At 46.4% G+C, this 57671-nt stretch carries 54 protein-coding genes, 1 pseudogene and 1 riboswitch (2 of these 56 running past the window's edge); of the genes and pseudogenes, 9 read left to right on the forward strand and 46 right to left on the reverse strand.

The genetic code is table 11. The annotated features are described in order from the left end of the window. From AC1DLI_RS16720 to AC1DLI_RS16765, 10 genes are all read right to left on the reverse strand, one after another. Positions 1 to 189 carry the start of a response regulator gene (locus AC1DLI_RS16720; protein ID WP_477604428.1) on the reverse strand. The gene continues 894 nt to the left of window position 1, outside the view, so 189 of the gene's 1083 nt are visible here — the first part of the coding sequence; its start codon is at positions 187 to 189; the stop codon falls past the left edge of the window. Continuing rightward, the gene (locus AC1DLI_RS16725) at positions 182 to 1960 is read right to left on the reverse strand and encodes a sensor histidine kinase (RefSeq protein ID WP_477604430.1); all 1779 of its coding nucleotides are present in this window, start codon (positions 1958 to 1960) and stop codon (positions 182 to 184) included. Before AC1DLI_RS16725 ends, AC1DLI_RS16720 begins: the two co-directional genes overlap by 8 nt. 270 nt (positions 1961 to 2230) lie before the next feature. Beyond that, positions 2231 to 2455 (reverse strand): hypothetical protein, encoded by a 225-nt coding sequence (locus AC1DLI_RS16730; protein WP_477604432.1) that lies wholly within the window; start codon positions 2453 to 2455, stop codon positions 2231 to 2233. Between the two features lie 154 nt (positions 2456 to 2609). Continuing rightward, on the reverse strand, positions 2610 to 2870 hold the full coding sequence (locus AC1DLI_RS16735; protein ID WP_477604434.1) for a hypothetical protein: 261 nt from the start codon (positions 2868 to 2870) through the stop codon (positions 2610 to 2612). Positions 2871 to 3212: 342 nt separating this feature from the next. Continuing rightward, the gene (locus AC1DLI_RS16740; RefSeq protein WP_477604436.1) at positions 3213 to 4073 is read right to left on the reverse strand and encodes a TolB family protein; all 861 of its coding nucleotides are present in this window, start codon (positions 4071 to 4073) and stop codon (positions 3213 to 3215) included. A 287-nt stretch (positions 4074 to 4360) separates the two neighbouring features. Beyond that, positions 4361 to 5050 (reverse strand): metal-dependent hydrolase, encoded by a 690-nt coding sequence (locus AC1DLI_RS16745; RefSeq protein ID WP_477605044.1) that lies wholly within the window; start codon positions 5048 to 5050, stop codon positions 4361 to 4363. A 75-nt stretch (positions 5051 to 5125) separates the two neighbouring features. Next, complete coding sequence (locus AC1DLI_RS16750) at positions 5126 to 5743, reverse strand: cyclase family protein (RefSeq protein ID WP_477604438.1); 618 nt, start codon at positions 5741 to 5743, stop codon at positions 5126 to 5128. 203 nt (positions 5744 to 5946) lie between these two features. Beyond that, entirely contained in the window at positions 5947 to 6213 is a 267-nt protein-coding gene (locus AC1DLI_RS16755; protein WP_477604440.1) for a hypothetical protein, read from the reverse strand. Positions 6214 to 6394: 181 nt separating this feature from the next. Next, positions 6395 to 7120, reverse strand: a complete 726-nt coding sequence (locus tag AC1DLI_RS16760; RefSeq protein WP_477604442.1) for an MORN repeat-containing protein — start codon at positions 7118 to 7120, stop codon at positions 6395 to 6397. A gap of 124 nt (positions 7121 to 7244) precedes the next feature. After that, the gene (locus AC1DLI_RS16765) at positions 7245 to 7787 is read right to left on the reverse strand and encodes a GNAT family N-acetyltransferase (protein ID WP_477604444.1); all 543 of its coding nucleotides are present in this window, start codon (positions 7785 to 7787) and stop codon (positions 7245 to 7247) included. A 150-nt stretch (positions 7788 to 7937) separates the two neighbouring features. Here AC1DLI_RS16765 and AC1DLI_RS16770 point away from each other — a divergent pair, with 150 nt between their 5' ends. Continuing rightward, on the forward strand, positions 7938 to 8153 hold the full coding sequence (locus tag AC1DLI_RS16770; protein ID WP_309000136.1) for an alpha/beta-type small acid-soluble spore protein: 216 nt from the start codon (positions 7938 to 7940) through the stop codon (positions 8151 to 8153). Between the two features lie 100 nt (positions 8154 to 8253). On the opposite strand, the gene AC1DLI_RS16775 is transcribed toward AC1DLI_RS16770, so the two are convergent. Beyond that, positions 8254 to 10071 carry an APC family permease gene (locus tag AC1DLI_RS16775; protein WP_477604446.1) on the reverse strand — a complete coding sequence of 606 codons (1818 nt, stop codon included), beginning with the start codon at positions 10069 to 10071 and terminating at the stop codon, positions 8254 to 8256. A 127-nt stretch (positions 10072 to 10198) separates the two neighbouring features. Beyond that, a riboswitch (cyclic di-AMP (ydaO/yuaA leader) is annotated at positions 10199 to 10356 on the reverse strand. Between the two features lie 284 nt (positions 10357 to 10640). Between AC1DLI_RS16775 and AC1DLI_RS16780 the strand changes: the two genes are divergently transcribed. Further along, positions 10641 to 11051 carry a VOC family protein gene (locus AC1DLI_RS16780; protein WP_477604448.1) on the forward strand — a complete coding sequence of 137 codons (411 nt, stop codon included), beginning with the start codon at positions 10641 to 10643 and terminating at the stop codon, positions 11049 to 11051. Positions 11052 to 11257: 206 nt separating this feature from the next. Beyond that, entirely contained in the window at positions 11258 to 12337 is a 1080-nt protein-coding gene (locus AC1DLI_RS16785) for a GIY-YIG nuclease family protein (protein ID WP_477604450.1), read from the forward strand. A gap of 41 nt (positions 12338 to 12378) precedes the next feature. Here AC1DLI_RS16785 and AC1DLI_RS16790 read toward each other — a convergent pair whose 3' ends face one another. The 16 genes from AC1DLI_RS16790 to AC1DLI_RS16865 form a co-directional block, all read right to left on the reverse strand. Further along, positions 12379 to 13002 carry a spore coat protein gene (locus tag AC1DLI_RS16790; protein WP_477604452.1) on the reverse strand — a complete coding sequence of 208 codons (624 nt, stop codon included), beginning with the start codon at positions 13000 to 13002 and terminating at the stop codon, positions 12379 to 12381. A gap of 136 nt (positions 13003 to 13138) precedes the next feature. Next, positions 13139 to 14686, reverse strand: a complete 1548-nt coding sequence (locus tag AC1DLI_RS16795) for an ABC transporter substrate-binding protein (protein ID WP_477604454.1) — start codon at positions 14684 to 14686, stop codon at positions 13139 to 13141. A 154-nt stretch (positions 14687 to 14840) separates the two neighbouring features. After that, positions 14841 to 15875, reverse strand: a complete 1035-nt coding sequence (locus AC1DLI_RS16800) for an alpha/beta hydrolase (protein ID WP_477604456.1) — start codon at positions 15873 to 15875, stop codon at positions 14841 to 14843. Between the two features lie 85 nt (positions 15876 to 15960). Next, on the reverse strand, positions 15961 to 17484 hold the full coding sequence (locus tag AC1DLI_RS16805; protein ID WP_477604458.1) for an ABC transporter substrate-binding protein: 1524 nt from the start codon (positions 17482 to 17484) through the stop codon (positions 15961 to 15963). Between the two features lie 30 nt (positions 17485 to 17514). Then, positions 17515 to 18405: a carbohydrate ABC transporter permease gene (locus tag AC1DLI_RS16810; protein ID WP_477604460.1), complete on the reverse strand. Its 891-nt coding sequence runs from the start codon at positions 18403 to 18405 to the stop codon at positions 17515 to 17517. A 15-nt stretch (positions 18406 to 18420) separates the two neighbouring features. Then, positions 18421 to 19356: an ABC transporter permease gene (locus AC1DLI_RS16815; protein WP_477605046.1), complete on the reverse strand. Its 936-nt coding sequence runs from the start codon at positions 19354 to 19356 to the stop codon at positions 18421 to 18423. 221 nt (positions 19357 to 19577) lie between these two features. After that, positions 19578 to 21149, reverse strand: a complete 1572-nt coding sequence (locus tag AC1DLI_RS16820) for a response regulator (protein WP_477604462.1) — start codon at positions 21147 to 21149, stop codon at positions 19578 to 19580. Positions 21150 to 21154: 5 nt separating this feature from the next. Then, positions 21155 to 22897 (reverse strand): sensor histidine kinase, encoded by a 1743-nt coding sequence (locus AC1DLI_RS16825; RefSeq protein ID WP_477604464.1) that lies wholly within the window; start codon positions 22895 to 22897, stop codon positions 21155 to 21157. Positions 22898 to 23068: 171 nt separating this feature from the next. After that, positions 23069 to 24172, reverse strand: coding sequence for a Gfo/Idh/MocA family protein (locus AC1DLI_RS16830; protein WP_477604466.1), 1104 nt, complete (start codon positions 24170 to 24172; stop codon positions 23069 to 23071). Positions 24173 to 24194: 22 nt separating this feature from the next. After that, entirely contained in the window at positions 24195 to 25064 is an 870-nt protein-coding gene (locus AC1DLI_RS16835) for a sugar phosphate isomerase/epimerase family protein (RefSeq protein ID WP_477604468.1), read from the reverse strand. 327 nt (positions 25065 to 25391) lie between these two features. Then, a complete protein-coding gene (locus tag AC1DLI_RS16840) occupies positions 25392 to 25781 on the reverse strand; it encodes a response regulator (protein ID WP_477604470.1) in 390 nt (129 codons plus the stop codon). Between the two features lie 20 nt (positions 25782 to 25801). After that, positions 25802 to 27010, reverse strand: a complete 1209-nt coding sequence (locus AC1DLI_RS16845; RefSeq protein WP_477604472.1) for an MFS transporter — start codon at positions 27008 to 27010, stop codon at positions 25802 to 25804. Between the two features lie 75 nt (positions 27011 to 27085). Beyond that, a complete protein-coding gene (locus AC1DLI_RS16850) occupies positions 27086 to 28087 on the reverse strand; it encodes an ROK family protein (protein WP_477604474.1) in 1002 nt (333 codons plus the stop codon). Positions 28088 to 28282: 195 nt separating this feature from the next. Beyond that, a complete protein-coding gene (locus tag AC1DLI_RS16855) occupies positions 28283 to 28852 on the reverse strand; it encodes a manganese catalase family protein (RefSeq protein ID WP_477604476.1) in 570 nt (189 codons plus the stop codon). Between the two features lie 43 nt (positions 28853 to 28895). Next, positions 28896 to 29159, reverse strand: a complete 264-nt coding sequence (locus AC1DLI_RS16860) for a spore coat protein CotJB (RefSeq protein ID WP_477604478.1) — start codon at positions 29157 to 29159, stop codon at positions 28896 to 28898. A gap of 1 nt (position 29160) precedes the next feature. Continuing rightward, positions 29161 to 29385 carry a spore coat associated protein CotJA gene (locus AC1DLI_RS16865; RefSeq protein WP_477604480.1) on the reverse strand — a complete coding sequence of 75 codons (225 nt, stop codon included), beginning with the start codon at positions 29383 to 29385 and terminating at the stop codon, positions 29161 to 29163. A gap of 218 nt (positions 29386 to 29603) precedes the next feature. Between AC1DLI_RS16865 and AC1DLI_RS16870 the strand changes: the two genes are divergently transcribed. Then, positions 29604 to 30395 (forward strand): DUF2935 domain-containing protein, encoded by a 792-nt coding sequence (locus AC1DLI_RS16870; RefSeq protein WP_477604481.1) that lies wholly within the window; start codon positions 29604 to 29606, stop codon positions 30393 to 30395. 131 nt (positions 30396 to 30526) lie between these two features. Then, entirely contained in the window at positions 30527 to 31402 is an 876-nt protein-coding gene (locus AC1DLI_RS16875) for an arylamine N-acetyltransferase family protein (protein ID WP_477604482.1), read from the forward strand. A gap of 21 nt (positions 31403 to 31423) precedes the next feature. On the opposite strand, the gene AC1DLI_RS16880 is transcribed toward AC1DLI_RS16875, so the two are convergent. The 5 genes from AC1DLI_RS16880 to AC1DLI_RS16900 form a co-directional block, all read right to left on the reverse strand. Then, on the reverse strand, positions 31424 to 31702 hold the full coding sequence (locus AC1DLI_RS16880; protein ID WP_477604484.1) for a DUF2277 domain-containing protein: 279 nt from the start codon (positions 31700 to 31702) through the stop codon (positions 31424 to 31426). 68 nt (positions 31703 to 31770) lie between these two features. Beyond that, a complete protein-coding gene (locus tag AC1DLI_RS16885) occupies positions 31771 to 32661 on the reverse strand; it encodes a glycoside hydrolase family 43 protein (RefSeq protein WP_477604486.1) in 891 nt (296 codons plus the stop codon). Between the two features lie 232 nt (positions 32662 to 32893). Next, complete coding sequence (locus AC1DLI_RS16890) at positions 32894 to 34060, reverse strand: sn-glycerol-1-phosphate dehydrogenase (protein WP_477604488.1); 1167 nt, start codon at positions 34058 to 34060, stop codon at positions 32894 to 32896. Beyond that, positions 34057 to 34863, reverse strand: a complete 807-nt coding sequence (locus AC1DLI_RS16895; protein ID WP_477604490.1) for an HAD-IIA family hydrolase — start codon at positions 34861 to 34863, stop codon at positions 34057 to 34059. The genes AC1DLI_RS16890 and AC1DLI_RS16895 overlap by 4 nt, the downstream gene beginning before the upstream one ends. A 106-nt stretch (positions 34864 to 34969) precedes the next feature. Next, a complete protein-coding gene (locus AC1DLI_RS16900; protein WP_477604492.1) occupies positions 34970 to 35749 on the reverse strand; it encodes a DeoR/GlpR family DNA-binding transcription regulator in 780 nt (259 codons plus the stop codon). Positions 35750 to 36064: 315 nt separating this feature from the next. Between AC1DLI_RS16900 and AC1DLI_RS16905 the strand changes: the two genes are divergently transcribed. After that, on the forward strand, positions 36065 to 37099 hold the full coding sequence (locus AC1DLI_RS16905; RefSeq protein ID WP_477605048.1) for an ROK family transcriptional regulator: 1035 nt from the start codon (positions 36065 to 36067) through the stop codon (positions 37097 to 37099). A 68-nt stretch (positions 37100 to 37167) separates the two neighbouring features. Here the strand turns inward: AC1DLI_RS16905 and AC1DLI_RS16910 are convergent, their stop codons facing one another. The 3 genes from AC1DLI_RS16910 to AC1DLI_RS16920 all read right to left on the reverse strand — a co-directional run bounded on the left by AC1DLI_RS16910 (position 37168) and on the right by AC1DLI_RS16920 (position 42061). Beyond that, positions 37168 to 38415, reverse strand: coding sequence for an MFS transporter (locus AC1DLI_RS16910; RefSeq protein ID WP_477604494.1), 1248 nt, complete (start codon positions 38413 to 38415; stop codon positions 37168 to 37170). A 179-nt stretch (positions 38416 to 38594) separates the two neighbouring features. Then, positions 38595 to 40013: a glycosyl hydrolase family 28 protein gene (locus AC1DLI_RS16915; RefSeq protein ID WP_477604496.1), complete on the reverse strand. Its 1419-nt coding sequence runs from the start codon at positions 40011 to 40013 to the stop codon at positions 38595 to 38597. Positions 40014 to 40177: 164 nt separating this feature from the next. Beyond that, positions 40178 to 42061: a beta-L-arabinofuranosidase domain-containing protein gene (locus tag AC1DLI_RS16920; RefSeq protein WP_477604498.1), complete on the reverse strand. Its 1884-nt coding sequence runs from the start codon at positions 42059 to 42061 to the stop codon at positions 40178 to 40180. Between the two features lie 152 nt (positions 42062 to 42213). On the opposite strand from AC1DLI_RS16920, the gene AC1DLI_RS16925 reads away from it, so the two are divergent. Together AC1DLI_RS16925 and AC1DLI_RS16930 are read left to right on the forward strand one after the other, a co-directional pair. Next, positions 42214 to 43086 carry a helix-turn-helix domain-containing protein gene (locus tag AC1DLI_RS16925; protein ID WP_477604500.1) on the forward strand — a complete coding sequence of 291 codons (873 nt, stop codon included), beginning with the start codon at positions 42214 to 42216 and terminating at the stop codon, positions 43084 to 43086. Between the two features lie 161 nt (positions 43087 to 43247). Further along, positions 43248 to 44318, forward strand: coding sequence for a LacI family DNA-binding transcriptional regulator (locus AC1DLI_RS16930; protein ID WP_477604502.1), 1071 nt, complete (start codon positions 43248 to 43250; stop codon positions 44316 to 44318). Between the two features lie 81 nt (positions 44319 to 44399). Here AC1DLI_RS16930 and AC1DLI_RS16935 read toward each other — a convergent pair whose 3' ends face one another. Continuing rightward, on the reverse strand, positions 44400 to 45320 hold the full coding sequence (locus AC1DLI_RS16935) for a nucleoside hydrolase (protein ID WP_477604504.1): 921 nt from the start codon (positions 45318 to 45320) through the stop codon (positions 44400 to 44402). Positions 45321 to 45462: 142 nt separating this feature from the next. Between AC1DLI_RS16935 and AC1DLI_RS16940 the strand changes: the two genes are divergently transcribed. After that, the gene (locus tag AC1DLI_RS16940) at positions 45463 to 46239 is read left to right on the forward strand and encodes a helix-turn-helix transcriptional regulator (RefSeq protein WP_477604506.1); all 777 of its coding nucleotides are present in this window, start codon (positions 45463 to 45465) and stop codon (positions 46237 to 46239) included. A 26-nt stretch (positions 46240 to 46265) separates the two neighbouring features. Here the strand turns inward: AC1DLI_RS16940 and AC1DLI_RS16945 are convergent. The 10 genes and pseudogenes from AC1DLI_RS16945 to AC1DLI_RS16990 form a co-directional block, all read right to left on the reverse strand. Then, a pseudogene (locus AC1DLI_RS16945) lies at positions 46266 to 46769 on the reverse strand (Ger(x)C family spore germination C-terminal domain-containing protein); the annotation flags it as partial. A gap of 115 nt (positions 46770 to 46884) precedes the next feature. After that, complete coding sequence (locus AC1DLI_RS16950; protein WP_477604508.1) at positions 46885 to 47775, reverse strand: ROK family protein; 891 nt, start codon at positions 47773 to 47775, stop codon at positions 46885 to 46887. 73 nt (positions 47776 to 47848) lie between these two features. Next, on the reverse strand, positions 47849 to 50113 hold the full coding sequence (locus tag AC1DLI_RS16955; RefSeq protein WP_477604510.1) for a GH32 C-terminal domain-containing protein: 2265 nt from the start codon (positions 50111 to 50113) through the stop codon (positions 47849 to 47851). Between the two features lie 29 nt (positions 50114 to 50142). Further along, on the reverse strand, positions 50143 to 51645 hold the full coding sequence (locus AC1DLI_RS16960; protein ID WP_477604512.1) for a glycoside hydrolase family 32 protein: 1503 nt from the start codon (positions 51643 to 51645) through the stop codon (positions 50143 to 50145). A gap of 75 nt (positions 51646 to 51720) precedes the next feature. Then, entirely contained in the window at positions 51721 to 53355 is a 1635-nt protein-coding gene (locus AC1DLI_RS16965; RefSeq protein ID WP_477604514.1) for an ABC transporter substrate-binding protein, read from the reverse strand. Between the two features lie 111 nt (positions 53356 to 53466). Then, positions 53467 to 54363: a carbohydrate ABC transporter permease gene (locus AC1DLI_RS16970; RefSeq protein ID WP_477604516.1), complete on the reverse strand. Its 897-nt coding sequence runs from the start codon at positions 54361 to 54363 to the stop codon at positions 53467 to 53469. A 13-nt stretch (positions 54364 to 54376) separates the two neighbouring features. Continuing rightward, a complete protein-coding gene (locus AC1DLI_RS16975; RefSeq protein ID WP_477604518.1) occupies positions 54377 to 55342 on the reverse strand; it encodes an ABC transporter permease in 966 nt (321 codons plus the stop codon). A gap of 142 nt (positions 55343 to 55484) precedes the next feature. Next, positions 55485 to 55931, reverse strand: coding sequence for a hypothetical protein (locus AC1DLI_RS16980; RefSeq protein WP_477604520.1), 447 nt, complete (start codon positions 55929 to 55931; stop codon positions 55485 to 55487). 28 nt (positions 55932 to 55959) lie between these two features. Further along, complete coding sequence (locus AC1DLI_RS16985; RefSeq protein ID WP_477604522.1) at positions 55960 to 56907, reverse strand: 3-oxoacyl-[acyl-carrier-protein] synthase III C-terminal domain-containing protein; 948 nt, start codon at positions 56905 to 56907, stop codon at positions 55960 to 55962. A 4-nt stretch (positions 56908 to 56911) separates the two neighbouring features. After that, a protein-coding gene (locus tag AC1DLI_RS16990) for a class I SAM-dependent methyltransferase (RefSeq protein ID WP_477604524.1) crosses the window boundary here: on the reverse strand, positions 56912 to 57671 show its 3' portion. It continues 125 nt past the right edge of the window; only the last 760 of its 885 coding nucleotides appear in the window; its start codon lies off the right edge, out of view — the gene reads right to left on this strand; it ends in the stop codon at positions 56912 to 56914.

Here is a 57671-nt window from a genome sequence, read left to right on the forward strand (position 1 = left end):
ACCATCCGTGCCCGGCATGCGCATATCCGTTACAACGATGTGGGGAGCAAGCTCATCGATGAATCGAAGACCCGACTTCCCATCCTCTGCTTCGCCGGCAATAACAAGCTGCAGCCGTTCCCATTCTCCAAGAGCCTTTATAACCTCTCTTGCCCATGGCTCATCATCAATAATAAGGACTTTATGCATGCACATCCTCCTTCTTTGGCAATGGCAGCTTCAGCGCGATCAATGTCCCATTCCCAGGTTGGCTGAATATTCGCAGTGCGGCGCTCTCTCCAAAATGCAATTTCAGTCTTGCATTTACATTTTGCAGGCCAATTCCTTTACGCATTCGCGGCCGATCCTTCTCCGGATCCAGCCGGTCAACCTTTATGGACATGCCATCCTTTAGCTCTGACCTCAGCATCAACAAGCGTGTTCTATCCAAACCTATTCCGTTGTCCTGAATGAGGAAAACCATACGCTTTCTGATTGCTTTTACCCGGATTTGAACCTTCCAGCTGCCTTCCTTCGGTTGAAGCCCATGCTCGAAAGCATTCTCTATCAGCGGCTGGAGCGTAAACCTCGGGAGCTGTATGCCGAGATCTGCGCCGTCGTAATCGATGGTAATCGTGCAGCGTCCCGAAAACCTTTGCTCCTGAATAAACAAATAATTGCGAATATGCTTTAATTCTTCATCCAGCGCAGCTGCTTCAATCCCGGAGCTTATCGAATACCGCAGTAGATCGCCGATAACCTTCGTAATCTTATAAATTTCTGGCGCGCCCTTCACTAATGCCATGCCGCCGATTAAATTCAAGGTGTTATTTAAAAAATGAGGATTAATTTGTGCCTGAAGCGCCATGAGCTGTGCATTCTTAACCTCAATCTCTTTCTGGTATTCGTTCTCTACCAGCTCCTTCATCCGCTGCATCATCGAATTATAGCCTCGTTCCAGGAGTCCGATCTCATCTTGACTGCGGACCGAAGTAAGCTCAAATTGTTGAATAGGCGTCATGCGCATCGTTCTTGCTAAGCTGACTATGGGTCTAGTAATTCGAAGCGACACCATGATAGACAATAAAATGGAGGCAAACGCAAACAGCAAGCCTGTTATAATTCCCGCTCTAACCGTATTGTTAGCGCTCTCAGCAATCGTCGTTATCGGTAATGCCTTAATGAGAGTAAGCTCACCGTCATCGACGCGTTTGATAAATATAAAATGGCTGTCGGTCTTCTTGATTTCCAATTCTTTATTTAGGATACCATCATGGTTTAGGATATCTGCTATGTCGTATAAGCCTGGCTCCACTGTGGAGCCCGACAACTGCTCCCCCTCGTCATTAACTAAGAAAACGGAGCTGTCATCTTCCGATTTCAAAATATTGCTGACTTCCTTCCATACTTCCTTATTCATACGGACAGATAATCCCCCCAGCAATTCCTGATCCGCAAACCGGTTCATGCTGTGAAAGGCATAAATACCGCTGCCGGATTGCTTGAAGTACATATTAATGGGGGCCTGCAGCATCCGGTTCCAGTTCCCCTTCTCAATATCAAGCGAATAAATTAAGCCGCTGTTCGCATAATTGACCGAATAAATCTTTTGACTTTGATGCGTATAGAGCGCCAGCTCATCTATTTTTTTGGAATTTGCATAAAAAGCTTTCGTCAACGTTTCTTGAATATATTTCTGCGTCCGAAACTGTCCGCTTCCGCTTTGGTTATCGATTGCGTTCAGACCTTCAATCAACGGCTGGTTGACCTGAAGCGAATAAAATAGAACGTCCATCTGCCGGATCAGCTCATCCAAATATTGATCAGCAGACAACATCCGAGAGCGGTTCGCATCGATGATTTCTTTTTCGACCGAGCCGCGGGTATTGTTCATTGCAATCCACGTAACCGTCAGTACGGGCAGCGTCGTCAAACAAATCATCAAAACCATGAGCCTATAGCGTATACTAGTCTGTTTCATTTCGCTCCCCCTCTTCCTATGAAGTCATACGCGAGACTGTTAATTCAAGTGTACCAAAACAAAACCACTTTTCATTGCATTAAATTAACATTTAGTTTTGCACTTTATTGATGATCGTCATTCCAGGCTTTTTTCCAGCGCTGCTCCCGAGCAGCGCGGCAACTCTAGCCGTTCCCATAACAAACGAAAAAAAGCCCTCTGTCTCGCATTGCATAACATAATGTTATGCCCGCATGACAGAAGGCTCTTCCTTATTTATATTGTATTATATTAAGGAGTACTGACCTCATCGGTGGCCTCTGGTTCGGCAGTGGCCTCAGGTTCTGTTGTATTGCCTGACGCGTTGTTATCATCTTCTATGATCACGTTTCCATTTGCATTGCCATCCACGTTATTAGCATTATTGCATGCAGATGCGGTGAAGACGACCGTAACGCTCATCAAGGCAATTAATATCAGCTTAGCGAGGCTGCTATTCTTTTTTGTTTTAATCATTTGTGGTGCTCCTCTCGACTGGTTGTTGGAGTGCTTAACTATACTTAACCAATGAGGAGATTCTGAACCACCTTAACCATGAGAAAATGTTCAGAAAAAAAAAGACCCTGCTTGGTCTCTTTTCTCTGAAATCCCCTATGAAAATAAAAATGAGTCAATAATAAGATTCCTTGCGGTACTCTGTAAAATGAAATAACCCCGTTCGATGATTAGATTCTCTAACCTTCTCGATGATTTCGCATAGATTAATCATCGAATCAGCATCTTTCGTCGACGAAGCGATCTGATAAAGGGTACTAAAACTGCCTAAGGCATTCTCTTTGTTTACTGCCCCGGTCTTAAGGTTAATTAGCACGCGCTCAATTTCGCTGTTAATGAACCACACAATTCTCTTTTTTAGATTTGAATTATTCAAGAGCAACCCTCCGCTGTCAATGAAATAGTACCAGTTAAGTATATCTCCGCGGATAATAAAACTCTGTCGAAGTACGTAGTCGAATAAAATTTTTTTATCAACAAAAATCCTGTTCCTTCACACACGCGTGAAAAGGAGCAGGATCCTTGTTATTCCTGTTTAAAAGTCAAAAGTCGCGAATATATAACAGCAAAAACCAATCTTTTTGTCGCATTTCATCTACTCGAGTCAACATGATTCGACAGGGAGCTGCTCGTATTTAAAAAGACACTCTGCTAAATCAAAGATTAAATGACATAGCAATCGGACGCTATCGATTTTGCCTTTGCGATGGCTGCTTTGCTACTCTCTCAACTGATAGCTGACAAAAGCCAAGCGGTGGCTGTCAGGCGACCAAGAGTTCACATTAATGGTTCCTTGACCGCCAAACAGCTTGACTAAGGTACGCGCTTGACCGCCATTGTTTCCCATTAAGCGAATTTCAACGTTCTTATTGGCAGGATGGTCGTTTGGTGCGACATCTCCTTTGCGGTAAGTCAGATATGCGACAGAATTTCCATCCGGCGAAACATGAGGAAACCAGTTATTGCTTTCATCGAACGACATTTGTTTCTGGTCGCTGCCGTCCGTATTCATCCGCCATACCTGCATCAAACCTGTTCTCGTCGAATTAAACCATATATGGCGGCCGTCAGGCGAGAACTCAGGACCGTCGTCGAGGCCCGGGGTATCCGTTAATTGCGTCTCGATCCCGCCGCCCGCCGGGATGGAATAAATATTGTACTCACCGCTTCTTTCCGCACAATAAGAAAGAGTACCGCCGTCAGGCGACCAACCATGCAAATAGCTGGGAGCCAAAGGGGTAACCAGAACCGGTTGACCGCCAGTAAGCGATAGCACGTAAATACGCGACTGACCATCCTCCTTTGTATGATGACTGACCGCCAAAAGCGTATCGTCCGGAGACAGCACATGGTCATTGTTGCATTGCTTTACGAATCCCGTTTCAATTAGTTTGCTTTCCCGTGTTGCGAGGTCAAAACGATAAATAAGTCCTTGGCTGTTATAAATCAAATAATTATTGTCTTTTGTCCAGTTTGGCGCTTCAATTAAATAATCGAATTCCGCCAAGACCGAGCGTTCTCCGGTCACGACATCAACCGTTTCCAAAAGACTGAACAATTTCTGTTTATCGGTATCCATCCCATTACCATCCCTTTCACTTCGAATAGTAAATGTCAGTAAGCGCTTGCAATTTAATGAAAATGATCAGATCTTCTAAGCTATAAACACGAGTTATCGTAGAACAAAAAAATTCAAATTCGTCATATGAACACGCGTTCATACTGCTAATTGTACACAATTCCCAAAATTGCTGTCAATCTATTCTATTCATTTTTGTATTTTCTCAAACAGAAAAAGAAGCTTAGTGCAGCCTAACCTTGCTGCAATAAGCTTCCCCTATCTACCATTTATCGGTTACGATTCCGTTATACCGTTATTTTCTCTCCCGGGCTCATTACCAAACCTTTTATCCCTTTGCTTTGAAGCTGTTGAACAAAGCTTTCTGCTTCCTGGCGTATAACGGGGAACGTATTATAATGAACGGGAACAACCAGCTTAGCGTTATACCACTCTGCTGCTTGCAGCGCGTCCTCCATCCCCATCGTATAATGGTCTCCGATTGGAATAAACGCAATATCAATGGCATGTCGATCTCCAATCATTTTCATGTCACTGAACAACGCTGTGTCACCCGCATGAAGGACAGTTACGCCCGCCATATTCACAATAAAACCAGCTGGCATGCCGCCGTAAATTATCGTTTTCTCCTCTGCCATGACAATGCCCGAAGAATGGAAAGCTTGTACCATTTTGGCCTTGGCAAACCCTAAATCCACCGTTCCCCCGATATTCATGTCGATCGTTTTTACGCCTTTCCAAGACATGAATGCCGCAAGCTCCGCAATTGCTACGACTGGAGCGTCATTGTTTTTGGCGATCAGGTCGGCATCCAGAATATGATCCATATGCGCATGTGTCAGCAGAACCGCATCCGTTTTAATTTCCTCCGGCTTCGTCACCGCTAAGGCATTGCCTCGAAGAAAAGGATCAATTATAAGTGATTTATCCCCATCCATAATTTGTATACAGGAATGTCCGTGGTAAATAATATCCATAATCGCAAGTCCCTCCATTTTATCTTTTGCCCATCTTCTCATCATTACCCATCCGTTACCGGTGTAAAACCAAGCCTATTCCAATACTCTAGCAATAACCCTTGCCATAGAGGAGTCTGCTTGAATACGAAGCGGAAGCGCAATAATTTCAAATGCTTTAACGCCGAGCAAGCGGTTTACATTGTTTAAGTTTTCAATAATGAAAATTTGATTGCGGAATAAGCATTTATGGCTGTCAAATGGATAATGATCCGGCGAAGGTGTATCTAAACCGACCATCTTGACCTTTTTCCGAATAAGCAGCTGAACGAAATCCGCAGTTAGAACGGGATAATCGGTAAAATACTCTGGGCGACCATACCGCTCGCCGTGTCCCGTATGCAGAATAACGATTTTTGATTCTTTTATTACTTCTTCATACTCGTCCCTGTAATCAACCGCAGCTGCTCCGCTTACATCGAGCAAAACGCCCTCGCCGACAAAAGACTCTGCCGATATTTCACTTATGTACTTCTCGACATCTAATAAATGCATCGGACCATCGATATGAGTGCCCGCATGCATATTAATGGACAGCTGATGATTATTGTAGCCATCCTTGCCAAACTGCCGGGAATGCTCCAATCGGGTCTCTTCATCACCCGGGTAAACGGGCATTCCCGCCATTATCGTATGCGTCAAATCTATGATCACACAGCTGCAGCTCCTTCCCTCCGCAAATAAGCCTATTGGCTTTCTTTAACTATTTTCGCGCTATCCAAACTATAGCACAAGAGCCATACTTGCCAAAATATCGAACGGCTTCGCCCCATATCTTTAAGGTTAAATTATGAGGTAATAATCGAATGAGTGCTGAGGAAGTTGGTAGATTTCATACTGGAGCTAAATGGAATGAATTACTGCGAAGGTTGTAATACGGAAACCTTGATTTGAAGGGAATGCTTGATGACCATACGTTTGACCTGCTGCTTCTGCAGCTCCAGACTCAATATATAAAAAGGATCATCCTGCAGCAATGCCGCTAACGTATCCAAAGCCGCACGGGCTGCAAGGGGCTCATCTTCAAGCAAGTAATATGACGCCTGATATGCGTATGCTTCATGCTGCCTCAATACGGCCGCTTTCCTTAACAATTCTCGATTCGTAATCGTTATTTGCTTCACGGCTTATCTTCACCTTCCCGCTAACCTTTATCTCAACTATACACAAGTCATTTGCGTCCACCTAGTACCATGTTTCCATGGTACTTGACAGACGCAATGGCCTCTTATTTTCTGACAAATGAAATAAAAAAAAGATGACTCCGTTAATAATGGAGTCATCTTCTTACGTTGTCGCTGCATATTAAGCCAAAGGAACCCGCTTCGACAAGGCCTCAAATTTGACTAAATGCGGATTAATTTGAGTCTGAAGTTTTTTCAGAAACTCAAGCGTCGCTTTGTTTTGTTTTACCAAAGAAGGGTTTTCATTAAATTTTACGGAATAGTGCTTCATTACATTGCCCTTCTTGTACTGAATGGTCGTAAATTTCCCGTTTTTCCAAGCATCCTTCATATTCGCATTCGTGCCCATGATTTGAAGGTTCAGCTTAGCATCCTTATAGTTAAAGCTGTATACGGGATCTTTTTCATTATGGGCAACGGAATAACCTGCTGCAAAAACATCATTAGCGAATGTACCAAACTGAATTTTGTGGTATTCCACTTCGCCGTCAAAGTCCGTTACCCTCGTATACAGAGCGCCGTTCCCGACCTTTTGATCATTTTTCCAAGCGCCGTCATATGTAATCTTGATTTCTTTGTGATCACTAGTGGAATTAGCTACGTACTTCCCCATTCCATTCCGTTTGCCGTTTACCCAATCACCGGAATAAGACTTGGTTTGATACCATGTCATTGTTCCTTTTCCGTGAGGCAGTCCATTCTTCACTTCACCGTAATACAGAACATTCTTGGAAATTTCGAGATACTCTTTAGTGGTAGCTGCTTCAGCTTTCGATGCTCCCCCTGCGGCTGCTGTTAGAACAAATACTAAAGCAAAGCTGAACATCATCATGACCGTTTTTTTCATCGACCATCACTTCCCCTTATCTGGTTATATTAGTTCATTCTATTAGGATAATAAACGAGGTATGCGATTTCGAAACAGGTTTAAAAAACGAAAAAGGATTTCTTTTCCTTATGGTTTAGAAATATCAGTTAATATCCTCCACTGTCCTGGCATACAATGCATGATCCTCCCATATTCCGTTTATTTTCAAATATTTGCTCGCAAGTCCTTCATGACGAAAACCTCCTTTCTCCAATACCCGAATAGAGGGTTGGTTTCTTGGCATGACACCCGCTTGAATACGGTGAAGCCCTAGTTGATTAAAAGCATAATTTACGCATAGCGCGATGGCTTCTGTCATATAACCCTTGCCGTTCTCCCCGTGATCTAGAAAATAACCAAGGTTCGCATTTTGGAAAGGACCCCGGGCGACTCCTGATAGCTCGATACGTCCTATAAGCTTATCTGTATGCTGTAAAAAAACGCCAAACACATAATTTTGATCCTGTTCTGCCCCTCTGATCCCGGCTTCAATCATTTTCTTCTGTTCTTCTAACGTAAAATAAGGCTCAGGCCGAATCGGCTCAAAGGGATTGAAAAAATGGTAATTTCTCAAGCGAAGCGCAAGCAGCTCTTCTGCATGGCCCACTGCCATTGGCAGCAGGTAGATATTTTCACCTTGCATCATCCATTTCTCCTTTCGAAAAATTCATTGTTTTTCTGTTTCTCGAGGTCTTGAAACATTTCGAAAAAAATTTGAAAATTCTGACCGTTTTCTTGTATACATTTACAATACACACCACATAATAACCTCACATCCCAAGAAGGAGTGATTTTAATGAGCAGAAAAAGTTCGAATACATTGGTTGTACCACAAGCAAGAGGAGCGATTGAGCAATTGAAAACAGAGGCTGCGCAGCAGCTTGGCGTTTCGTTCTCGCAGGATGGTTACAATGGTAATCTTTCCACGCGCGATGCTGGTTCGATTGGCGGATACATTACGAAAAAGCTTGTTCAAATCGCGGAACAACAATTAGGTGGACGCAACTTCTAATCAGCCGCCGAAAAGCCCTCCTATTGCTGGAGGGCTTTTCTTCTGTGACTGGATCGATCCCGATCCCCAATGGATGCTGCCGAATCAAGCTATTCTATTCCTATTTCTGAAGGTGGTAAGGCACGGTCGCGATAACCACATCCTTTTGTGTAAATAGATAGGCACGGAGCATTAAGCTCGTTTGGTTGTGCAGAAAATAATGCCACCAATGCTTTGTAATAAACTGCGGAATGAGAATGGTAATATGATCCGTTTCAGCCGTTTTCCATTCTATTGTATCAATAAACCTCATCAGAGGTCTAATGATGCTCCGATAGCTCGACCGAAGAACAATGAGCCGGACTCCGGGGTTCCATTCTTCCCACTTCTTTTCCATTCGTTCAATGTCCTCGTCATCAAATCCAACGTAAACGGCAACGACATTATCCGTCAACGATTTGGCATAGCTAAGGGAATGATTAACGACACGCGTTATTCCCGCAATGGGAACCACAATCGTGCTCCCTTTTATAACCGGTTTATCTACTGACATATTAATCCGCAGTTCGTCTGACATGTTGCAGTAATGACGGTGAATTCCATAAAACAATAAGATAACGAGCGGCAGAAAGATAAACACCATCCAAACGTGGCTAAACTTTGTAAAAATAAAAATTAAGGTAATTGCCAGCGTTGTAAGCATGCCGATTGTATTAATTATGAAACGTGAAAGCCATCCGGCCGGCTTCAGCTTCACCCAACGTACCATCATGCCCAGCTGGGAAAGCGTAAATGGTATAAATACACCCACTGCATATAGCGGAATTAAGCTTTCGGTGTTGCCGTGAAAAGCGATAACCAATAATGCAGATAAGACGCCCAAAATAATAATGCCGTTCGAAAAGCCCAAACGGTCGCCACGCGCCATGAACATATTCGGCATATATTTATCTTTTGCCAGCATGAAGGCAAGCAGCGGGAATGCTGCGTAAGCTGTATTTGCCGCCAGAAATAAAATGAGCGCCGTAACGCCCTGAATCACATAATAAATGACGCCTCTGCCAAAGGTAGCATTCGCGATTTGCGATACGACGGTTTCTTTCTCATTCGGAATTATGCCATACCAATAGGCAAGCAGGCTTATGCCGATAAACATTGCGCCTAGAATCGTCCCCATCATAATAAGCGTAGTTGCCGCATTGCGCTCGGCCGGCTGTTTAAAGTTTGGAATCGCATTGGACATCGCCTCCACGCCCGTGAGCGCTGAGCAGCCCGAACTGAAAGCCTTTAGCAGAAGGAATAAACTGATGTTCGAGACTGCAGCACCCATTTCAGGAGCAGCTGCCGGAACGCCGCCTGCCAAATATTTTATAACGCCGGAAATAATCAATACGAAAATGGCGATTACGAACAAGTAGACCGGCATGGCCAGCACCGAAGCCGATTCCGTGATACCCCGCAAATTAATAATAGTCAGAAGAAAGATCATAACTAAAGCAATGAGGACCCGGTGATCATGAAGCGAAGGAAACGCTGACGTAATGGCATCCGTCCCCGCCGACGTACTGACCGCAACAGTCAGAATATAATCGACTAGCAGCGATCCTCCTGCTAACAGACCGGTAGAAACGCCGAGATTATCCTTCGCGACAATATAAGCGCCGCCGCCGGAAGGATAAGAGAAAATCGTTTGGCGATACGATAAAATAAGCACCAATAAAAGACCTAGCACAGCGATGGAGATTGGAATGGAATACCAAACCGCTGTAAATCCGACAACCATCAGCACAATTAAAATTTGCTCCGTGCCGTATGCGACCGAGGATAAAGCATCTGACGAAAGCACCGCAAGCGCCTTAAGCTTGCTCAGCTTTTCACCTTCAATTTCCGAGCTTTTCATCGGACGTCCGATAATCAATCGTTTAAATCTGCTGACCATAATTGCTCCCCATTTCCTATCCTTGTACTCTAATAAAATGTCAAATACCGTTTAGAACACAAAAAAAGCCGCAGGAAAGTAAGGACTTTCCCACGGCTTACCAAATAAACTTGGTTCGTTCGTGATAAATTCCTCTTCTGGACGCTTACGAGGTTAGCTGTCGGATTCGGACGCAAAAGTCGCCCTACGCTTGGCAAAGCCAAGTGATTCACCCCTGAGACAAGATCGAATGATCGGTCTCCATGGTTCCCCCGCTTCTTTTTCAGAACTCAGCGATCAAGGATAATATCAGAAAATGTTACGGCATTGGATTACGTTCTGAATCTTACTCCTTTCCATTGCCATTGTAAACGATCATAAATGTCTAAAATGATTTGATTTGGAATCATGCGGAATCATTTAACCGCTTACAACCTATGCATTCTTTTCTTATCGCTCACATGCTTGAAATCCCTTTGATTTTCATAAAAACATCTGATTAATAGAATAGCAATCCGTAAGAAATCGATGCCCGCTTTATATGATACGATTGGAGTATGTTTAAACCCACTAAGAAAGGATGTTTTAGAATGGCAAAATACACAACCTACATCATTTCCGAGGACGCAAGAGCGCAATCCGAATTTTACATGCAGGCACTTGGAGGAGAAATCAATTCCATTCTGACGCATGGCCAGCTTCCCGACGCACGCGAGGAGCTCAAAGACAAAATCATTCACCTCTGTTTCAATGCCGCAGGCGTCAATTTCTTTATGTCAGACTCTGTGTTTGAGCCTGTGCAGAGCGGAAACGCCGTTCATTTAAACCTTGAATTCGCTTCAGAAGCTGAAGCACGGCAAGCCTTCAATCAATTAGCAATCGGCGGCCAAATCCATCAGCCTTTAGAGCCTGCTTTCTGGGGCTCCTTATTCGGACAAATCGAAGACAAATTCGGTATACGCTGGATGATCACCACTGAATCAAACGCAAGTCAAGCCTAACCGATTTCGATATCGGAGAATACGTTTGACATGAAGAGGAGACGTCCCCTGTGCAGAGGGCCGTCTCCTCTTTTCTTCGTTATTTTATCCTATTTGTAAAACAAGGAATTATTCATACGATTGTCGAATAGTGTCGGATGAAATCATTCTCTTTTGTCTCTATTTTTTCGTCATACCATCAAATCATATGAGGAGGAGGATGCTTGGTGTCATTCTTGTTCAAGGCAGCCGAATACCCGATAAGCCCCGGCTGCTATCTGATGAAAAATAAAGAAGGCAGCATCCTCTACGTCGGAAAATCCAAAAACCTGCGAAGCCGGCTGCGTTCCTATTTCACGAAAAACCATACCCATCGAAGGATTAAGCAGCTTGTACAGGAAATATCGTCCATTGAGGTCGTCCTTGTCAATAATGAAGCTGAGAGCTTACTCCTCGAGAATAACTTAATAAAAATTCATAAGCCTCCCTTTAATCGAGCATTAAAAAGAGATAACAGCGGCTATGCTTATTTGCAGCTTACGGCCGACCCGCTTCCGCGTTTGGATGTGTATTACCGGAACCGCAGCCGTCAACAGAAAATCGCTGAACCAGAGGAAACACATCGGTTAGGCCCTTTTAAAAACGCGCGATTTCGAGATGCGCTGCTTGAATTCGTAACCGAGCATTACGGTCTTCGCACCTGCAAAACCATGCCAAAGCAAGTTTGCCTTCTTTACCATATCGGTAAATGCAGCGGCATATGCGAAGGCAAAATAACGAAGCAGGACTACTTGAATAACGTCCGCCAAGCCTCGGAGCTGCTCGCTCATCGAGGCAAAGGCCTGATTGAAATCCTATATACCCAAATGGAGACTTATGCGTCAAAAATGGAGTTTGAAAAAGCGCAGCAAATGCTCATCAGCATACGAAATTTGGAGCAAGCCGAAGACAAACAGATCGTAGACAGGGAAGCCGTAATCGATCAGGATGTTATCTACTTTGGTCATTCCCATGTGCTGGTTGCAAAAGTTCAAGCGGGGATGCTTAGCGACTTTCAGATGTTTGAGCTTGGAGAATCGAGAGATGAAGCTGCCGGCGATCAATTTATCATAACGAGATATGCCGAGTCAAAGCCAGATGAATTAATTGTGAGTAACGTCTCCGACCGGAAGAAAGTACAGGCATCCCTAAAAAAAAGAGGAGAAAAGCAAATAATCCTCACACAGCCTAAGCGAGGACTAAAATACGATCTCCTTCAACTTTGTAAAAACAATTATGAGTACCGAATCAATCGGCAGATGCTATAAAAAAAAAGGCCGCCATAGGGCAGCCTTCCTTTCATGCCAAATTAATGAATTGTATTAGCCGGCATTTGCGGCATACCGTTTGCAGGCACAAAAGCATTAAGCATGATTTGCATATCATTGGCTGCTAATTGCGGCACTTGGTAATAGGCATGTTTATTTTGATACATAAATAATTCATAGGCCATTTCAATAAAATTTTGCACCTGCGAAGCCAGCACCCGGCGTACGACCGGATTCGTAACTTCAACGGCAGCCATCGCCAAGAGGGAAGCATGGGATTTTACAAGTCCGATCATATATCCGCTAATGCCTGCGTCCTTTACGTCAGCGAGGGATTGATTGGGCTTTTTCGGCTGCGTCGCTTGTAAACCGTAGAGTGCCGGGGTCATTTCTTTTATCAGATACGTTGATGTTTCTTGGCTTGGCTTCTGGCCTGAGGCGAAGCATTCCGCTGTCAGATTGTATTGGGAAAGAGCAAAGTTGTATTGACGATCCAAAATATCCTGTAATTCGACATCCTGTACATACTGCCTGAAAATCATAAATTGATCCAACATACCGATTGAACAAGACAGTACTTCATGCATATCAAAGAGCTCATGGCCTCCATGATTGAATGCCTGAGAACCTTGTGAATTTGTATTGATTTGCGTTTGCTGCTGCATTTTAAGTCTCCTTTGTCATTGATGGATTGGCTTCTTTAATATCAATATTTTAAAGGGAATTTATGCATCCTGCTTTCCAAATCGTAAAAAGCCCCAGTTATGACTCTCCGTCATAACTGGGGCTGATCGTTCATAACTATTTATTAGCTGCTGCCCATGCGTCCAGTTGTTTTTGCTTTTCTGCGATAATTTTGTCAATGCCGGCTGCTTTCTGCTGTTTAATAAATTCAGGCAGCTTGGCCACTGGATCAACGGTTCCCGTTTCTAAAGCAACTTTATATTGGTTCTGAACGTTCGTGACCGATGCGATTTCCGTTTTGACGGCGTCGGCATTAAAGGTAAAGCCCAGCGCTTTCGATTTTATAGCGTTTTTGTTAAACTCCGCCAGCTGATTCCATAGCTCCGGGTCGTCTCCGTTCCAAATGTGGGATAGGGACTGGTTCCCGAACATCCATCCCATTTGCAGGTTATAGCCGGAATTCGTTGCATCTACGCCTTGCGGGAAGTCAATGACATTGTCGGACACCTTCACGTAATGTTTTTCTTCGATCCCGTAATCCAGCAAATTAATGAAGTCTTTATCGGTATACATCATGTTGAGCAGCATCGTCGCTCTCTCCGGATCCTTCGAGTTTCTTGCAACGCTCCACATGATGGATGTAATATTAGACGTTGCTGTGACCGCAGGCCGGAAGTGAATCGACACCATCTCTTTGCCTGTCGTCCTCGATTCTTGGGTTTGTATACCCGGCTTCATATGGGAAATAAACGAGAAGGCTTTGCCGGACTTCACCAAATTGTATTGCGTCTCGGTGCTTGTCGCAGCATCCTTGGCAATATAGCCTGCTTGATACCATCTTCTGACCGTATTCAACATTTCTGCATATTCCGGCGTCTCATACATGTTCACGACCTTTAGGCCGTTGTCATGGCTTGGAAGCACGCCAAATCCGTCACCCAAGGTATCAAAGAAGCTGCCTACATAAATATCAAGGATAGAGGTTCCGTACTTGACTGTCGGAATGATGCCAGGCTCGTTATCCTTAATGGTTTTGAAGACCGCGTCCAGATCTTCCAATGATTTTATCGCAGCCGTATCGATGTTGTACTTATCTACCAAATCCTTGCGCATCGTAATGCCATAGTCTGCTGCCAAATCCCTGATGCTTGGAACGGCGTATATTTTCCCGTCAATTCTCGTTGCGTTCAAGAACGCCGGATCAAGGGAATCAAGCGCATTCGCAACCCCCTGGCCTTGCTCAGCCAAATAGCCGTCAAGTTCAAGAAACTGTCCTTTAGCTACATCTTGGCTGTAAGTTCCGAGTCCGCTCACGATCAGGTCTACCTGCTCATTGCCGGACATCATCAGCGTTTTTTGCTGCGTCCAAGCTCCAAAGCTGATTGGAATCAGCTTAACAGTAGCATTAATTTTTTCCTTCGTCATTTTGTTGATAGCGTCCGAAACCAGCTTCATATCCTTCGGCTCCCCGGCTGCAGGGAATACCATCACTAGCTCAACAGGCTTTAATTGTCCGCCGGCGTTGCCGCTTTCTCCTTCTGCGGCTGCTCCGTCGTTCCCTGAACTAGCGGCATTGCTTCCTCCATTGCTGCACGCGCTGATCAGCATGGTCATTGCGAGAGCCAATAATAGAATCGTTTTCGCCACATATTTGTTCTTTGTCATTGCTGTGACCTCCCAATTTATTTAAATGAAAGCGTGTACACTTAGTAGAATAGATGAAAATGCCGCATCTAACTTTCATAATTCCGACATCCCGTTTTCGATTTTCCGCTGTGAATCTTTCAGATGCCGGAATACGATTACGTCCCAGTTCTGATCAAGAGAATCGCTGCTTGATTGCCTCCGCGATTTCTTCCATGCAGTCTTCCGCTTGCGGATACAAACCGATTTTATCAATGAATGCATGATCCATGCCGCAATAGCGAATGAGCTTGGTTTGAACGCCTGAACGCGACAGCCTGCGCGCGTACGCCTCGCCTTCCAGCCGTAGGTAGTCGTACTCGGCCACGATGACGAGTGCCTCCGGCAGCCCCGTCAAATCTTCAGCAAGCAATGGCGAGACATGAGGATGCTCCGGATCCGTTTGCTTTTGTAAATACATATCATGCATAAAGCTGCCGCCCTCTTTTAATCCTTCAATAGCAGGAATGATGTACTCCCGATGATTATTCACGGTGTATTGATCGAGGCTCCATTCAAAATCTTCGGTTGGCGTGCCCGCCATGTTGACTGTCGGATAAATAAGTGCTTGAAATTTGATCATGCCGGTACCTTGCTCACGATCCAGCATCGTGCATACCGTTGCCAGGTTCCCACCTGCGCTGTCGCCGGAAACGGCGATTTGATGCGGATTAATGCCAATCTCAGTGGCGTGGCTGTACACCCATTTCACTGCATCGAAGCAGTCGTTTAGTCCAGCGGGAAAAGCATGCTCAGGAGCCAAGCGGTAATCCACGGAAACCACCACGGCATTGGCTTTTTCCGCGAGCGACTTGCACGGATTTTCGACCGTGTTCAGACTTCCTCCGATAAATCCGCCGCCATGAAAAAACAAAATGCAAGGATGGTCGCCGGCCGTCTCCGGCGAATAAAGGCGTAACGGGATGCTGCCATTGGTACCGGCAATCTCCCGGTATTCGGTTTGAATAGCCGTCCGGGTAACATCCGTGTTCGGCCATCCCATGAGTTCTCTAAGCTTCTCGATAGAGAAGCTTCCTGAATTTGGTTCCAGCTTGGTTGATTGAGCGGCTTCAAAGAAATCACGCCTCGCTCGGCTTAGTACGTCCAAGACTCTCGGATCCAGCTCTCCCTCCGCATTGGAATCTGGAATTCGTTTCAAAATCGTTTCCATTTGCAATCCCGCCTTTTCATTTGGTTTTTATTTATAGGAAGGGCGGTGCATCCGAATGTCTGCACCGCCCTTTCATCGTTGTTGACTACTTTGCTGAAGACGCCCAAGCATCAAGCTGCTTCTGCTTCTCGGTAATGATCTTATCCATGCCCGCTGCCTTCAAAGCTTTATTAAATTCCGGCAATTGCTTCGCAGGGTCAACGGTACCCGTTTCCAAAGCGATTTTGTATTGGTTCGATACGTTCGTCACCGCGGCAATCTCCGTTTTAACCGCATCTGCATTAAAGGTGAAGCCAAGCGCCTTCGACTTCAAAGAATTTTTGTTAAATGCCGCTAGCTCGTTCCAAAGCTCTGGATCATCCCCATTCCAAATATGGGATAGGAACTGGTGGCCGAACAACCAGCCCATCTGCAGGTTATAGCCCGAATTCGACGTATTTACGCCTTCTGGGAAATCAATCATGTTATCTGTTACCTTTGCGTAATGCTTACCTTCAACGCCATAATCAAACAGATTGATCAGATCTTTATCGGTATACATCAGGTTAAGCAGCATCATTGCTTTTTCCGGATTTTTAGAGTTTCTCGCGATACTCCACATGACGGAAGTAATATTGTACGTCGTTGTTGCAGCAGGCCTTAAATGGACCGAGATCATCTCTTTGCCTGTCATTTTCGATTCTTGATTTTCAATGCCGGGCTTCATATGAGAGATAAACGAAAACGCTTTGCCGGCCTTCACTAGATTGTATTGCGTCTCCGTACTTGTGGCGGCATCCTTGGCAATGTAACCTGCTTGATACCATCTTCTCACCGTATTCAGCAGCTTGGCATACTCCGGAGTCTCGTACATGTTTACGACTTTAAGACCATTGTCATAACCCGGAAGCACGCCGAAACCGTCTCCCAAATTATCAAAGTAGCTGTTCATGTAAGTATCGATAATGGAGATCCAGTACTTCACCGTTGGGACGATATCTGGCTCATTTTCCAAAATCGTTTGAAAAACGATGTCCAAATCATCCAGTGATTGAATGGCAGTTGTATCGATATTGTACTTTTCTACCAAATCTTTACGCATCGTAATGCCATAATCGGATGCCAAATCCCGGATACTCGGTACGCCGTAAATTTTGCCGCCAATTCTCGCAGCATTCAGGAAATCCGGATCAAGGCCCTCAAGCGCTCCCACGATCCCTTGCCCTTGTTCGGCCAGATACTCGTCAAGCTCCAGCAGCTGGCCTTTGGATACTTGCTGGCTGTAAGTTCCAAGCCCGCTGACGATTAAGTCGACTTTCTCGTTGCCTGACAGCATCAGCGTCGTTTGCTGCGACCATGCTCCCCAGCCGATTGGAATAAGCTTTACAGAGGTATTAATTTTCTCCTTCGTAATCTTATTGATTTCCTCCTGGACAACCAGCAAATCCTTAGGCTCTAAGCTCGCAGGGTAGACCATCGTTACCTCATAGGTATCCGTCTCGGCATTGTTTCCGCTTTCCTCCACAGTACCCGTGGAATGGTTCTCTTTCGATGCGCAGCCCGTAAACATCATGCTTGCGGCAAGCAGCAGCAGCGCAGCCGTCTTGAATGCTTTTCTGTCCAATCTCATCCTGCTCCCCCATGTATGATTACTTCTCTATTATCCTTTTACAGCGCCAATTGTCAGGCCTTTCACGAAATACTTTTGAAAGAACGGATAGGCGATCAACAGCGGGATTACCCCGATTGCGGCCATCGCCATCCGCATTGATGCAAGGGGAATATTAGCTGCGATTTCAGCGCTTCTGCTTCCTGCTTGCGTCGAGCTCTGCAAGAACTGAACATCCAGTAGAATTCGGTTCAACAGGTTCTGAAGACTGTAGTATTGACTGTCGGTAATATAAATCAATCCGTTAAACCAATCGTTCCAGAACAATATTGTATAAAACAAACCTACCGTGGCAAGGACCGGCGTCGACAGCGGCAATACGATGCTATAAAAAATTTTCCATTCCTTCGCACCGTCGATATAAGCCGATTCAATAATGGCCGTTGGAATCGAGCTTGCAAAAAAGGTACGCATCAGAATAATGAAAAATCCATTCATCAGCAGGCCGGGTATGATTAAGGCCAGCATCGTATTTTTCAAATCGAAATAATTAGTATAGAGCAAATAGGTCGGTACTAGGCCCCCGTGAAATAGCATCGTGAAAAACACGTAGAAAGCTAGCGAGTTGCGGAACGGCATTTCGAGCCGCGAAAGCGGATAAGCCACCATCGCTGTAAGCGTCAAACCGAGTGCCGTGCCGATCACCGTGGTCAAGACCGTGATACTGTATGCACGAAATATTTCCGAAGAGCTGTTCCACAAATAACCGTAAGCGGAGAAGCTTATTTTATCGGGAAAAAAGGCGTATCCGCTGCGTACAAGCTCCATATCGTCGGTAAGGGAAGCCGAGAACAGAAGCCAGAACGGCATGACGCAGAAGAATGTGAAGACCAGCATAATAAGGTTAATGATCCATTGATAAAGCTTGCCGGATTTTTGCATAGTACCTCTCCCTTTCTAGAACAGCGCGTTATCTTTGTTGTATTTTCTAACGACAGCATTGGATACGATGACGAGAATGAATCCGACAAACGCTTGGTACAAGCCTGCCGCGGAGGACATCCCAATGTCGCCAAGATTAATCAATGCGCGGTATACATACGTATCGATCGTGTTCGTAACCGGCATCAAGGCGCCCGTGTTAAGCGGAACTTGGAAGAACAATCCGAAGTCGGAGTAGAAAATACGACCGATGGCGAGCAAGGTCATGATCGTGATCACCGGCGCAACGAGCGGAAGCGTGATTTTCAAAATTTGCTGCCATCTGTTAGCGCCGTCAATCGTTGCCGCTTCATAATACTCGTTATCGATGCCGATGATTGCCGCCAAATAAATGATGCACAAGTTGCCTACGCCCTTCCATACGCTCACGATCGTCAGGATCCATGGCCAATACTTCGTTTCGCTGTACCAAGAGATTGGATCTAAGCCCAAGGAAGGAAGCAGCGTTTTGTTCATGAATCCGTTTTCAACATCCAGAAAACCAAGTACCAGGTAACCCACGATAACCATAGAGATCAGAAAAGGAAGCAAGATCAATGTCTGGTACATTCTAGAAAATAACCGCACGCGTATTTCATTCAGCATAATCGCTAACGCCAACGCGATTCCGGTATTCAACAAAATAAAGGTAATATTGTAAAGCAGCGTGTTCCTAGTAATAATGTAAGCATCCGTCGTTTTAAACAAATATTCGAAATTTTTCAATCCGATCCAATCGCTGCCCATAATGCCTTTCGCGAAATTGATATCCTTAAACGCGATGACAATGCCGAACATAGGCAAATAATTGTTGATCAGCAGGTACAAAAGGCCGGGCAGCGCCATCAGCACCAATGCGCGGTATTTCTTTACCTTCCTCATCTCCAATGCGAATGTTGCTTTCTTCTCCATCTTCAATGAGACCTGCTTCATATCGGGGATTGGCGTCTCAGCATTTGCTTGCACGGGTCTCGACCACCTTTAGCTTTATTTATTTTACTGCTTGGTCTAATACTATCGCAAAGCAAATACACCAACTACTAATAATCCGACATTTAGCTTTTGAGTTTCCGACATCATAAAAAGAGTAAAAAAATGGCCGTCAGAGGCGTTTTATCCTCTAACGGCACCGCTTATCTTTGGGGACAACACTTGCGAAAGTCCTGAGGTGTCATCGATACTTCTTTTTTAAACAGCGTGGAAAAATAGGAAAAGTTCGAGAAGCCGACCGTCAGCGCTACGTTGCTGATCGTGGTTTCTGTCATTGACAGCAGCTCCTTCGCCAGGTTGATCCGTTCCCTCAAAATATAGTCGGAAATCGAAAGGCCAGTTTCTTTCTTAAACAGTTTAACGATATAATCCGGGCTCAACCCAATGTAGTCGGCGATGTACTGCCTCGAAAGCTCTTGATCGATGTGAAGCGCAATATAGCGCTTGATCTTCTCTACGACGGTCTCATTCGATTCCAGGCCTTGAATATGAACGAGTGCTATCTCAAGCACATCCCTCACCCAATCCTGAAGATCCTTCACGCTCCGCGTAGCCGACAGAATCCGCTCTGGAAGCAAATGATCCGAAAAAATTTCATCTGCGCGCAGCCCTTGCTGCTGCAGCGTATGAAGGATCATCTGCAGGAAGCTTTGGTAAAACTGCTGCAGGCCTTTGGTGCCTAAACAGTCGATTCGTTTCCAAGAATCCAGAAATTGCTGCGACTCCTCGAGCAATTTTTTCTTATTTCCCTGTTTGATGAGCTCTGTCCATACATTCATGGGAGGTTGTGGAATCTGAGCTTCTTTCTTCATTTTCTCGTCAATTAACATCACGCGGTCAACGCAATTCACTTGATTCTTCTTGAACGCCATTAGCTCTTCGACCATATTCCGCACGACATGCGCCTGTACTCCTTTGCCGATCATGCAGGAGAGATGGCAATACAAATAATGATTGCATACCTCGATAAAAGCCTTGCAGCGGTCCTTAATTTCCTTGCAAAAATAATCACAGCCTCCATCAGGCGGCAGGTCTTGCGTAAAAATGACCAGCAGGTAGTCCGAATTAATACGGACGATTTGTGCGGTCTTGTCCCGCTGAATTACGACCTCTTCCAATGCGTTGCGCAGCGCATACTCCATTATTTGAGCGTCACGGGCGGTTAAAGACTTTTCCCAATGCTGGATGCTTATGACGACAGGCAGAAACCTCATGTCTCTGCCATAAGGAAGCTTCTGCTTTCCGATGACCTCCATCATTTTATCCAAATTAGACGGAATCGCTTGATTCAACACATCCTGCCAAAAACGTTCGTTCTCCCTGGTGGCCGATTCCTTTTCCTTCCTGATTTTCTCGATAAGCTTCGTCATCACAAGCTTCAATTCATCATGGGGAACCGGCTTTAGCAAATATTCGAAGCTGCCTAGCTGCAGCGCTTTCTTCGCATATTGAAAGTCGGCGTGACAGGTCAGGAAGACGCACTCTGTTTGCGGGTACTGCCCACGTACCCATTCAAAAAGTTCGAGTCCGCTGCCCTGCGGCATTTCAATATCGCAAATCATCATATCGAACGGCTGGTTGTTAAATTCCTCCTTGGCTTGCCTGAGGTTGTTAGCTATAGATACGCTTACTATGCCTAGCTTTTGCCAGTCAACGCTCGCTTTAATACCATTTGCGATAAACGCCTCATCATCAACGATTAATAATCGGTACATCTTCTCTACCTCATTTCTCTCGATAAAGGCAAGATCATTTCCACTACGGCTCCATTTTCGTTCGAGAAAGCAATGCCAGCCTTTTCCCCATATAGCAAACGTAATCTGCGCCGCACATTCCAGATTCCGATATGCTCGCCATCCTCATTCATCAGGTTGACCTCCTGATGGAGCTTCTGCAGCACTTCTTCCGAGAATCCGCGACCTGTGTCGCGAATTCGGATGAGCAGCCTTTCTTCTGGCATCGATTCCATTCTCTCGATCTCTATAGCAATATGGGTAGGTTCATCCGTATTAATCGCATGCTTGATCGTATTTTCCGCAAAGCTTTGGATGATTAGCGGAGGAATGTAACATTCACGAAGCTCATCCTGAGCGGAGATCGCATAGGTCAAGCTTCCGGGAAATCGGAAATTTTGGATTTTTAAATAATTTTCGGTATGGCTTAGCTCGTCCTGCAATAGAACGTAATCCGTCTGGCTACGGAACATGAATCGGAAGTACCGGATCAGAGAGAAGGAAAGCTCCTGTATCAATCCGTATTTCTTCTCTTGGGCTAAGTAATATACGATATTTAAGCTGTTCAGGAAAAAATGAGGGTTGATCTGCAGTTGAAGCTGCTTAAGCTCCGCTTTCTGGTTAATCAATTGTTCCTCGTACACATCAATTTTCAATTGTTGAATATCACAAACCATGCTGTTGAACGTCTCGTTCATCAACTCGAATTCATTGGAAGCCGGTTTATTCGGGATTCTTGCTTCCATATATCCTTCTTTGATTTTACGCATGGCCACTACGATCCGGTTAATTGGCAATAAAACGACTCTGCGCAGGAAATAAACGGAAATCAATAGGATTAGGATAGATCCCGTCGCAATAAGTAAAATAATCCTTTGCAAATAAGGAAGCTTCTCCAATATGTTCTGGTCGGGAACCACGGCAACCAATCCGAATTCACCTTTACCAGACTCCTCGCCAATCACGAGATATCGGTCTTCGGCGCCGGTTAGCCGGTACGTATTAGATGTGTAGGAAAGATTGATATCATGTTCTTTAAAGAAGGCCGCGTCCTGGAGGGGTGCATGGTTTCCATCCACCAGCAGCGATCTGCCTTCGGTGCCCAGATCAAGAAGATCAAGCGGGCCCATCACATCATCCGCGTTAACCCCTGCTCCTATGTACAAGTTGCCTGCTTTAATAATGTGGAGGAGATAATTCTGCTCGTCCATGGGCAGGACAGTCCATTTATCATACTGATAGTTCTTCATGGTTTGTTCGTCGCTCAGGAGCCTAGAAATGGCATCCTTAATGGAATCGTTATTCGTATACGCGGATCCCGTAAGCTTAGGCGCGAAGAGCAAATCCTTATTTAAGGGCGAATAAACGAAGAAATAATCCAATGCCTTGTAATACGTGGCATTATCTCGCAGCTCCGTAAACAGCCATATTCGTTCCAAATTGTACAGATCATTATCGACCTCGGGCAATCGGTCGAGTATATATAAGCCGGTTTCTTCCGCGGCGAATTTGAGTAAGTAGTTATCGATATCCAGTAGCGTTGTGTCGATTAATCCCATGTAAAGATTTAACATGTTACTGTTGGATTGCGCAACTTGGTTACGTACGACATCCATCGAATAATAGTTGTTGTAAATTAAAAAGGACACCATCGGCAGCATGATGAGCATTAGTCCTGCTACCAGCTTAAAGCGCAGTGAGTTAAATAACGAACGATTGAATAACTTCAAGTGCCGGAATGCCCCCTTCTGCCTATCAAATAAATAATGAGCATTATACCACGATTAACCATAGAATACGCTTTCAAACTTGAACGAATTTCCGTATGTGTGCAGAAAAACCTTTCCAAGTGCTGGAAAGGCCTGCGTTTCTATTCTATTTCGACAGATCGAACGAAGAGGCTATTCAAATTCTACGACTTTGCCCGTTTCGGCTGAGAGATAAATGGCCTCTAGTATCTGTGTAACGACTAGAGCTTGCTCCGGTTTAACGAGCGGCTCCGTATCATTAATAATGCTTTCAAGCCACTGTCTCGCTTCTTTCACTCCATCTTCCTCGGCACCTGGACCAAAGTAAGCGATTCCGCCGCTAATGGAAGGTTTCGTTTCGACAAGCTGGCCATGCTTGGTGCTGTTAAAAATGACATCGCTTTTGCCAAAAACGGAACTCGCTCTCATTTCCGCTCCGCCTTCCGTTCCGCAAAGCGTGGTCATCGCTTCTTTGGCGTCAGTCATGTTTAGCGCCCATGCCGATTCCAAAAATATCGTAGCGCCATTTTCCATTTTAATAAATCCGAACGAAGAGTCTTCCACATGGTATTTTTCCGGATCCCAAGGGCCCATCATATTGCCTTCAAACTTATCGGACATTTTATGAAATACAGAACCCGACACGGATTTAGGCTTATAATTGTCCATAAACCATAATGCTAAATCTAGCGCATGCGTGCCCAAATCGATTAACGGCCCGCCTCCCTGCTGTTCTTTGTCAAGGAATACGCCCCATGTAGGAACGCCTCTTCTGCGAACCGCATGCGCTTTGGAAAGATAAATATCTCCCAATTCACCCTCGCGGCATGCTTTATACAGCACCTGGGAATCGTTTCTGAACCTGTTTTGGTAACCAATCGTCAATTTCTTTCCCGTCCGGTTTGCGGCTTCTACCATTTTTTTCGCTTCAATGGAATTGATGGCCATCGGTTTTTCACACATGACATGCTTGCCTGCCTCCAGTGCATCTACCGTTATGTAGGAATGCTGCAGGTTCGGGGTCAGCACATGGACTACATCGATGGATTCATCCTTTAACAATTCCTTATAATCGACGTACACCTTAGCGTTCTCGCTTCCAAAATTTTTGGCCGCTTTTTGGGCACTCTCTTCTATAACATCACAGAAGGCAGCCATTTCGCCCAAATGCGTGAGTTTGGCTAGCGATGGCATATGCTTTTGGTTGGCAATGCCTCCGCATCCGATAATTCCGATCTTCAGCTTTCTGTTGTTCATGTTAATCTCTCCTCCTTAGGGTCTAAACATTTTTTTGAAGCACGGTTAGATCTTTACGGATGCTGCCAAACTTGTCTTTCGACTCTCCCTCGTTCTCGACAAGCGCATAACGGACATGACCCATCGCACGGATCTGCTCGTATGCCGAAGCAAAATCAAACATGCCTGTGCCGAGATCCACGAAATCACCGGGGCCTATATATTTCCGGTAAACTTCAAAAGGTTCAAGAGCCTCGTCTCCGCCCTGCTGCATAGCCTCCATAATGTTAAGCTGGCTTGTAAGGTTTCTGCTTAAATCCTTCTGGTGAACGATATCGCAGCGATCTCCAAGCTTCTCTAGGACAGCGATCGGATCGATGCCTGCACGCATCACCCATGCCAAGTCAATTTCAAATTTCACATAGGATGGATCCGTATTTTGCAATAGAAGGTCAAACAGCGTTTGATCGCCGATTTTTTTAAATTCATGGGCATGATTATGCAGATAGAACTGAAAACCGCCCTCTTTCATTTTCTTGCCGACGCTGTTCATCTGTTCAGCGGCTCGCAGCGTATCCTCACGATCTTTAATCCACACGGAAGGAAGTACGATGTTTTCGCATTCGAGACCTGCATAATACTTCATAATGGTATCCCAATCATGGGAAGTCAGTTCCTGCCCCGGTGCCGTGCCCTCGTGAACAGATACCGCCTTTAGGCCAAGCGATTTGAATTTATCCCTTGCCGATTCCATAGGAATCTCATCGATGTAACGCGTAAAAGTCTTCATGTTGAATCCGACAAGCTCGATATTTACATACCCAGCATCGGCGACCTTCTCCAGCGTGCCAAAGTAATCCTCACCAAGTTCCCTGTAAACAGAAAAAATATTAATGCCTGTTGCAATCGTCATTTGATTACATCCCCCCGTCAACATTTGTTTTTCTGCACTTCATGAGCTGTTGTTCTTATTTATAATGATAGATTACCGCGGCCTTTCTAACTTTCACGTATCCGTCATTCCTCTATTGAATTTCCGCACTTTTTTTTATATATACTTAATAACTTGGAAATCAGAGTAAATAAATTGCTGATGCTTATAATCGTAAAAAACCTCCTCGCAACAAAGTACGCTGCGGGGAGGTTAACCTGAATGAAAAATCTTTTCTGCTGCTTCTCCAAGTTAGCTCAATTGCTCTGAATTGTACGGTCTAGGAAAGTTTTATCTTGTGACATTTCCTTAGCAATTAAAATTCTTTGATCGGATTATTCTCTTACAGTTTAGAAGCACTGAATTCAGCTCTATCTGATCGACCGGCTTAAGCAAATAATCCAATACTCTATAACGAAGAGCTTCCGCTGCGTAATGATAATCTGTAGAGGCGCTGACGACAATCGTCCGTATTTGTGGATATCGTTCATACAGGGCCTGGAGCAGCCCAATTCCGCATGTACCCATCCGTATATCTGTTATCACGACATGCGGATGCAGCTCATCCGTTYTGCGAAGCGCATCTTGACCGTCCTCTGCTTCCCCGACCAGCTCCATACCAAGCTTTTCCCATTGAACGAACGTTTTAATGATATCTCTTGCCCTGCTTTCACCATCCACAATCAATACTTTAATCATGACACTCACCTCTATCATTTCTATAAAGCTCTTTGTTTCAATGTGCGGTTTACTTTCTCTGAACTGAACAACATAAAAAGGATAAAGGCCAGTGCAGATACCGGGAACAATGAAATGGTTGTATAGGAAGCGATGAGACCAAAAAGAGGGGGCAGCAGCGTAGTGCCTGTGTATGCAACTGCCATTTGATATCCCATCAATTTAGCCGAGTTTTCTTTTCCGAACCGTTCCGGCGTTTCATGAAGCAGACCAGGATAAATAGGAGCAAGCCCTAAACCAATAAGAATGAATCCAATGAGAGTGAATAGGTCAGACAAAGGCAGCAATAGAATAAGTCCGCCTGTAAGCGCAATGAGCTGGCCTAGCAGAATTAGAACACGATTGTTTATTTTAAGCGTTACAAATCCGGTTATAAGCCTTCCCACCGTTATTCCGCCGTAGTACAAAGATATCCAACTTGCAGCGGTTTCCGCAGAGACATTTTTCGCCCCGACAAGGTAGCTAGCCCCCCATAAACCGACCGTTGCTTCAACACCGCAGTAAAATAAAAACGCAATAAGCGAAGGCTTAACTCCTCTAATATGAAGCGGATTGGTAAACCTCATCGTTTCTGATTGTGTTGACATCTTTTTGCTGTTTGATCCGGTTTTTACTGCAGGTGCGGTAGACTGTTTCAGGGAGGCAACACGTTTCCATAATGGAAGTGTCACAAGCAAGACGATTTCGAGGCCAAATTGGATCAACGAAACCTGCAGATAGCCCTGTCTCCATGAGTTATGATTCGCAATAAAGTAGGACATAATCATTGGCCCCATGGTAGCACCTACACCCCAGAAACAATGCAGCCAGCTCATATGATGGGCTTTATAGTTAGTGGCTACATAGTTATTGAGCCCTGCATCGACAGCTCCTCCTCCAAGACCAAGAGGGATGGCCAAAATCAAAAGCCACAACAATGAAGGCGAAAATGAAAAGCCAAGCAGCGCCCCCGCCGTCAAAATACAGCTGATTAAAGTAACTTTACCTGTTCCGAACTTCTCGATCATGCCGCCGCTGAACAAGCTGGATAGTATGGTTCCGGCTGATACAATCATGGACAGTAAACCAGCCGATTCGAACGAAGTCCCAATTTCAGGATGAATGACCGGCCATGCGGATCCAAGCAGAGAGTCAGGAATCCCTAAGCTGATAAACGCAAGATAAATGATTAATAGAAACCATGTTGCCATGAGTAAACTCCTTTAGTTGTAAAATAATTCTGCCTTCCTATACAAGAGTAATCCTTATCGTTTTAGGTCACTTTACTAGAAATTCAGAGTAGACGGGCTTAGTTCCTGTAAGGCTAACCCTTTCATGCCCTCTTCGAAATCGTTGATAAACGTATGGGATACACTAATTTCAGGGAGTGATGGAATCTTATATTTTGATATAAAAGTTTCCCATGCCTGAAGCAAAGTGCTTTCTTCAAAATTTTCGCGATAAATCACGATTTGATCCGGGGCAAGTACAGCATTGAGCGTTTGCATAACTTTACAAACGATTTCTACAAATTCTTCTGTGGAAAACCTTTTTTTCCAGTCTATATCCATGGGAAGAAACTTGATTTCTCCCGCCATGCCGTTCTTCCCTTTTACAATTTTTCCATCCAGAAAAATGCCTAGCCCCGGTGGATACTTTTCTGGGAAATAAATACCTAATACGATCTGATTATCACTTAGCTGCTCTTTAAAGCAATAACCGCTAACAGCAGCATTCACGTCATTCTCCAAAATCACAGGCAAACTAAATTTGGCTTGCACCTCTGCTAATAGGCTGATTCCTTGCAGCTCTTCATGACTGGTCACTTCGATTTTATCGTTTATGGTTTGTCCGGGAATTCCGATTCCGATTGACTTAATGGAAGGGAATAAAAAAAGAATGCGATCTATCATTTCAAGGAAACGATTGAGATCGAAAGCTTGGATGACATGCTCTTCTCTCATTAGAATATCCTCGTGTAAATTAACTACGGATGCGAAAATGACGTCGCTGCCTTGTTTTTCATTCAAGTGTATGGCTAGTGCGAGACTGAAATCATAATTGAATCGATAGGTTAAAGCAGGTCTCCCTCCGTTTGAGGGAATGGATTTATCTTCTAACAACTCCCCAAAATCAAGCAACTCTTTCACAAGCGAGTTAATTGTTACGACACTAAGTCCCGTCAATGCAGCAAGCTGGGGCTTTGTTGCTATTCCCACCTGCTTCATCACTCGACGGAGATTATTCAGATTTATTTCTTTCATTAAATTTGCGTTAGCTTTCTCCACTTTGGCCCTCCTTATTAAAGAGACTTAATAAATATACTTTATAAATACACTTTAGTTATAACTCTATTCTAAACTGATGTCAAGATACGTCATTAAACTTAGTGAAGAAGTGCCCTTAACTCATGTTACTAGGCCGAAAATAATAAAAAAAAACCTCCCTACAGTAAAATGACTTCACTGTAGAGAGGCTTCCATCTAATAAAATATTTTCTCATCCCGCTTTTCCTTTAGTATTTCCACCGCTTCCCGAAACCGCAGTGAATGTACAATTTCCCGCTCCCGGAGGAACTTCAAGCTGTCCTGCAGATCCACGTCATCCGTAAGGTCAATCAACCATTGGTAAGTAGCGCGCGCCTTCTCTTCTGCCGCAATATCCTCATACAGATCCGCGATCGGATCGCCTTTCGCTTGAATATAGGCAGCCGTCCACGGCACGCCGGATGCATTCTGATAAAATAAGGCGCTGTCATGCGCGACATAATGATCGCCTAATCCCGCTTTCCTTAACTGCTCCGGCGTCGCGTCCTTAGTCAGCTTGTAGATCATGGTGGCTATCATCTCGAGATGGGCGAATTCCTCCGTGCCAATATCCGTAAGTAAACCAATGACTTTATCCGGTATCGTGTAACGCTGGTTCAAATAACGAAGTGCCGCGGCAAGTTCCCCATCGGCGCCCCCATACTGCTCCATTAAAAACTTAGCCATTAAAGGATCGCATTTGCTGACGCGAACCGGATACTGCAGCTTTTTCTCATACACCCACATCTACGGCACCTCCTCCAAAATACGAGCTAACCAGCCGCGTCACTTAAACCTGCCACGGCCATGGGGCATCATTCCAACACCATGGGGTGTTGGAGAAGCTCTGACCAAAATTTTTCAAAGGGCCGTATTGTGACTCATAACGGTGCGCAATTTGCTGCCTGAGCTGCGCATATTGATTGTATTGCTGTATGGCATTCGAATCCATCGGATGCGTATCCAAATATAAATTCAACTCCACCAACACAAAATCGACTGCCTGCAATTCGTGCAGCAGCTTGTAATATTCCTCATTCAATACAATGGACACCCTAATCACCTTCTTCCTGTCTAACGTTTTTAGAGTCATAAGGACTATAGAGCAGCGGCCAAAGGGTGCCATGTTTTAATGCCTCGAAGGCTGTGAATTGTGGAAGATTTGGTGGTTGAAAGGGGATAAACAATTGCGGCGGCGTGCTGTAGCTTTTTATTCGGATTGGCGGACAAGGGTCGAGCGGACTTACGAAGGTCTTATAGTAACGTACCTGTTCATTCACGATGATGTCTCCTCTCACCACGTTAAATGCTTCCAAACAATATATGTACAAATACTTGTTTTTAATTCCTACAACCTGAGCCATGCTAATCTGCTTCATACCTCCAATTAACATGAAGGCTCCTAACCCTCTTTATCTACAGGCTATGGGGACTTTCATATCCGTTTGTATTTAATCATATAGTTGGTCTTATGGGTGCAGTTTAAGGAGGAGAATGTATGGAAGAACAAGCCATATTTGAGCATCGATTTTGGCTTCAAATTTTGGGTGATCATGCTCGCTTTATCTTCAATGCTTTATCGCCAACGGTGATTGAAGCAGAAAGGGCTAGCCTATTTATCCAACTATTCGATCAGTTACTCGAACAGGCTCGTCAGCCAGATGCTTCTGCACGTTTGTCACTGCTCAATAAACAAGCATATGAGTCAGCTTCCAATCTACGTGAATTTAAGCTAATGCTGCTAGACCGCCTGTTGCTTGGACAACTCGCCATTGGATTGCCTCCTACCTTTATCAATCATATGGTCAATGAGCTTGAAGAATATATCAAAATACTCACTTCTCTAGTAGAAGGAAAACCCGTTCCCCATTTTTCATCCTTACACCATGATTTGTTATGGTTACCTGATGCAGCCGGGCATGCCTCGGCAATTGCGATGGATCTTGATGCCGTAGAAAAAAGATTAATCCAAAAGAGTAGACAATTCGAAAAGCATTTTAACGAATTTTATTTAAAAGCAATTGAACTAACTGGATATATGAGGACGATGCGCGAACACTATCCCGCACTGGCAAGATTTCATATCGACGTCGATATGGAAATGTCGGTCTTCATGATGTTCTTAAAAGAAATAGAAGAACTTGAATTAAGCGCCGAATTGCTAAGTCGAATTAATCCTCTCATGCCTGATCATATGTTTCGCGAAGAGTGTTACTACTTATTAAAATTAGCAGAATGCGGTGCCGTTCCTTTCCCCGCATGTGATCCAGCAAAACCAAGAATAGAATAGTCATTCACATACTATTCACTCATAAAAAGGAGCAACTGTACCGGTACAGTTGCTCCTTTTTTTTATTGTCTGCCTGATCGATCTCGATTACGATGTTATTTAAGACGCATGAACAGCAGAGGTGAAATCCCATGAATCCATTAACGAAAACGGAAGTTACAGCTTATTTAAACAGAATCGGGGTCACAGACGTCGAAGCTCCGACGAAAGCCTATTTATTTGAGCTGCACAAAGCCCATGTAAAAAATCTATCCTGGCAAACCGTCGACATATTTGGCCGAAAGCCCGCTGCTATAGATAGGAAACAATCCGTTCAGCTCATATTAAACGGGAGAAGCGGTTACTGCTTTCACCTTAACGGAGCGTTCAGTCTGCTGCTCCAATCACTCGGCTACAAGGTTTCTATGCACCGCGCAGGCGTACAGCCAATGGGTGCTGAACCTTGTATTAACTCCTTTCATTTAGGACTAACGGTTAGCTTGCGGAATGAACAGCTTGAAGAAGAAAAATGGATCATTGATGCCGGACTTGGCGATCTCCCCTTCGAGCCTTTGCCGCTGCGATTCGGAACCTATCTGCAAGCTCCATACTCCTATAAAGTGACGGGATCCAGCATAGCTTCGAACGGCTGGCGCATCGAGCATGATTCCCTCGCTTCCTTTGTTGGCGTGGATTTTGACCCAGCTGTTGTGCTAGATATGGAGGAATTCATTCCTAAGCATGAACATTACAGCCGTTCAACGGCATCTCCTTGGTTCGATGTTTTTTTAATTCGGAACCGAAACGAGACAGAAGGACATGAGCTTAGAGGCTGTGTATGGAAAAAACGCGTGCAAAGCGGCATTGTGAAAACAGAAATCCAAAATCAGTCTCAATGGCTTGAGGTTCTAGCGGATATTTTCGGAGAAAAGCTCGTTAACTACAGCAGCTTAGAACGGGATGAGCTTTGGAAGAGGGCATGGCAGGCTCATTTGGAGTGGAAAAGAATAAACCTCAGTACAACCTGAGGTTTATTTTCCATTCTATGATTAAGATTCAGAAGTACCGAATCTTTTGGCATTTCTTATGCGGGCACGTTCAATCTCGACCTCGCGATCACGCGGCTCGGCATTCGTGACCAGGGAGTCCAATAATTTCTGTGCAGCCGCAGCTACTTCAAGCACAGCCAGATTAAACGCCTCTTCATTCGCTTTCGAAGGCGAATTAAAACCGGAAAGCTTTCTTACGAATTGCAGGGAAGCTGCTTCAACTTCTCCATCGGTAGCCGGAGGCTCGAAATTAAATAAGGTTTTAATATTTCTGCACATAGCTCTCTCCCTTTCAGTCTTCAACTGCCTGATAAAAATTATAGTATCACAAATTTATCGGCAGCGCCTTACCAAGCATCCGTCATGACGATCGGCTGAATCTCTCCATTTGCAATGCTCATTCTGTCTATGCACAGCATTCGGTTTCCTRCTTCCTTGTCCCCAATGATTCTCCGATGGTATACGATAAGCCACTCATCGCTCTCGGCAAGATGGAGAAATCCATGATGGCCAGGCCCTTCCGCTATTGGCTCTTGTCTCTCAAGAACGGTTCCCTTATTCTCGAATGGCCCAAGCGGGCTTTCGCTGACGCCGTAGGCAACGCGATATGATCCATTCACCCAATCTCCGAGTGACCACATTAGATAATACAGCCCTTCTTTCTTGATCATACACGGTCCTTCAACATAGCCCTCAGGCGTGATAGACAAGAAGTTTTCACCATTATCAAACGGAATGAATCCCGTCATATCCTCGTTCATTCTCGCTACGTTACAATGGCGCCATCCGCCGTAATATAAATAAATGGTCCCATCGTCATCTTTAAACAAATGGGCATCGATCGGCTGAGCAGCGTGAATGAAGCGATCAATGAGCGGTTTGCCCAAATACCCTCTGAAAGGACCCTCGGGGCGATCAGCCACCGCTATCTCCAAGCCACCAATCTCATCGTTCGTTTGGATGTCATTCGATGCGAAAACCAAATAATATTTCCCTTGCTTCTCGATTATCGTAGGCGCCCATACCGCTCTCCACACCCATGGAAAATCAGACATTTCTATGATACCTTCATGCTTCTCCCAATGAATTAAATCGTTGGAGCTGAATGCATCCAGATTCATTTGCTTCGTATATTCCGTAAAAGAACGAGTCGCATAAATCCAGTGCTTTCCTTCATAGGTTCTTGCTTCAGGATCAGCGTACCAGCCGGGCACGATCGGATTATGAATTCCTTTCATTTCAGAACAGCTCCTTTGAGGGGTATGTAGTCGTTATACTGAATGCGTTGTCCACCTGCCGCAATATGAATAGCAATAACGATATTGTAAAACATTACAGCTTGTTTGTCTTTGGCACGGCTTCACATTTCTTATATTCATTTCAGCTCTCGGCAGAACCGCTCTCCGAAATAAGAAAATAGGCTTATCCGCATGTCATCAGGACATCGAATAAGCCTATCTTTTGCTAGCGTTACAAGCATTCTTTATTATAAGCGCTTAACAGCGTATAGCGGTTTGGTCTAATATGATGCGCTTCCCGCAAGCTTCTCTCTAGCAGCTCTTCGTCTATTCCTAATTCCTTCGGCTCCATCGGTCCGCCTACAGCAGCCAATAACTGACGGATCGTTACTTCATTAGGAACTTGAGCGATAAGCTTTCGCGCACCTTCATGCTGAACAGGTGTTAAAAAAGGCAACGTTTCTTTTGTTAACCGGTGATAAAGGGCAGAAATCTCCGCGCAAGCAACGCCTACTTTAGCGCCGTGCAAAATTTGTCTTCTTTCCAGACGCAGAAACTCCATTTCCCAGTAATGCGAGAGATGATGCTCGGCACCAGATGCAGAATGTGATTGGCCGAATAAAAGCATGGCGAAACCTGAGGTTAGCAGCGCATCTGTCAGAAGTCTAATGCCTTCTGGACTTCGTTTGGCAATCGCATCAACATGCTCTACGCATTGGAGCAAGGCATTTTCAGTCAGATCAGCCACAACTTGCGAGAAAGGCTCACCGCCAACCATTGCGCCGAACTTCCAATCAAATAACGAGGTGAATTTCCCAAGCATATCGCCAAAGCCTGCGGCAACAAGTGCAGATGGCGCTTCCGTCAAAATATCCAAATCCGCGAAAATAGCTGATGGGCCGATCGATTGAATCGTTATTTTTTCTCCGCGAAGGATAACCGGCGCGCCTTTGGAGTTGAAGCCGTCCACGGACGGCGCAGTGGGAACCGATATAAACGGTACGCTCGTGGAGTATGCGGAAAAACGGGCGATATCATGCAGCGTCCCTGAACCGACTGCAACAACTGCTTCGGCAGACTTTGACTTTATATCCAATATGCATTGCACCAATGATGCTTCATCAGCGATGACATCCCCTAGTGAATTGGGTTTAATTATGGTGACATGAACAGCAATGCCGGATTTTGCAATCGCTGCTTCCAGCAGCCGCCCCGCAATTAAATAGGTCGTCGAATCCGCAACTATGACTACTTTCGTATACTTGCACTCTTGGAGATAAGGGGCAGCCTGATTGATAGCCCCCGCTTCCAATACAACGGGACCCATGTCGAGGACGCGAAGATCAATCCCCTTTTCCTTCGATGCTTCTTTTCTAATTCGGGCTAACACATCATTCATACAAGCTCCTCCTTCAGTTCTAGTAAAGATACCAGCTCTGCAATCGACTCCCAAATCAAATCCGGCTGCTCCTTCGCTGATTCCGCATCCTGGATGCTCGTCGAGCCGCTAAGCACGAGCGCTGTTCTCATTCCCGCCCTTTTTCCTAAAGCGATATCCGATAACAAGCTGTCGCCAATAACGATACAGTTCTCGGGAGGAACTCCAAGGCAGCGCAGCGCAGCCTCCGCCATGATAGGAGATGGCTTGCCAATGACAGCTTTAACCTCTTTCCCCGTTGAAGCGACGATCGCCCCTATCATCCCGGCAACATCAATCGACTCCCCCTCTTCTCCCGGAAAGGATTTATCCGCATTTGTCGCTATAATCTCCGCACCGCTGTTAACCGCACGGAAAGCCTGATTGAGTTCCTTGTAGGTCAAGCTTTCATGCAGCGTAATGACCAGCTTATCCGCTTCTTCCGGGGTATTTGCCAAGGTGATGTCCCAAGATAACAGTTCCTCTCTTAATCCGGAGTCGCCAAGCGTCCAAACCTTTGCCTGCGGATCGTTCATCTTCAGGAACCCTGCTGTTACGGTTGAAGACAATAGAATCTCGTCTGCGGTCGCGCTTATTCCCATACGCAGCAGCTTTTCTTGACACATCACCCGGGAAATATTTCCTCGATTACTCAGAAAAACAATCCTTTTCCCATGCTTCCTTAGGCTTGCGATTGCTTCCATCGCTCCTTCAATGGCTTGGCCGCCTTTATACACCGTCCCGTCTAAATCAATAATAAAACCATCAATATCGTCCAGTCTCATGCAGATCCCCCCCGTTTCTTCCCTCCTCTATTTTCCTTTCATTTGCCTCCGTATGTCAACGATTGAATGCTTTTATCGGCGTTTTGAAACGCCGTCAAATGACTGCTCATTTCTTGTCGTTTACCTGAGCTATCCTAATTTCAATGCCCTTTATTTGATCTAAGTACGATTTATCCGCTTTTGCATCCGTAATGAGTGTATGGATTTGCGCCATCGCCAAAGACGTCGCGATCGAACGCCTGCCAAGCTTCGTGTGATCAGCCAGCGCTATGGTTTTTCTCGCATTAGAGGCCATTCTTTTTTTTAACTCCGCCTCATACAAGCTAAAATCTGTCATGCCCTCCTCAATGCTGACGCCTTCTGCCGAGGTAAAGAACAAGTCTGCATGAATGCCGTCAAGCAAATTTCCCCCTAGTACACCCTCTACCGTTCTTGAGCCGGATCTTAGAACGCCTCCGATAAGAATGACGTTGATTCTGGGGTTCTGATTCAACGTCATCGCGGCATCGAGCCCATTGGTTACTACCGTTAAATAGTCGCAATCCTCAAGCGCCTTCGCAAGCTCAAGCACGGTCGAGCTGGCATCCAATAGAATACATTGCCCTTTTGACACAAGATGGGCCGCTTGCTGTCCGATTGCTTTCTTCTCCGCATAGTTCAGCTCGCTGCGCGTGAAGAAAGAGTCCCCGCGAAACGCAGCCTTCTTATTCGCCAGAATGGCTCCGCCATGGGTGCGTTCAATTATGCCCTCATCTTCAAGCAATCGGAGATCGGTGCGGAGCGTCCCCTCCGATACGTTCATTTCCACGGCCAGCTCTTTAACGACAACCTGTCCTTTTTGATGCAGCCATTCCACGATTTTCTCTCTTCTTTGTGAAGCAAACATGCTATTTTTCCACCTTTCTGATTAATGATATAATATAATCAATAAACAACAACAAACGAAAACAAAAATCAATAAATACTTCAATGTATCATTCATTCTGACATAAAGCCGCAAGGCCGACAACTCGAATGCGAAAACCCCCGTTTGAATCGTCCTCCCCAAAAAAAGACCTCCATACGGACGTTTTTGTCGATTAGCAGGTAATTTAGAGAAATATGTCGAAATTGGAGTTAGTAACAAAACAAAGAAGCATTATTTATTTTCAATAAAATGCAGTAGAATTTATGATATTAATTTGACTTGGTGGTGAATGTGATAAAAAAGCCGTTTATAACACCAAAACGAATGAATCAGGCCATTCATAGCCAAATTCGATTAACGCTGCTAGAGCTTAATCATGCAACAAAAGCAGAGATCTGCAAACGGACGGATATCAGCTTTCCTACTGTAAGCAAAGCCTTGGAGCAGATGGAACAAAATGGCGAAGCGATAATTGTTGGAATCGATGAATCCAGCGGCGGAAGAAGGCCGGTAAGGTACGCATTAAATGCGGAGCATCGCTTGGGATTAGGCCTATACCTGGAAAAAGAGGAAACGGTATATTCCGTCATCAATTATGTGGGGGAAGTTATCGAATCCATACAGCTGCCCAGCGTATTACAGGAGGGTCCGGAAGCATTGACTTTGCAGCTGCAAATGGTCATCAACCGTTATCCCGGCATTCAATCCGCGGCCGTTGGCGTACCTGGATCAGTGAAGGACGGAAAGATTTTTTTCATCCCCGAATATGAGAAATTTTCACAATTTGATCTGAAAGCCTTCTACGAGGACCGCTTCAGCCTGCAGCTTGTCGTTGAAAATGATATGAATGCGGCTGTGTTAGGATACCACGCCCTTAGCGGAAGAGCAGATGATCAGACATTGGCTTACCTCTATTTAGGGCAAAATGGCCCAGGTGCCGGCATATTGATTAATGGCGATGTCATAAGGGGAAGCACCTCTTTTTCGGGCGAGGTTTCATTTGTGCCGCAATATGACCGCTCCAATTTCCTGGAAGCGATTAGAAACTCACGCAATGGCCATCAGAAGGATGGCCTGTTGGATGAGCTTGGTGCCTTGGCAATCGATGCGATGAGCCGATTAGTCGCTGCTTTCGTATCGATCATTAATCCGCATGCCGTTATCTTTTGCAAGGAAGATATTAGTGAAGCCGATGCCGATAAGATCGCGATAAATTGTGCAAAATACGTGCCGGATAGTCATATTCCCGAGCTTGTCATAAGCGATTGGAAGCAGGATTACCTTCATGGACTGCAGCGGCTCGCGCTCTACCGGATGATGACAGAGTAAAACAAATAAAGCAGCCGCTCCTTATGTTCAGGATGGGCTGCTCTTTTTATTGACTATAATTGCGGGTTCTAAATCAGCTCATTGCGCGCCTTCAAATATTTATACAAGAAGCAGCCCGATACCGCACAGATCAAAGCGCATAAGCCGATAAATCCATAACCGGCTTGGAGTCCCCGCAGCAAGCCAAGTTCCGTATCTGCACCATAGCTGTTTCTGATCCCTTTGGTTATTGCGCCGATCGCATAATTACCAATGACGCTGCCCACACCCATCAGAGTGACGGTAAACGTAATCGCAGTGTCGCTTCCGCGCGGGTATCTTTTGGCGATAAAAGCCATGACGGTGGGATAGATCGGAGCAATCCCAATGCCTGCCGCAGCGAACAGAAACGCCAATGATTCACCGCCTAGCACGGCAATAAAGGTGCATATGGCCGACGAGGCGGAGAAAATAATAAGAGAAAGATTAAAGCCGATTTTGTCCGTCACCGGACCAAGCAAGAGCCTGGCTGCCGAGAAGCATAAAAAAAATACGGAGAGCATGCCGGAAGCGGAAACGCTGTCCCACTTGTAGGCTTTTTCCAGAAAATTGACCAGCCAACCGCCTACCGCAAGTTCCGATACGACGCCAAACGAAAGGAGAAGTACAAGTAGCCATAAAGCTGGATCCCGCACCAGGCTTTTCAGCGGAATCCGATCCTCGCTGGACAAATCATCGCCTGGAAATTTACTTAGAAATGCCGGGATCATTGGAAGTACGGATAGGCAAAGCATGATTAAATACATTGCCCGCCAATCGATTGCATGGCCGAACAAGCTTACCGTCATTAATCCGGATGCTATCATGGGAGCAACGGTGGAGCTCAGCCCGTAAAAGAAATGGGATAAATTCATCATGGTTCCCGTATTCCTCACAAAAATCCGAGCGCCGAGAATCGCCAATGCAATTTCCAGCATTCCGTTGCCAATATACATGAGGAAATAAGATGAAGAAAAGACGGGATAGCTTTCGGAGAAATAGATAAGTATTCCCGACAGCAGCATCGACCCGAAAGCCATAATGCTCACGGCTTTGATGCCCAGCTTGTGCGTTAAAATCGCCGTAAAGGAGCAAGCAATCAAATACCCCAGCGCATTAAGCGACAAAAGCGTTCCGAGCTGCATCTCATCCAGCATAAAATCAAATTGAATACGCGGGATGGCCGGACCTTTAATATTTTCAGAGATTCCAAAAATAATAAATCCCAAAAAAATGGTCGCGAGCTGCATGGCATAGGATTTATTAAACCTCTGACGTACTTGCATTTGTTTGTTCATTGTGAAAAATCCCTTCTTTAATCTCGTATCATTTCGAGAATCCAGCACTTATTAAAGTCCTTTAATTACCTTCAGAGCTTACCATAGGCAGGAGTGAAATACAACGGAAAATCCTCGCTTTCGCATACAAAAAAAAGCCACGCTGCGAGTGGCTTTTACATGTTTGCTACCTATATGTTTTACTGCTTGTCCTCATTCACAAATGAGATATTGCTGGTATAATCATTAACGGATAATGCATGATGATTTATTCGATCAACCGTCTCCCCGCCAATTCTCAGATTGATAAACGTGACCCCGTCTATTGCCCGCTCCCCGTCATATCCATGGATTCGTGACGGATGCGTCGTGCCGCCGGCATATTCGACGTTTTGAAACACAATCTGCTCGATTCGTTTTCCTGGCGCAGGGTTATAATCGGGGTTATGGACGACGCGAATATCAAATAACTGCCCCATTTCAATGGACTCAACCCGAATTCCGTTATATAAGACGTTTCGCACAATGTTTTTATCCCCTGCATTGATGGACATGGCACCCCAATAATTAGGTTGAGGCTCGTGATGCTCCAATATATCTATGTTTTCAAAACGAATGTCTTCAATAATATCCCCGTCCGCGTCATAATCACCGTGAGTACCGATCATTAGAGGATGTGCGACATCGGCCCAAAGCACCGAGTTCGTTACTTGTATGCGGCGGGAATCTCCGCGGTACTCCCATCGGCTTCCGTAAATGGCGATGCAATCGTCAGAGTTTCGCATAAATACGCCATCAACGCGTATATCCGAGCTCGACATGATATCGATCCCGTCCGACCATCCGCGTGTGCTGAACGATTTGAGCCCTTGTATGCTTACATGATTGGAGCCTCCGACATAAACACTATAATGAGGCGTATCGATTGTCATAATTCCTTCAATAGCTATTCGTTCAGAATGTTTGATACGAACCCCGCGGAAAGCCGAGTACCGATGAAAATCTGCCAAATAAATCATGCCGCGTCCGCGAATAGTTACATCGCTTACGTTATCGCAGACAAAAGATCCTACGACGGCTGCTCCTCCATCGATATAGACGGTCTTCCCGGTAGGCAGACGAACGATGGTTTCTTCGATATAATGCATACCTGGCGCAAAATACAAAATGCTTGCCTCCGTCTCCAGCCACTCCTGCCGATGGATGCCTGGCTTTATAACCTTCACGTCCTCATCATTTAACGAAGGAACGTTAACCTCGAGCGCATTACCGAACAAATGCAGATTGCGGAAACGATCATCATTGACCTCGATGGACAGCATCGTTGGGTGATCTATTCGAAACGAAATAACATTTCCATGCTGCTCGGGCACGATCCCTAATGCCAACGGTCGGATAATAACAGATTCAACATGGGTATAATGACAAGCAATTTCCACGTCAACAGGACCCTCTAAATCAAAATAAGCCATCGAGGCTTTTCGCACCTGATGCATATCCACTTTGACTTCGTAAACCGGCAGCGTTATCCATTCTCCGCCGCTTGCGCGTACTTTTATTTCAAAATCGCCGTTTTTGGGAATATCACGTAATTCGGGATAGATGTTGACTTGGCTCATTAGATCTAACTCCTTTTTATAAAAAAAGCGAATGCTTGCAATTTCAAATCGAGAATAATATTGTTCTTGATTATAACGCGGCATTCGCTCAAAAAGTGTTGATTTAATGCTTATAAATGTTGATATTTTGCGATGCTTAACCTTCTGGCCTTACGGTTCCTCCTTTAGCACGGCGCAATCGGAAAGTAAACGCTGTAGGTCTCATCCTTTATTTCGTACAACGGAATGAATTGAAAGCCTCGATCCTGCCCTTTGGTACGATAATAACCTGGATTCCACCAGCTGTGGTTACGTTCCCGATCCGGAACAAGCAATGACTCCAGCTGATCCGGTTTGCCGACAAGCATTCTTTCCTCCGCTACCAGGCCTGCCAACACGATTGGCCCGTCCATAAATGCGTACATCCCCGACTCGCCCGGAAGGAGCTCAGCAGTTAACGTCTTGCGCAGTTCCAGGCGAACTATATCCCCATCGGTCCATTCACGGTGCAATTCCGCATACGATGACGGCTGCCAATCCCCCTGCTGCTGTTCGCCGTTGATCGAAATCGAAGCTTGACCATGCAGCCACCAAGGCAAACGCAGCTTCAAACAAAACGACTTGCTGGGAGTTAGCGAAAGCTTGATTTCATAAATGAAGCTTTCCGGCCGATGAACCGGGATGGCTGGCACATCCACCTTCGTGATCGTTGTCATCCCCACTACATTCCATGAATTCAGCGGATACAGTCCGTTTTGCCCGTCTTGCCGGATCGATAATTCAATCGACGTATCATCTAATTTTGCAGACAGCTTCGATGGCAGCCATTGCATAATCGCAATGCCTTGTTCGTCCTTCAAAAATATTTGCTCATGATAGGCTGCATTCGCTTGTACCAGCGTGCCATGACAGCACCAGAAATGCTGTGTGGCAGAGCCCCATCTCTTTTTGCTTCCAGCACCGATACCTAGAAAATACGCAATCATACCCGTTTCTCCATGTTGGTGAGCGAGTACGCCATTATAGAATCTTCGTTCCCAATAATCTGCGTAAATCGGATTGCCAGACCAGCGCAGCAATACATGAGCTAACCGCATCATATTGTAATTCACGCAGTGCTCCTGCCCGACCCCCATCCGTGTCATATCCTCTGCCGGCATCCAAAGTTCCGCATCGTCTCCGGCACCTGTCACTAGATAACCGCGATCCTCTACCGCGCACTTCCAGAACGCCTCGACAATATGACGGTAACGTATTTCTCCGGTTGCCTCCCATGCCTTAGCTGCCCCCAAAATTTCCGGTATTTGCGTATTGGCATGTTTATTTGTCAATACGTCCTGTCCAGCCAGCAGCGCATCAAAGAAGCGGTGGCGGTCGTAACGCTCGATCAAATCCCGATGTTTCTTCTCTTTCGTTAAGGAATACAGCTCTGCCCAAGTTTCCAGCATACCCCCTGTTTCCATATCAAGCAGATCATCCATTTGCTGGCGGGTGAATGGATCTGTCCAGCAGTGAAACCAATCCGCCATTTCGACCATTATCCTAAGCGCTTGCTCATTTCCGATTAGGGTATGCGCTTCATGGAGGCCCATCAACAACTTATGAACGGTATAATGCGGCGCCCATACCCACTTGCCGTTCACGATCCTATGCATATAGGTTTCTGGAAAAGCGGCCAGAAACCCGCTGCCTATGGCTGCCTGGCACCTTGCCAGCTCCGAGACGATAAAGTCGGCTTTGGCCTTTACAAGATGATCGCCCGTTTGACTATAGATACGGGCTGCAGCAGATAACCAGTGGCCCATCATATGGCCGCGCAGCTCACAGGTTGGCGATTCCCATCCCCAATGCCAGTTTTCAGGACCATCCATGCTCGTTGTTGTTGCGCTGGTTGTCCCGCCGTTGCCGCTATAGCTCCATAATCCGGCTTCCAAATAAAAATTTCGGAGAAGATTTTCGTTAGTCAAGCTCATGACGTAATGTTTATTTATTTGAAACCGTTCTTGCAGCGGGCCTGGCGCTAGTTGAATGCTGCCAGTCGAAAATTCCAAAAAATTAATATGATCCATTTTGATAAACCTCCCTTTTTTTGTTCGGTGAGATTATCATATAATCTATAAAAATAAAGAAAAATGCACGAATCCTCAGATTTCATATCTTTTTTTTAGGTATTAAATCGTTAACGCCTGCCGATAAATTATTAATTTGGGAGGGAATCATTTTGGAATGCAACCTATATTTGAGCGCGGATCGCATACCGCTAGTTAGAGATATCGGAATGAGCCGCACCGACTCCCTTTATGCTCACCCCGATCGCACGGTTAACTATGACGTTTTTCTCTTTGTGGTCCACGGGTGCATGCAGGTCATAGAGGAAGGAACAGAGTATTTCGTTAGAGAGAATGAACATTTATTTCTGAAAAAAGGAATGCATCACTGGGGGCTCCCCTTAACCGTTCCGGGAACAGCCTGGTATTGGATTCACTTCAGTACACCGATTGCCGAAGATATTGCGTATCGTGAGCATCCTCCGCTGCCGGAAATCGATTATTATCAGCCGGATCACTATCACTACCTAATCCCGATGCCAAAATACGGAACATCACCGTTCCATTCCGTAATAGAAGCTCGTCTACAAGCGTTAGCGGCAGATTACTTCATTCCTGCAAATCACGGTATGATGCAGCTGAGTCTGCGCGTATGCCAGTTGTTTCTCGATTTGCAGAAGCAAATGATTCAGCAGGAGAAAGATCGGCAAACAGGCAAAGCAGACACCATTGCCGGGCGAGTGATGACTTTTTTAATGCAGCGCAGCGAGGAGGATTTTGATTCCTCCAGCATTGCAAGCTACATGAAGCTCAACTATAGCTATCTCTCTTCCGCGTTCAAGGAACAGACCGGACAAACGATCGTTGAAGCGCATGCACGTTTGAGAATGGGTAAAGCCATTGAATGGATGAGAAATAGTTCCCTAAACGTTTCTGAGATCAGCGAGCGGCTCGGTTACCGTAATCCCTACTACTTTAGCCGCGTATTTAAGAAGGTGCTCGGCGAATCTCCCTCCTCCTATATGCGCAATATCTATAAAACCTAGCGAAGATTCCTAAGTCGTCCATGTTTTTAATAAACGTTTAGTCTTTTGAACTTCTTTTACACTAAACTTTACATAAAAAACGAGTCTCCCCATTGCTTAATTCGTTTATTTTTATTAAACTAAACATACTAAACAACTGATAATCGATTGGGGATATAGCCATGAAAATGGACGACATAGCACAGCTCGCAGGCGTATCGAAAGCCGCTGTTTCACTTGCAATGAATGGAAAACCAGGCATCAGCGCAGATACTCGCGCACGCATCCTGCAAATTGCCGAGGAAAACGGCTACGCAGCGAAAACAAAAACAGCTTTAGCCGAACCGGCGCTAAAGTCCTTAACGTTCCTTGCCTTTGCCAACTCGGGCATCGTATTGGAGCAATATTATGAACAGCCTTTTTTCCGCGAGCTCATACACCATATTGAAGATCGCTGCGGCCAAAACGGTTTTTCCCTTATTTATGCCTCTGTTGAGCATGAGAATTACGAGGAGAAGATTAAGGCATTGGCCGAAGAAAAACGGAGCGACGGCGTCATTCTGCTCGGAACGAATTTGAATCAAGGCCAGATCTCCCAAATCAGTAAGGATATTTTGGTGCCGCTCGTCGTAATGGATAACTGCTTTGACACGCTGCCTGTTCATTTCGTCGGGATCAATAATGTGATGGGAGCCTATCAAGCGGGGGCACATCTATGCCGCAGCGGCCACCAAAGCATAGGTTATATCTCTTCCAATGTGCGTATTCACAATTTCGACGAACGTAAACGGGGCTTCGACGCCGCTCTGCATGAAAACGGCCTCCGCGTTGACGAAAGCTGTATCTTCTCGGTAGCGCCAACCATTCTTTCTTCACAGGAAGCGTTAAAGAAACAGCTTACGGAGTATCTTAAAGCAGGAGGATCACTGCCGACCGCCTTTTTCTGTGAATGCGATTATATCGCGATCAGCGCAATCAAGACGCTTGGCGAGCTTGGATACCGTATTCCGGAGGATGTTTCGGTCGTTGGATTCGATAATATCTCAGAGTCCAGAATCATCACCCCTGAGCTGACTACCGTTCATGTAGCGAAAGAGCGAATGGCCCATCTAGCCGTCGATTTGCTAATAAACACGATCGCCTTTAATGATCCAATCAAAACGAAAGTTACGGTTGATACTGAGCTTATTGAGAGAGCTTCTTCGTCAGCTCCAAAGCAGTTAGCAGCTTCCAACCGCACAGACGCTTCATAAATACCCAAACTAAAAAAGCGATGCTCAGCGTAATGGCCGAGCATCGCTTTTTTAGTTTGATCCTTACTGCTAAAACTCTTCCTAGCTCTTTGCCAGCTTGGAGAACAAATCATAGAAAACGGCGTCACGGTCAATATAGCTTGCGCAGCGTATTAAATGCCGGGAAGAATCGATGCTCCAGCGGAAATCAGCTGCTAGTCTCGGACTTTGCGTAAGCCGGGAGGGAACATAGTCAGGCTGATTGAGCCAGGCTATGACCGAGATATCCCAGATGACCCGGGAATAAGCAAAGTGATCCTCCTTGCAGTTTTTATAAGTCTCGTAAAGGTACTCGCCGATCGCGCCGGCAGGCTTCACATAATCCCGAACCTCGGATAATGTCGTGCGCAGATTCGAGGCAACCCCCATGCATGGAATAAGCACCAAAGGCACACCGGAGTCCAGCAGCACCCTCGAGGCGTGAATATCCTGCGCCAAATTAAACTCCCTTGTATCCGCCCATTCCAGTGCGTGGCCGCCCAGCCAAACGACGACGATTCGCTCGATTATTCTCGGTTCCATGAGCATCGCGCTTGCGATATTCGTAATTGCTCCGATGGCTACGACATACAACGGATCGCCCGGATCGCTCGCCATAGCGCGCTCTACCAAATTTCGAGCAGCCTCGCTGTCAACAGGAGTATGTGCTTCAGGCAAATAGGATTCAGATCCGCGATACACAGGAATATCCTCTCTGCTCATGAGCTTTAGGATGCGAATGATTTCATGATAGCTTTTTTCCATGCCATCCTTCGGCCCCGTCGACAGCTCGTTAAAGAACGGAGCCGCGTAAAGCGCTTGAAGCTCGATCTTCTCCGGTGAAAGCAGCGCATAGATCACAGCGAATTGATCATCAATTTCATTAAAAGTATCGGTATCCAGCAACATTCTGACTTTTCCCTTTGGAGCCTCCAGCTTGCGGACCAGCTCATCCGCTGATAACACCGGAAAATTCACGTCCATAACAACATCCTCCATCAATATAATGAATTGGCTTTCAAGCGATGCTATAATGAATTCATTTTATAAATAATTTAATCATTACAGTAGCCTTATTCGGTTATTGTTTATCACGAATTGGCTAACTTGATGGGAGATGCGTTTGATGGCAGCTTCGTTTGATTTCTTATATCAAGCAACACGCATGAAAAATGAATGGATTGCGCCTCATCACCATCCATGCTACGAGCTGGTCTATTACGTCAGCGGGCAAGGGAATACCCGAATCGGAAAAACGGATTATTCCTTCAAGGCGGGAGATTACGCGATTATCGCCCCCTGCACCGTACATGAAGAACGGCATGAATTGCAGTCCAAGGTCATGTTTTGCGGTTTCGCCGGCAACGTTTACCCTCCCTTGGTAGAAGGAATCTACCATGAGACTTCCAGCCTGCCCATGGGCAAGCTGATGCGTGCTATCGCAAATGAGCTTCGCGACAAGAAACCATTCCATAAACAAATGCTGGATAACCTGGCATCTAACTTATATTTAGAGCTGTTAAGAGCTCATCCTACACAAGTAATCGAATACAGAACGGATGTCATTCAATACGCCCAAACCTTTATAAACGAATATTATATGCACAAAATTGACTTCCGCGCGTTGGCTGACCAATCGGGTTACAGCTATGACCGTTTTCGCCATTTATTTAAAAACAAGGTCGGCGCTTCTCCTATCCAATATATTTTGGAGCGAAGGATCGAGCATGCCAAAGCGATGCTACGACACACACAAATGCAGGTCTCGGTTATCGCCATGGAATGCGGATTCTCTACGGATGCGCAGTTTTGCAGCATGTTCAAGCGAGAAACAGGCATCACTCCATTGCGCTACAGGAAGAGAGCATGCCTTACCTCTTCTGATCCCGGAGCCCATCAATAGTCAACAAATGACATGTCGCAAATCGACTACTTTGTTTCTTTGCTGAGACCGATCCTCTTAATGCTTACTTTAGCTTTAATGGTCACTTCTAATTCTGGAAATACCGTGTCCCATTTCTTTTTATAAGTACTATTCCATTGTCTCGGATAGGATTGGTAAACGGTCCTTCCGAATCCGAATATGTCCGAACGAAATTGCTTTTGTGCTTTATTTAAGGTCTGCTCCATTCTCTTCTTAATACTCTCTTCCAGTTTGGTCTCTATTAGCTCTAGCTCTTCCGATTTCGAAAGATTAATTGGGGAGGCATTTTCCAGCACGCTTACATCAGAGCGGGATTTCACTTCCATTTTTAGTTCGCCGTTTTGGAAATACGGTTTGAAGTCCGTATCCGCTTTTAAAAATTTAACGCTAACTTTGCCGCCTCCCTTTTCCTCGGGAATGTTGACTGTCATCACACCCAGATTAACCTCGTTTCGAAGGTGTAATATCCCCCGGGCTTCGGAAGCATTCATCCAGCCGACCAATTTGTCTTTCTTGAATACTCCCGGCGGCTCTTTGAAAACCTCTCTCTATTAGAATAAAAAAGAACTGCGTGCTTATTTGCCTGCAGTTCCTTATCCGTCAAACTATCGTACCACTCGTATATTAAGCTGAACACGTCGAACGTTCTAAAGCCGCCAATCCAAGCGCAAGCGAACCGCTTAAGCCTGCATTGTCTCCGAGACCGGGAGCAACGATGTAATTATCAATTCCAATTTGCAGCGCAGCCGCATTCAAATAACCGTTCAAATTTCTTCTGACCTCTGCCCGAATCATCGGCAGAAGCTGCTTCTGCTGCATCACGCCCCCGCCCATAATAACCATTTTCGGTGAAAGCATGAGTATGGCCGATGTTACGGCTTGTCCGAGATAATACGCTTCCATCGCCCATGCCAGGTGATCCGCTCCTAACTCGCTGCCTTTGACTCCCCAGCGCGCTTCTATAGCGGGGCCCGCAGCGAGTCCCTCCAAACAATCGCCGTGATAAGGGCAATGGCCTGCAAAGCGGTCATCCGGGTGGCGTCTTGGCAATAGGTGACCTCCTTCCGGATGCACGAGGCCATGCACAAGCCTGCCCTCCGAATAAACGCCTACTCCGATGCCCGTTCCTATCGTGAAGTAAACGCAGCTGTCCAGTCCCTGTGCTGCCCCCCATTTCGCTTCGCCGTAAGCGGCGGCATTCACGTCCGTGTCCCAGCCGAACGGCACGCGAAACTCACGCTTCAGCGTTTCAAGAAAAGGAAAGCCCGACCAGCCAGGCTTTGGCGTAGTCGTCACGTAGCCATACGTTTCGCTGTGCGAGTCGATATCAATCGGTCCAAACGTTCCGATGCCGATTGCTTCTACCTTTTTGTCTGTGAAATATTCGATAACCTGCTCCATCACCCGCTCCGGATGCACGGTTGGAAAGCTTATGCGGTCCTCGATTATGCCGCTTTCGCTGCCGATTCCGCATACAAACTTTGTGCCGCCTGCTTCGATTGCTCCTAATCGCATGTTCATAATCTCCTTTGCCTGATCATCGCTTAAATGGCTGCCCTGAAAGGGCAGCCGTAAACAAAGACTCATGTTATAAGTAAATGGATTTCATCTTCCAAACGCTTACTGATTTAACCTTCTGCTTACCGTCACCCAAAAGCTTCAACCCAAGCGCATCCTCGAGGGTCGGATAGACCCTGGTCGTTAAGCTTTTCAGACCATTCGCATAGACCTCGACCATTGATCGATCCAAATAGATATGCAGCCGCAAAGCCTCGCCCGATAGCTCCATCTTGCCTGACTGTATGCCGTTCGTCCTCTCTTCGCTAGACAGCGTGGTCTTCGTTCGGTCTACGCCGAGCTCAGATTTACTCCGGTCATAGTAGATGAGCGTCTCTTCATCCCTAAGCGGGGATTGCCTTACCCAAACGCCTAGTTGATTCGCCGGCTCGTCTACGCCAAATTCGATTCGGATGTCGAGCATATCGCCTTGTACTTGCTCAAGCAGCTGGTTCGCCTCAGCCAGTGTCGTTTCCGAAATCTCGCAAAGCTGCTCGCCGCGCAGCGATTCCAGCTCAGCAATCGGCTCAATGCCGAGCCGCCCGTCCGATCTCATAAAAATTCGAAGTGGGAGTCCCGCATTATGTGCCCAACCGGAATCGTAATCAAGCTGCGGCGTTCTCTCACCCTGCGCAATCGTAAAAATAACATTACGGCCTGTTCTCGGATCAACCATTCCGCTTGGCCCGGTAAAATGAAAATCACCTACGTCAATCAGCTGCGGCTCTTCATGATCGGGAACAAATCGCACTTCTTTCCGGTCAAATGAGCCAATCCAGTAGAATACTTCCACGTCAGCGCCTGGACCGAGCGGGCTGATTAGCAATACATGCTTCTCACTTCCCGAGGCGTCCTTTCCAAGCGGGAGCAGCACCGGAAGCTCCCACATATTGCCGAGATAAGGGTGCTTCAGGGGATCACTGACATAAAACGGACCGTGATACGTCCAATCAATCATATTCTCCGACGTATACGCGAGTGCCGTCCCTCCTTGCCCATCCGTGCCTGAGCCGATGAGCAAATACCACAGTCCGCCTTCCTTCCAAACGTATGGATCCCGGAAGTCGCCGAACATGCCCTGCCCTTTTTCTTGCACGATCAATGGCTTCGGATGTTTCTCCCAGCATACGAGATCGCTGTCGCCATCCTGAAGAAAACGGCTGCGGGCAAGTCCTACCCGCTGATTCGGGGATGCGCTGTCATCGCCTGCTGTAAAGAACAAAGCCGGTATGCCGTTCTCATCATAAGCCGCGCTCCCGGACCATACGCCGTCCGGATCGACAGCCCCCTTCTCGGGCGCAAGCGCAATCGGCAGGTCTCGCCAATGAACCATGTCGTCACTCACCCAATGGCCCCAATGAATCTGAGCCCAATAAGGTCCCTGCGGATTATGCTGATAAAACAAATGATATTTTCCGTTAAAATAAATCGGCGCATGCGGCTCATTCATCCAATGAACCGGCGGACTCGCGTGATACTGCGGCCGGTGCCTGTCTTTGAGGAGCGGCGTTCGGTCGAGCCGAATGTCTGCCTCTGGAATTAAAGGCGTGCTTCCGCCATAAGGGGTCAATGCCTCTTTGTAAGCCGCTGCAATCTGAACGACGGTCAACGCCCGGGAGTAAATCCGCACGTCGTCCATAAGACCATCGAACATGTTGTGACGGAATGACTCTGCGAGTACCGCAGCCTGATTATTTTTTCCAATCAGCAGATCCGCGGCGCTCGGGCTCATTGCCCGATCCGCAGGCGTTGCTTGCTCGGCAACCTGTTCTCCGTTTAGGTAAAGTCTCATTACGCCTTCGCTCTTGCTGAAGGCTGCGGCAACATGAGACCAGGTTTGCTTCTCAATTGGCTTGTGATGACACCAGAGCTCATGCCAGCTTCCGCCAATACCGACCTGCAGCGACCATGAGCCGTGTCTATACATGCCTAAGATATAACCTTCCGCCGCTTCGCGATTATGCTGATTGACGATAGCGGAGAGACGTTTTTCCACTCCCCATTCATAAGAACGCGGAGCGACCCATGCGGAAACGGTAAACGCATCGCTTAGCTTAGGAGCCTTTTCCGCGGGACGAGTTATCCACGTCGAATATCCGTCAAACAGCAGAGCGCCGCCGCAAACGCCGGGACGCCACTGCGGGTCCGCTGCTTCCGTAAATCTTGGTTGAAGTAGAGCGTAAGACACCTCATCCGTTTGTCCGCTAACCAGGTCAGCCGCAAAGGCGCCATTCTTCTCATCCAGCGGCCAATGGGCTTCAAGCCCCGTTGATTGTTCCTGCTTATCCTCATTCATGAACATCCGTCCTCCCGATTAGCCTGGCTTTATTGGCCAACAGCCTCCGTCGCTTTTGATACGTAAATCGATTTAAGCGGATAAATCCGCAGCGAACGAAGCTGTACTGTTCCGCCCTTCGCATATACTTCCATTCCATGACTACCCTCACGAGGGAACAGCTGATCCGTTATGACAAGTCCTCCCTCATCCGCAAACACCTCTACGGAAGAGCGGTCTACCCAAAGCTGGAGCTTAATGACGCCGTCCACTGCCTTAAGCAAGGCCTCATGCCTGCAGCCGAAATCAGAATGAAAATCAATGATGCCTGAGTTCGAACGGTCTATGAACAGCTTACCGGCAGTAACTTCGTAACCGACAACTGTCTCGTGCTTCTCGCCAGCATGTATTTTAAACCCGAATTCTTCCGCCGTTTCCAGCTCGAATTCCGCTTCCAATTCGTACAGTCCATCCGTCAAGCCGCTGAGCAAGCTGTTTCCCGGCTCGATCGGCTCATCGTTCCATTCCCGGATGCCGAGTCTAAGCTGCTCAATTTCGGCAGCGGCTGTCTGGACAAGGCGTACGCCCTCCGCATCCTGTCTCAGCGATAGGATACGCGGAAGCGTCATTGCGCCACGCCAATCATCCGTCGGAATTAAATTAGCATATTTCCAATTGTTCATCCAACCGATAAACATCCGTTTCGACTCTAGGTCAGGGGCATCCGACCAGGTCACGCCCGCGTAATTATCGCGTCCATGGTCAAGCCATAGTACGCTTTCCGCCGGATTGTCGTTCATGAACGAAATACCGTCAAACTCGCCGATAAAATATTGCGTTCGTGAGCCTTCTGGGCACTTCTCCGAATCACCGATGCTTACGATCATTACCCACTTTTTGGCATCATCCCCGTCTTTCACCGGCAGTGCAAATAAATCCGGACATTCCCATACGCCGTCATGCGAACCATCCTGCGCACCAAATTCGCTTGCGAACGTCCAGTCCTTTAAGTCAGGCGAGTGGTAAAGAAACAGCCGGTCTCCGGCGGCAAGCACCATAATCCAGCGATTCGTTTCCTCATGCCAGAACACCTTCGGATCTCGGAAATCCGCGCAGCGCTCATCGATGAGTACCGGGTTCCCCTCATAGGGAATCCAGGTGCGCCCATTATCCTTGCTGAAAGCAAGGCTTTGCCGCTGCTTGGATAGGTCCGAATCCGGAATTGTCTCCGTTTGCGTATATATTGCAACGAGCCCGGCTTTCCCGTCGAAAAAGCCGCTCGTATCGTTCCAATCGACAACCGCGCTTCCCGAGAAGACGGTCCCGTTATGATCCGGATATAACGCGATCGGGTGATGCTCCCAGTGAATCAGATCTTTGCTGACCGCATGGCCCCAATGCATCGGACCCCATATCGTGCTCTCCGGATGATGCTGGTAAAACAAATGGTATTCCCCTTCGTAATAAACCATCCCGTTCGGATCGTTCAGCCAGTTGGCTGCAGGTGTAAAATGAAACTGCGGACGCAGTGGATTGTCGTAAGTAGTCTTCATATGATTTCCTCCTATCGGCGTATAAGCGGATGCAGGCCGCAGCGGCATGCGCCCCGGCCTGCATATCCTCTATTTTTATTTTTGTGCTTCTTTGTAACGGTCAAGAGCGGTTTGGTAAAGCTCCATCAACTTGCTAAGTCCCATATCCTGGGCTGTTTTCACATAGCTGTCCCAATCTTTGTCATTCATGCCGTCTACGATAAATTTAGCGCGCTGCGTATTTACGAATTTAATAAGTTCAGGCTCGATTTGATTGATAGTATCCAGCTCCTCCGGCAGGAAGAAAATCGTCGGATAGTTTTCTTTCTCCATGAATGGCTCGTAGTATTGCTCCAAATCTTTCTTCCGCTGCTGCGCGCGCGGCTCCATATCGACAATGGTTTTGAAATGCTCGCTTGTAATCACGCCTGCGCCGTTCGGTGCAACCTTTTGGCGAAATTCGCCCATGGATACGCCTTCTTCAAGCGGAAGGTTCACAAGCTTTCCGCTTGCATCCTTCTCATAAATAACGCCAATCGGGCCCCAGTGGATTTGTGCTGCCATGTACGGCTCATATTGCTGGTCGATCCAACGCATAGTCACTTCCGGGTTCTCGTTATCCTTCGTAATGACAAAGGCGTTTCTGCCTGGTCCTCCGCCATTGCCTCTGCCAATCGTCTTTTTGCCAGTCGGACCGGTAAGCGGCGGCACAAGAGCGTAGTTTGCGGCCTGTTCCGTACCTACAACCTCCTCGACTTCCCACCATACGTAGGAGCCGAGCGTTGGGTCAGGCGTTTTGCCTTTGGCCAAATATTGCGGCGCATCCTGCGTAAAGGATTCCGGATCGATCAGGCCTTGCTTATACCATTTTTCATTAAAATACTTCAAAGCTTCCTTGTATTCCGGCTGATTAGCCGTAAAAATCACTTTTCCGTCGCGTACAATACGGTGTTCAAGATTATCCGGCATGCCAAAGGCTCCGAATAGGCCCGCAATGTCCATACACCACTGCATATGCATGAAGCTAAGCGGAATTTCGTCGGCTTTGCCATTGCCGTTCGGATCCTGCGTCTTGAATGCGACAAGCGCTTCCGTATATTCGTCAAGCGTTTCCGGGAATTTCAAGCCCAGCTTGTCGAGCCACTGCTTGTTGATGACGTGGAAAAACGGGTTTGTGCCCAGCTCGTTTTCTTCCCATGTCGGAAGTCCGTAAATATGTCCGTTCGGAGCCGTGATTGCAGCCTTGATATCGGGCCTTTCCTCCAGCAGCTTCTTCAGATTCGGAGCGTATTGCTCAATCAGGTCTTCCAAAGGAATAATCGTTCCGTCCTCGCCGTACGTAATCAGTTCAAAATCGGAAAATTGCGAGGCATAAAATGCATCCGGCAGATCGCCGCTGGCAAGCAACAGGTTTTTCTTCTCCACATAATCCGTGTCCGGAATGTTATTCCATTCGATATGCACGTTCGTGTCGGTTTCCAGACGCTTGAAAATTTCCATCTCATTATATTCCGGCGCAAGAGCTGCTTTCGGTGAAACGAGCTGCAATGTAATTTTGTCTTTGACGATAGGCAAGCCTTCCTTATTGAAACTTGCTTCTTCGCCGGCAGCGTTGCCGCTGCCTGTATTCCCTTTATTCGTTTCTTTATTTCCTTCGTTGCTTGAGCATGCAGAAAGCATCATGGCGGTTGTCAAAAGTAAGCTGACTGCGATAGACCCTGTCTTTTTCATTTTTTGTGATCCTCCCTTAGTGGTTGTATCTATTTATTTATCATCAACCGAGTCCGATCCGATGCAGCACGGAACACGGAGATAATCAAGCGGATAACGGCTTTGCCGTTCTTAGCCCTTAATCGAGCCGATCATAACCCCTTTAACAAAATAACGCTGCAAGAAAGGATACAAAATAAGCAAAGGCAAGCTTGCAATAATAATGACGCCGTATTTGATAAGCTCGGTTACGCGAAGCTTTGCGGCATAGGACTCCACGTCGATCATCATGTTCGAGTTAACTTGGTTCTGAACAAGAATATTGCGGAGCACGAGCTGCAGCGGGAATTTCGATTCCTCGTTCAAATAGATCATGGCATCGAAAAAACCGTTCCAGAATCCGACTACATGGTAAAGCACCATAACCGCGATAATCGGTTTAGATAGAGGAAGAACCATACTGAGAAAAAATCTTGTATTCGAGCAGCCGTCGATAAAAGCAGCCTCGCGCATTTCGTCGGGAATCGTGCTCTGGAAAAAAGTCCGCACAATGATGATATTGAATACACCCGCAGCGCCTGGCACGACGAGCGCCCAGATCGTATTAATCATGTTTAAATCCTTGATCAGCAGGTAGGTCGGGATAAGACCGCCGCCAAAAAACATTGTGAACATAAAGAACCACATGATTGGCCCCCGACCAATCAGATCCTTTCTAGCTAACGGATATGCGGCCATCAAGGTGATGGTCACGCTTATAGCCGTTCCGACCACCGCATACAGCAGCGAATTGCCGTATCCGATCCAGATCGTCGAATCCGCAAAAATCCGTTCGTAGCCATCGAGCGTCAGCCCTTTCGGAAGCAGCCATATTTCCCCAGAATAGATGAGATTAGGATCACTGAACGAAGCAATAAGAACAAAATAAAGCGGATACAATATCAGCAGCATGCAGCAGGTTAAAAGTGTGTAATTGATGATGTCAAAAACGACATCGCCTTTCGTTTTTCGTTTAAGCAGCGTATTCATCGCTTTCTCCTCCTTACCATAAGCTTGTTTCCGTCAGCCTTTTGGCTAACCGGTTTACCATTACTAGAAGCACTACGTTTATGATGGCATTGAACAAGCCAATCGCGGCCGAGAAGCTGTACTGCGCCTTCTGAATACCGAGCTCATAAACATAGGTAGGAATAATGTTCGAGGCTGCGTAATTCAAATCCGTTTGCATTAGATAGGCTTTCTCGAAGCCTACGCTCATCACATTTCCGAGCGCCAGTACCATTAGAATGATAATCGTAGGCAAAATGCCCGGAATATCCACATGCCTGACCCTTTTCCATTTGCTTGCGCCATCCATGACGGCCGCTTCGTGCAGCTCGGGATTAACGCCGGCCAAGGCAGCCAGATAAATAATGGTCGCAAAGCCCGTTTCCTGCCAAATGCCGGAGAGCACATACAATGGCCGGAACCAACCTTCGTTTGCCAAGAACAGAATCGGCTCGCCGCCAAAAAACGTAATGACATGGTTGACGATTCCGCTGTTCGGCGATAGAAATACGCCCAGCATCCCGACTAGCACGACCGTTGAAATAAAATGCGGCGCGTAGATTACCGTTTGGACGAATTTTTTGTATCGCTTTGCCATCATCTGATTAAGCATCAGCGCAACGATAATCGGAATCGGAAAACCGAATAGCAACGAATACAAGCTGAGCAAAATCGTATTCTCCATAATCGGCCAAAAATTATAAGCTTCAAAAAAGCGGATAAAATGTTCAAAACCGACCCATTCGCTGCCCCATATACCTTTGCTTGCCCGAAAATCTTTAAAGGCGATCTGCACGCCGTACATCGGGAAATACTTAAAGATCAGATAGATTAGCACCGCCGGGAGCAAAAACAGGTATAGCTCGTAGTTCTGTTTGATTTTCACCCAAGTCCGATTGCCCTGTGCTGTTTTCGTACTCCCCTTTTCTTGTTGAAGAACCTCCGGCTTTGCCGTGATCATTTTCCATTCCACCTTCCACTCTTGCGCAATCGTTTACGTAACTCTTATGCAAGTCCCCTTAATTAAACCTTAACTTCTGTTTCCCTAAATTATTCCTTCAGAAAAACGTTTACGTAATCGTTTGTCTTGATTATAAGCGCTTTCATTCACAGTCGTCAAGACTATTTTTTCGCTGGTTCCCAGCGCCGTTTTTCGCTCTTATTTCGAGAATAGAAATCCGGTTTAGGCGGCTGGAGGAGACCGAACTTGCTTCATTGCATTCGCCATCTGTCAAGATGCAGATGGCGCGGGAGTAACCATCGTCGAACAACAGCCAGCCGAGCAGTTTAAGCGCGTGTTCAAGCGCCATTGGACCCGAGTGAGCGAGCGTGAGAGGCAGCGCATGCGAAAGCTTGAGCTTGCTTCTCATTTTGGCACACGCGCTTACTAGGGTATCTGATTCCGTATTCCGGCAGTATATGAGCACATCCAAGCCCGAGAGCCAATGACTGTTTGCTTCCAAGCAGGCCGAGATTTCATCCTCTAAAAGACGGACCCCGGTGATGGCGATATCCGAATAAAGGGTCGTAACCTCTAATTCCGTTTTCATCGATTCGAATGCCTCCTTTCTTGCGCAGTTACTCGTATTTGTGCAAGGAACAGCCGTAATACCCACCGAATCCAACGGTAATAGCCAAATAAATATCCCCCCTGCGCAGCTTTCCTCTTCGAACCGCATCCGTTACATTAAGCAAAATATCCGTGTTATGCAGATGACCCGCAGTTCCAAGCGTATCCGCGTAAAATAGCTGGATGGGAAAGCCCAAAACCTTTGCAAGGATACGCCAGGTTCCGAGCCCCAGATTCGTGCAAAAAACAAGGCTGAGCTCGTTAACGCCTACCCCTGCTTCACGCATAACTTGATTCACGACTTGACGGACCGACAAATAAAAAGTGGAAAAATACATTTTAATCTGCTCAGGGGAGCCATCGTAGGCAATACCGTCCGCTTTCAGCCCCGCAGCCAGTACCTGCTGCCCTCCTGAGGCAGGCTTCCGGTATAACGCGGCGCTTGCCGCATCACCAAACAACATAAAGGAATCGCTGCGTTCGCGTGCGTTCCTTGCTTTATCTGCCGTAACGAACAATATCGTTTCGTCATCCCGGGCCGTACCCGCGAAAAAAGTTTTCGCCAAATGAAGCGATAAATGAAAAGAAGCGCAGCCGTATTCCTCCATTTGCAGGACCGGCGGCGCTTCTGGCGCGAATTCCTGCAGAAGCCCGGCAAACAGTTCCTCCGCTTTTATGCCGGAATTCGTAACGCAGAAGAAAAGTATTGCCGCTACCCGCGTACCTTCCTGTCTGGCACGGATCAGAAGCGGCGCGCAAACGCTAACGATCATCTGCTCCAAGCTGTACGTCTGCTCCAGCGGCAGCTGCTCAAAGCCGTTTTCTCTGCATTCTTCTGCGTTTTGACGCATGGCGATACCTATCCCGCTTAGCTCATGAATGATCTCTTCAACCCGGATACGGGAATCCGGGATATAGACGCTGCTGTCCGCAATGGTGAACATGGGAGCCTTCATCTCATCACGCCTTTTTTTTCATATGCAAAATCTTATATTTTCTTTTGCCTGCGCGCATATCGTCATACAGGGAGGTTCCGGGTACGCCCATTGTTCCCCATATGGCGTCATCCTTTGCGATCGCTCCGTCGAGCGCTGCTATCCGGTTTCCCCTGGCCAAGTCGCTTGCCAGCAAAGCTTGCTCCGAAATATCGCGCGAGCGAACCGTTTCAAAACCGAGCGCTTCCAAATACCGCTCTCCTTCTTCAAATTTCCGCGCGTCCAAATCATCGGCATAAACAAACATTCCTCCCGGTTTCAGGATGCGGAACGCCTCGTCATAAAACAGCCGGATTCGCGGGTAAAGATCCGAAGCTTCAATGTTTAGCACAATATCGAAGCATTCATCCGCGACGGGCAGCTCTTCCGCATCCCCAATGCAGAAATAAGCGTACTCATAGCGGTTGCTTGCATGGCAGAAGGCGATATTCGCCTCGGTCAGATCGATACCCGCCACACTGCGGGGCTGATAGCTTTTGCAAAGCGCCCGAACGTTGCCGCCGCGGCCGCAAGCGATTTCCAGGACGTCGCTGCCCTGCACCTTCACCCCGTCCATTATTTCCCGAAGCAGCCGCAGCGATTGCTCGTTTACGCCTTTGGCGGAACGTCCGTCCTCAGCTGCCTCCGCATATCCCCAGTTCATAAACGAAGAAAACCTGGAGACGCCGTTCTCCTCTAGTGCCCGATTAAACGACGTGAACATTTCCTTCACGGCTTCCTTCTGT

The organism is Paenibacillus sp. 01T443, assembly GCF_056398325.1.

Coding starts and splice junctions, on each gene's coding strand:
- AC1DLI_RS16725 (WP_477604430.1), bottom strand. CDS start 1,960: ATGAAACAGACTAGTATACGCTATAGGCTCATGGTTTTGATGATTTGT.
- AC1DLI_RS16730 (WP_477604432.1), bottom strand. CDS start 2,455: ATGATTAAAACAAAAAAGAATAGCAGCCTCGCTAAGCTGATATTAATT.
- AC1DLI_RS16740 (WP_477604436.1), bottom strand. CDS start 4,073: ATGGATACCGATAAACAGAAATTGTTCAGTCTTTTGGAAACGGTTGAT.
- AC1DLI_RS16745 (WP_477605044.1), bottom strand. CDS start 5,050: ATGGATATTATTTACCACGGACATTCCTGTATACAAATTATGGATGGG.
- AC1DLI_RS16760 (WP_477604442.1), bottom strand. CDS start 7,120: ATGAAAAAAACGGTCATGATGATGTTCAGCTTTGCTTTAGTATTTGTT.
- AC1DLI_RS16765 (WP_477604444.1), bottom strand. CDS start 7,787: ATGATGCAAGGTGAAAATATCTACCTGCTGCCAATGGCAGTGGGCCAT.
- AC1DLI_RS16770 (WP_309000136.1), top strand. CDS start 7,938: ATGAGCAGAAAAAGTTCGAATACATTGGTTGTACCACAAGCAAGAGGA.
- AC1DLI_RS16775 (WP_477604446.1), bottom strand. CDS start 10,071: ATGGTCAGCAGATTTAAACGATTGATTATCGGACGTCCGATGAAAAGC.
- AC1DLI_RS16780 (WP_477604448.1), top strand. CDS start 10,641: ATGGCAAAATACACAACCTACATCATTTCCGAGGACGCAAGAGCGCAA.
- AC1DLI_RS16790 (WP_477604452.1), bottom strand. CDS start 13,002: ATGCAGCAGCAAACGCAAATCAATACAAATTCACAAGGTTCTCAGGCA.
- AC1DLI_RS16795 (WP_477604454.1), bottom strand. CDS start 14,686: ATGACAAAGAACAAATATGTGGCGAAAACGATTCTATTATTGGCTCTC.
- AC1DLI_RS16800 (WP_477604456.1), bottom strand. CDS start 15,875: ATGGAAACGATTTTGAAACGAATTCCAGATTCCAATGCGGAGGGAGAG.
- AC1DLI_RS16805 (WP_477604458.1), bottom strand. CDS start 17,484: ATGAGATTGGACAGAAAAGCATTCAAGACGGCTGCGCTGCTGCTGCTT.
- AC1DLI_RS16810 (WP_477604460.1), bottom strand. CDS start 18,405: ATGCAAAAATCCGGCAAGCTTTATCAATGGATCATTAACCTTATTATG.
- AC1DLI_RS16815 (WP_477605046.1), bottom strand. CDS start 19,356: ATGGAGAAGAAAGCAACATTCGCATTGGAGATGAGGAAGGTAAAGAAA.
- AC1DLI_RS16820 (WP_477604462.1), bottom strand. CDS start 21,149: ATGTACCGATTATTAATCGTTGATGATGAGGCGTTTATCGCAAATGGT.
- AC1DLI_RS16830 (WP_477604466.1), bottom strand. CDS start 24,172: ATGAACAACAGAAAGCTGAAGATCGGAATTATCGGATGCGGAGGCATT.
- AC1DLI_RS16835 (WP_477604468.1), bottom strand. CDS start 25,064: ATGACGATTGCAACAGGCATTAATATTTTTTCTGTTTACAGGGAACTT.
- AC1DLI_RS16845 (WP_477604472.1), bottom strand. CDS start 27,010: ATGGCAACATGGTTTCTATTAATCATTTATCTTGCGTTTATCAGCTTA.
- AC1DLI_RS16855 (WP_477604476.1), bottom strand. CDS start 28,852: ATGTGGGTGTATGAGAAAAAGCTGCAGTATCCGGTTCGCGTCAGCAAA.
- AC1DLI_RS16870 (WP_477604481.1), top strand. CDS start 29,604: ATGGAAGAACAAGCCATATTTGAGCATCGATTTTGGCTTCAAATTTTG.
- AC1DLI_RS16875 (WP_477604482.1), top strand. CDS start 30,527: ATGAATCCATTAACGAAAACGGAAGTTACAGCTTATTTAAACAGAATC.
- AC1DLI_RS16880 (WP_477604484.1), bottom strand. CDS start 31,702: ATGTGCAGAAATATTAAAACCTTATTTAATTTCGAGCCTCCGGCTACC.
- AC1DLI_RS16890 (WP_477604488.1), bottom strand. CDS start 34,060: ATGAATGATGTGTTAGCCCGAATTAGAAAAGAAGCATCGAAGGAAAAG.
- AC1DLI_RS16895 (WP_477604490.1), bottom strand. CDS start 34,863: ATGAGACTGGACGATATTGATGGTTTTATTATTGATTTAGACGGGACG.
- AC1DLI_RS16900 (WP_477604492.1), bottom strand. CDS start 35,749: ATGTTTGCTTCACAAAGAAGAGAGAAAATCGTGGAATGGCTGCATCAA.
- AC1DLI_RS16910 (WP_477604494.1), bottom strand. CDS start 38,415: ATGAACAAACAAATGCAAGTACGTCAGAGGTTTAATAAATCCTATGCC.
- AC1DLI_RS16915 (WP_477604496.1), bottom strand. CDS start 40,013: ATGAGCCAAGTCAACATCTATCCCGAATTACGTGATATTCCCAAAAAC.
- AC1DLI_RS16920 (WP_477604498.1), bottom strand. CDS start 42,061: ATGGATCATATTAATTTTTTGGAATTTTCGACTGGCAGCATTCAACTA.
- AC1DLI_RS16930 (WP_477604502.1), top strand. CDS start 43,248: ATGAAAATGGACGACATAGCACAGCTCGCAGGCGTATCGAAAGCCGCT.
- AC1DLI_RS16935 (WP_477604504.1), bottom strand. CDS start 45,320: ATGGACGTGAATTTTCCGGTGTTATCAGCGGATGAGCTGGTCCGCAAG.
- AC1DLI_RS16940 (WP_477604506.1), top strand. CDS start 45,463: ATGGCAGCTTCGTTTGATTTCTTATATCAAGCAACACGCATGAAAAAT.
- AC1DLI_RS16950 (WP_477604508.1), bottom strand. CDS start 47,775: ATGCGATTAGGAGCAATCGAAGCAGGCGGCACAAAGTTTGTATGCGGA.
- AC1DLI_RS16955 (WP_477604510.1), bottom strand. CDS start 50,113: ATGAATGAGGATAAGCAGGAACAATCAACGGGGCTTGAAGCCCATTGG.
- AC1DLI_RS16960 (WP_477604512.1), bottom strand. CDS start 51,645: ATGAAGACTACTTACGACAATCCACTGCGTCCGCAGTTTCATTTTACA.
- AC1DLI_RS16965 (WP_477604514.1), bottom strand. CDS start 53,355: ATGAAAAAGACAGGGTCTATCGCAGTCAGCTTACTTTTGACAACCGCC.
- AC1DLI_RS16970 (WP_477604516.1), bottom strand. CDS start 54,363: ATGAATACGCTGCTTAAACGAAAAACGAAAGGCGATGTCGTTTTTGAC.
- AC1DLI_RS16975 (WP_477604518.1), bottom strand. CDS start 55,342: ATGATCACGGCAAAGCCGGAGGTTCTTCAACAAGAAAAGGGGAGTACG.
- AC1DLI_RS16980 (WP_477604520.1), bottom strand. CDS start 55,931: ATGAAAACGGAATTAGAGGTTACGACCCTTTATTCGGATATCGCCATC.
- AC1DLI_RS16985 (WP_477604522.1), bottom strand. CDS start 56,907: ATGAAGGCTCCCATGTTCACCATTGCGGACAGCAGCGTCTATATCCCG.